Genomic DNA, 57064 nt, shown 5'->3' on the forward strand with positions numbered 1-57064 from the left:
TATGGCGCTTTTGAGTTTTTTGTTTTCTAGAAAGAGTTGCCATGATGAAAAAAATTAATTAAGTGAAAGAGCTTTATTTTTTACCAGACTTACCAGCTTTGCGAATAATACGTTCACCGGAATACTTAATGCCTTTCCCCTTATAAGGCTCTGGAGGTCTTATACCACGAATCTTTGCTGCTTCATTACCAACCAATTCCTTATCAATCCCAGAAACTAATACATTAGTGTTGCTTTCCACTTTGAAAGTTATGCCATCTGGAGGATCTACTTCAACTGGATGACTATAGCCGGCACTAACAACAAGCTTTTTACCTTTCACTTGTGCTCTTGATCCAACACCAACAATCTCTAATTTTTTAGAATATCCATTGCTAACCCCTTCAATCATATTAGCGATCAAAGTTCTTGATAAACCATGGCGCTCGCGACTCTTCCTTTTATCACTATCAGCAGAAACTATTATTAATCCATCAGATTGAGCAACACTTACCCCTTCTGGAAGAATTCGACTTAGCTCCCCTTTAGGACCCTTGACTGTCACAGATAAACCATCAAGAGTTACTGCAACCTTATCGGGAATTGATATGGGTTTTTTGCCAATACGAGACATAATAAAAGCTCCTAAATTAATAGACGTAACAGAGAACTTCTCCACCAACACCCTGCTTGCGAGCATCGCGGTCGCTCATCACACCCTTAGAAGTGGAAATAATAGCAACTCCCAATCCCCCTAAAACTTTTGGGAGTCCACGATTGTTTTTATAAATCCTCAAACCAGGCCTGCTGACTCTCTTCATAGAACGAATAGTAGGATTTTTATGTTTACCGCTGTACTTCAATTCAAGAACAAGCTGAGTCTTAACACCCTCACCTTCCTCACTAATGTGGGAAATAAATCCCTCATTTTGAAGCACTTTTGCAATGCTTCTAGACATGCGAGAAGCAGGAACAAGAGTCTTCTCATGACGCTTTTCACTCGCATTCCTAATACGAGTAAGCATGTCTGAGATTGGATCATGATTAGCCATAAGTTTAATTGCTCCGAAAAGGCATTCCCATCTCCTTGAGAAGAGCTCGGCCCTCCTCATCGGTTCTGGCACTTGTAACAACGGTTATATCCATACCTCTAATAACATCAACTTTATCAAAAGAAATTTCAGGAAAAATAAGCTGTTCTTTAACTCCTAAAGTAAAGTTTCCTCGACCATCAAAACTTTTAGGACTAACTCCTCTAAAGTCCCTGATTCTTGGCAAAGCAAGATTTATCAATCTTTCTAAAAAGGCATACATTTTTTCACCACGCAGGGTTACCGCACAACCAATTGGCATCCCCTGACGAATTTTGAATCCAGCAATTGCCTTTTTCGCCCTTGTTACAAGAGCTTTTTGCCCAGTGATTGTTGACACCTCAGCCAAAGAAGCTTCTAAAGACTTAGAGTTTTGAGCTGCTTCTCCTAGGCCTCTATTAACATTAATTTTGACCACCTTAGGGACTTGATGAATATTAGAAAAGCCTAAATCTTTCAATAATTTAGGTCTAATAGTCTCTCGATAACGATTTTTGAGTGACATGGTTGATTTAGAAGGAGTTCTGAATGTTTTGAGAATTAATAAAGATGGAGGAAATGAGAAATTTCAAGAAAGATTGGTGAAAAATTAATCAATTAATTCACCGGTCTTTTTAAGTCTTCGTTTTTTAGACCCATCCTTATCAAGGAAAATTTCTACACGACTTGCAACTTTTTTATTAGTTGAATAGACCATTACATTTGAAGCATGGAGGGAAGCTTCTTCAGTAACTATCCTTCCTGACTCTCCCTCTTGAGTAGGTTTAACATGCCGTGTACGTAGGTTTACACCTTGAACAATCACACGATTTTCAATTGGCATTGTCTTTAAAACCTCTCCTGTTTTGCCTTTCTCTTTTCCGTTGATAACTTGAACTGTGTCACCCTTACGGATTCGCATCTTGATAGGTAAAGAAGGTTTTTTAGTTTGCTTAGAATTGAACATTTAAATTACCTCCGGAGCTAAAGAAACAATTTTCGTGAAATTACGCTCACGTAATTCACGTGCAACTGGTCCGAAAACCCTTGTTCCCCTGGGATTTTTATCTTCGTTAATCAGAACAGCCGCATTGTCGTCAAAACGAATCGAATTACCTGTATTACGTCGCAATGTTGCTTTTGTTCGAACAACTACTGCCTTAACAACATCTGATTTTTTAACACCCATATTTGGTACAGCATCTTTTACAGCTGCAACTATTACATCGCCAACATGTGCATATCTACGATTAGAGCCCAAAACACGAATGCATTGCAGGCGTTTGGCACCACTGTTATCAGCAACAGTCAAGAATGTTTCTTGTTGAATCATTTGAGAACCTCTTCCTCTTTAGTTGTTGAACTCAATACTGCTGAAACAGCCCACCTCTTAGTCGCACTAAGTGGCCTTGTTTCAGTAATACGAACTCTGTCACCGACCTTGCATTTATTTTTTGCATCATGAGCTTTATATCTAGTAGTTCTACTAACTGTCTTTTGATAAGTAGAGTGTGGAAAACGGTTTTCAACAGCTACTACAACTGTTTTGTCCATCTTGTCACTAACAACGGTTCCTAACCTTTCTTTGAGAGCCATGATTTTAAAGAAAATTGTCGGTTTTAGGTATTAGAGCGACTGCGTTCGCCCTGAATAGTTAAAAGCTGTGCAAGCTGAACACGAGCTTTCTTAAAGAGATGAGTCTGAGTCAACTGCCTCGTAGCTAGTTGAAAGCGAAGATCAAAAAGCTCACGACGAGTAAGATCAATCTTTTCTTTAATCTCAGCGTCAGACAACTTGGCAACATCTGATTTAGCTAATTCAGCCATGATTTAAGACTCCAATGTAGTGACTGATGAATCAGTAGCTGCCGTATCAGTCTGAGTAGCAGTTTCACCCTCATTCAAATTAGTGAATGAAGATTTAGGAGGGGCCTTCCCAACTTGAGTAGGTTTTTCTCCTTCAGCCAATGCCAAGAATTTTGTTTTTATTGGCAGCTTGTACTGAGCAAGACGCATTGCCTCTTTAGCAATTTCCTCAGTGATTTCTTCACCACCCATTTCAAAAAGTACTCGCCCAGGCTTAACAACTGCAACCCAAAATTCAGGGTTACCTTTACCTGATCCCATACGAGTTTCGGCAGGTCTCATTGTTACTGGCTTATCAGGGAAAATACGAATCCAAATTTGACCTCCACGTTTGACATAACGAGTCATCGCACGTCGACTGGCTTCAATTTGCCGAGAGGTAATCCATCCACACTCTTGAGCTTGTAAAGCAAACTGACCAAAGGCAATTTTATTCCCTCTAGTCGCGATGCCTCTCATACGGCCTCGTTGCTGCTTGCGAAATTTTGTTCGTTTTGGACTAAGCATTAGTTACACCTCCTTATTTACTATCATTAGATCTATCCTCAAATTGTTGAGGCCTTCGGGAACCTTTCCTGCGAGGACTGGCCCCAACAGGCAAAGGTTGTTCTTCCTTAGAAAGAACTTCTCCCTTGAAAACCCATACTTTGATGCCGAGAACTCCATAAGTTGTATTTGCAGTTTTATTTGCATAATCAATTTCTGCTCTCAAAGTATGAAGAGGAACTCGTCCCTCTCTTGTCCATTCAGATCGAGCAATCTCAGCTCCATTCAAACGTCCCCCTACTTGAATTTTCAATCCAAGGACCCCTGCTCTCTGAGCGCGTTGCACAGCCATACGAATTGTCCGACGAAAAGCAACCCTTTTCTCCAATTGTTGAGCTATATATTCAGCTAATAAGTGCGCATCTGCATCCACTCTCTCAATTTCGACAACATTGATACGAACCTGTCTGCTGCGATCACCAATTGTCTTCTGAATTCCTGATCTCAATTCTTCAATCCCACTACCTTGACGTCCAACAATTACTCCTGGACGAGCAGTTTTAAGCTCAACTTCTAGCTGATCGGCTTTGCGCGCAATTAAAACATCACTAATTCCTGCTGCTCCATACTTCTTCTGAATAAAAACTCGAATACGATCATCTTCCTGAAGAAGCAAAGGGTAAGTTTTACTCGATGCATACCACCGAGAACGATGCTCCTGAGTGATCCCAAGGCGTAAACCATTTGGATGGATTTTATGTCCCATCAGTCCGAATCCTCCGAGGTGGTTGTTTCATTAGCAGGAGCCACAGCAATACTGATATGGCAAGTTTGTTTTTTGATAGCGAATGCCCTCCCCTGAGCTCTTGGTCGATAACGTTTCATAGAGGGACCCATATCAGCTGATGCAGTTTTAATGATGAGAGAAGAAGGATCTAGGCCAAGATTATTCTCTGCATTAGCAACAGCAGACCTAAGAACTTTTGTAATAGGTCCGGTTGAACGATAAGGCATAAATTCAAGCATGATCAAAGCATCGCGATAAGTTCTTCCTCGGATTTGATCTAAAACACGGCGAACCTTAGATGCAGATCCTCTAATAAAGCGACCATGAGCTTGAGCAAGTGATGAGTCTGACACTTTAACGACCTCCTTTTTTATCTTTCATATGACCTCTATAAGTTCTCGTAGGAGCGAATTCCCCTAACTTGTGGCCAACCATTTGCTCTGTAATAAAAACAGGTACATGAGACTTGCCATTATGAACAGCAATAGTATGACCAATCATTATTGGCAAAATCGTTGAGGCCCTTGACCAAGTCTTAATGACTGATTTGTCATCATTGCTATTTTGTTTTTCAACCTTTTGAAGAAGGCTGTCGGCAATAAAAGGGCCTTTTTTAAGTGAACGTCCCATGGAGAATTAAGAGAAATACATGACGATGAAGAACATCAAGAATCACGCCCCCCTCGACTCCGTTTGGAGACTCGACGACGTTTCCTAACAACAAACCTGTTACTAGGTTTATTACGCTTTCGCGTTTTCAATCCTAAAGCAGGTTTCCCCCATGGAGTAACAGGACCAGCTCGACCCACTGGGGCCCGGCCCTCACCTCCACCATGAGGGTGATCGCAAGGGTTCATAACACTACCCCGAACTTGAGGCCTTCTACCAAGCCATCTTTTTCTACCTGCCTTACCTAAACTAGTATTTCGAATCTCTGAATTCCCAACCTCTCCTAGAGTTGCATAACATTCTCGCCGAACGAGCCTTACCTCTGTAGAAGGAAGTTTCAAAGCTACATATTCACCTTCTTTAGCCATAACCTGAGCGCTAGCTCCAGCAGAGCGAACCATTTGACCACCCCTACCTGGGTATAGCTCAACACAATGAACACTGGAGCCTAAAGGTATAGCTGATAACGGCATCGCATTACCAGTTTCAAAGGGTACATTGGAACCAGATAAAACTTTTTGACCTACGTGAATCCCCGAAGGGGCAAGAATATAACGTTTTTCACCATCTTCATAAAAGAGCAACGCTAATCGAGCATTGCGATGAGGGTCATAATGAATAGCTGCGATTTTTGCCGGCACATTATGTTTATTGCGCCGAAAATCAACAAGTCTATATTGTCTTTTATGTCCACCGCCACGATGTCGACAAGTAATAACTCCTCTGTTATTGCGACCCTTAAGACGATGCTTAGGAACAACCAAAGATCTCTCAGGCTTTCTCTCAGTAACTTCATTGAAGTCAGTTACCACTCGTGTTCGAGTGCCTGGGGTATAAGGACGGAAAGTACGGATTGCCATTGTTTTTAACCTTCAGAATCAGGGAACAACTGAATTGAATTTCCTTCAGCCAACCTTACTATTGCCTTCTTTACCTGGGCTCTTTTGCCAGAAAAGCGGCCAACTCGTCTACTTCGTCGAGGGGGATTCATGGTGCTAATTCCAATAACTTTGACATCAAATAGTTTTTCTATTGCCGCCTTAATATCTGGTTTAGCAGCACGATGATCAACTTCAAAGGTGTACTGATTTAAATCCATAGATCTCGTAGCCTTTTCAGTAATCAAAGGACGGCGAATGATATCTGGAAGGCGGTCTTTAAACATTTCAGTCATTTCCATATACCTCCTGGATTTTTGACAAAGCATCTTCCCCAATAATCAGAGAAGTAGCATTCAACAAATCAAATACATTGAGATGATCTGCACCTATAAGCTTTACTTTATCCAAGTTCCGAACAGACTTTCTAATAATCTCTGATGGTTCAGAAAGGATAATAAGAACTTTGGAATTAGCCGCTAAACCTAAACGACTAAGGAAGTCTTGGATTTCTTTAGTTTTAGGTGCTTTGATTTTTGATCCAAAATCTTTTACAGCAATTACATCCTCAAATCTGGACATTAATGCTGTTCTCAATGCCAAACGTCTCTCCTTCCGATTCATACCAAGCTTGTATTGCCTTGGCTTAGGCCCAAAAATGATCCCACCGCCTGGACGAAGAGGTGTACGTATAGAACCTTGCCTAGCTCTTCCTGTGCCCTTTTGCTTGTATGGTTTACGCCCTCCTCCTCTGACCTCAGCCCTAGTCAAAGTACTTGCTGTTCCTTGGCGAGAATGTGCTTGCTGACGTAATACAGCTCTATGCATTAAGTCAACGGCGACAACTTCTTTAGCGACGTTCAAGTCAAGATTTGCCTTGCCAGTTTCTTTGCCCTGCCAATCAAAGACAATACAGTTTGCCATTTTAATTACCTCCTTCTATTGAAATCAAACCAACCCGATTTGCAGGTCGAATATTGACTAATGAACCAGGTTTACCAGGTAAAGATCCCTTTATAACTAATAGGTTGTGATCAGTATCTATCTTCATAATGATTAATCCCCTAGTAGTAATCTTTTTACCTCCATAGCGTCCTGCCATTCTTTTACCTGGATAAATTCTACCTGGAGTAGTACCTGCTCCTGTAGATCCAGGTTCACGATGATTTTTAGAGCCATGACTCATTGGTCCTCGGCTAAAACCATGCCTCTTTTGATAGCCAGAGAAACCGCGGCCCATGCTGGTCCCACTAACATCTACCTTCTGACCCGTCTTAAAGTTTTCAACTGTTATTTGAGCTCCCAATTCATATTCATCTAAATTATCCACACGATATTCACTCATATATCTAAGAAGTTCTTTACCTGACTTAGAAAGATGACCTTTAAAAGGTTTATTAATCAACTTATCTCGCACAGCACCAAAAGCTATCTGAACAGCAGAATAACCATCAGTTGCTGCGCTTTTAATTTGTGTAATACGACATGGTCCAGCCTGTACCAATGTGACAGGTACAGACCTTCCAGAATCGTCAAAAAACTGGGACATGCCCAACTTCTTACCTAAAATGCCAATAGACATAAAAATGCAGTAGGGCTAGCTTGGTAAATCCTCTAACGAGAAATTTAGAATTAGGTATTTGCTGATTGGTAACCCCTCAATTAACCAAAAAATCCAAACCTAAAAATTAGGAAGTGAAAATAATTCTTCGGATAGGGCTAGCAAAAATCAGCTGGCTGAGACTTAGTCGAACATTAAGAAAAGTTCGATCAGTTTCTCCACAGAAAAAAGCAAAAGCCTGTCTCTGCTTACCAAGAATCAAACGCAATCGCTTGAAGTGCGGCGTTTTCTAGAGGCCCGGCTAGCATTCGGGCATTGATAAACACTGCAATTTAATAGAATACACTAAAGCGCTCCTTAAAAGTTCCTCTTTTTGCTGCCAGACTATATAAAGAAAGTGATTTAATTTGAAAATGCCTCTATTACTATCTGGTAAGAAATTTCGCAATGATCTTGAGGCTGAAGGTTGTCTTGCAATAAATGCACCATTAGAGGGTGGTTCCGAAACCAGACTATTAAGACGCCTTAAAGCTTCTGGATATAGGACTCAAATCATGTCTGTTAGAGGATTTGGCGACCCAGAAGTATTTCTATTAAACCTTCATGGGATTCGACCGCCTCATTTGGGTCATCAAAATATAGGCAGAAATGGAGCCGTAGGAGAAGTGCAACAAGTCATACCTCAAGTTAATGAATTACTTGCAGAAAACAAAAATGTGGTTTTGTGGTTACTCGAAGGGCAAGTCTTATCACGCTCCGAATTGCTCTCTCTATGTAATGTATGTGAAAACGAACCAAGGCTGAAAATAGTTGTCGAAATGGGTGGTTCCCGAGCACTTAAATGGCAATCCATGAGAAGCTTCCTCCAATAAAATGCGTTAAAAGTCTTTTGGATCAAGTGAATTGTTCCAATGAAATTGCCTTACACAGAGGTACTTGGGTAAAGCTAATTTGTGGTGCCAGTAATGAAGATCTACCTTCTATTACTGATTTATGTGCTATTTACGCAGCAGCAGGGGTCCACTGTGTAGATGTATCCGCTGATATAGCCGTTGCCACTGCTGCAAGAGAAGGACTTCAATGGGCTGCCTCTAATCTAGGGAAAAATCCTTGGTTAATGATTTCCGTAAGCGATGGAAAAGATATTCATTTTAGAAAAGCTTATTTTGATCCCAAAAAATGCCCAGAAAAATGTTCTAAGCCCTGTTTAAAAGTTTGCCCTGCTGATGCAATTAGTGAAAATATGGGTGTTCTTAAAAATCGATGTTATGGATGTGGTCGTTGCTTACCAGTATGTCCACTAGAAATAATCAAGGAAGAGAATAATTTCCTGAAAATTGAAGATTTTGGAATAGTTATTCAGCAAATCAAACCAGATGCAATTGAAATTCATACTGCTCCTGGTCGAATACAGGAATTTACAAATTCTGTAAGAGAAATAGTTGATTCTAAAGTTGAGTTAAAAAGAATTGCTATTAGTTGTGGACTGGAAGGTCATGGAATCACTAAAGATGAATTATCAAAAGAACTCTGGTCTCGCTATCAATGTTTACGTCATTACAAGCAAAAACTTATTTGGCAACTGGATGGTCGACCAATGAGTGGAGATTTAGGATTGGGGACTGCAAAAGCAGCAGTATTGCTATTAGAAAAAATGCAATCGATCGTTCCACCTGGTCCTCTTCAGCTTGCTGGCGGAACGAATGAAAAAACTATTCATTACTTAACAAAAAATCACTGCGTAGCAGGAGTTGCATTTGGTGGAATGGCTAGAAAATTAATACAACCTTTCTTAATAGAAGCAAAAAAGCAAAATAAAAAACTAATCGACAATCCAAAAGAATTCCATAGAGCCCTCAAACTGGCGAGATTCCTTATCCAACCATGGTTGGATAAGGAATCTCAGGTAAGTGATTAACACATTAAAGAGCCTCAAAACTGCTTAAAAAGATTGATCTGAACAATGTGAATCACAATCCTTGAAGTCGTGAGATGAACTTCGTTAGTCCACAATGTGCAATTATTTTGTATAAGTAAAGAGTCCTTTCTAAGGACGCAACCTCAATGGGGCGTCGCCAAGCGGTAAGGCACCGGGTTTTGGTCTCGGCATTCCTAGGTTCGAATCCTAGCGCCCCAGTTTTAAAATCATTTCGTGAAAACAAAGCCAATTATAGTTTTCGACTTTGATGGAGTCATCATTGACGGTATTGTTGAATACTGGAGCAGCTCTAGACAAGCTTGTTTAGATTTAATAAAAAAAGAGCCTAATACTAAAGACTTACCTATAGAAGTACCTGATGCTTTTAAACAACTACGGCCTTGGGTAAAAGATGGTTGGGAAATGGTTCTTTTAGCAGCAGAGTTGATAAGAACAGGGATTGATCTCAATAATCCAATAAAATTTGCAGCTGCATATGAGGAGAATTGTCAAAAAGCTCTCCAAAGCTGGGGATGGGAACAAGAGCAATTGCAACTCGCACTAGATAATGTCCGACATCGAGCTATTAGTACTAACAGAGCAGAGTGGTTAAAGAGTCACAAACCATTTTCAGGAGTAGTGGAAAGACTTAATCGATTCAAGTACGAGAACACAGATTGGGCAGTATTAACTACTAAAAGTGCTGAATTTACATCCGAGTTACTAACCAGTTTAAATCTTTATCCCACATTTTTATATGGTCACGAATCAGGCAAAAAAGCTGACATATTACTGAAAATTTCTAAAAATCGTTTAATTAAAGGATTTATAGAAGATCGCAAAGCTACTCTGCAGACAGTATTAAATACACCTGGATTAAGCACAATCCCCTGTTATCTTGCGAGCTGGGGTTATCTCAAGCCTAACGATCACAAAAATATTCCCTTAGGAATTCGTTTATTAAAACCAGAAGATTTAATGTCCCCATTAGCAGAATGGCCTTGACTCCTTGGCGTACGTGTGTACTAATAGCAAAAGAAGTGCCTGCTCTTGATTTTTAATCCATTCGAACTTGCAGCAACTTTCCCTTTAACTCACACAAATAATCAAAATGTCAGTCGAAATCAAGCCAGGTCAATCATTAGCTTCATCCAATAATCCAAATAAGACACAATCTGGAGAACGAGAGAAAGCACTCAGCCTTGTACTAGGACAAATAGAAAGGAATTTTGGTAAGGGCTCAATCATGCGACTGGGAGATGCCTCCAAAATGCGCGTGGAAACAATCTCAACGGGAGCACTAACCCTTGACCTTGCACTAGGCGGAGGTTACCCAAAGGGAAGAGTCGTAGAAGTATATGGGCCAGAAAGCTCAGGCAAAACAACACTCACATTGCACGCAATCGCAGAAGTACAGAAACGTGGCGGAGTGGCAGCCTTCGTAGACGCAGAGCATGCACTAGATCCTGTTTATGCTGCCTCTCTAGGTGTTGACATTGAGAATCTCCTTGTATCACAACCAGATACAGGAGAGATGGCTTTGGAAATTGTAGATCAACTAATTCGATCCTCAGCTGTCGATCTTGTTGTTGTTGACTCTGTTGCCGCACTGACTCCTCGATCAGAAATCGAAGGGGAAATGGGAGATCATGCAGTAGGCAGCCAAGCGAGATTAATGAGTCAAGCAATGCGAAAGATTACTGGTAATATTGGAAAATCAGGATGCACAGTAATCTTTCTAAATCAATTACGTCTTAAGATAGGTGTGACATACGGCAATCCCGAGACAACTACAGGTGGAAATGCTCTTAAGTTTTATGCCTCAGTTCGCCTCGACATACGTAGAATTCAAACCCTTAAACGGGGGACAGAGGAGTATGGAATACGTGCAAAAGTAAAAGTTGCAAAGAACAAGATTGCGCCTCCATTTCGAATTGCAGAATTTGATATTCTTTTTGGAAAGGGAATCAGCACATTAGGATGTCTGCTTGATATGGCAGAAGAAACAAATATTGTCACTCGCAAAGGCGCTTGGTATAGCTATGAAGGAGATAACATTGGTCAAGGCCGAGACAATACAATTATTTGGCTTGAAGAAAATGCAGAAGCAAAAGATAAAATAGAAAGATTAGTCCGCCAAAAGCTAACTGAAGGGTCTGAGGTTAGCGCTAATTCAATGCGACCTTTAGCAACAGCAGCCCGTGCAACAAGCACAACCCCTGTAATGAGAAAAGCGTCTAATGCTGCTTAATCAAAATTCATCAACGCAAGTCGGCAGGAATCCACCACCCTGCAGCAGGTCCTAGAATACGAACAACTACCCATACCAAAACCAAGATACCTATTCCAACCCACCCTCCTTTAATAGTGAGGTCAATAAACTGTTCCCTTTGCCTCTGGGTAATTGGTAGCCATTCAATAATTCGAGAAGATTCCTCTTCTTTACTCTTCTTTATTGTCTTAACTTTACGTGGTCCAAGATTCTCTTGGGCTCGACGACGAGCTTCTCCCATATTGATCTCTTAAAGCTAAGAACTAGTCTAGGAAATCACAGGTAAAAAACTCAATCTGGTAAAAGATGATTTACAGGGATCCATGGTTCTAGGGCATAGAAAACTTTATTTCCCCAAGACCTGGAACGCAAACGTCCATCCAAAATCGCAATTCTTCCGTTGTTTTGCCGAATAGGGAGAACCAAGACGGGCAAGAGCCTTAATAAGTCGGGTAAAAGTAAATCTCTAAACCAATCCAGACCTTGTTTCTTATATGATTCAACTCTGGCAGCAGTTAGAGGGGATTCCAAACTACTAATTGGCAATAAGGCAATGATCAACTGTTCTGGTGGGGGAAGCTTATCAGCAAAGGCAAGCCACCATTCTGAATTACAACAAATCACACCATTAGATGAAGGATTAGCAGATTGAAGACTGACTCTTTTACCAAATTCGGCAGCCAGCTGAGAAGTTAATTGCCTCAGCAATTGATTATCATCTAATAAAAGAACTGTTAATCCTTGCCTACCCAAAACCAGACGCCTACATTGATCCAATAGATGCTCCCCAAAACATTCAGCATTAGGCAAAGGTTGTCTAAAAGGAACAAATAATTTTACTGGTTCTTGATGAATGGGGCCTCCTAATTTGACATTGACATCAAGGATCTCTTTAAAAGATTCAAATTCTGCATGGAGTGCTCCATTAAGCATAATAAATGAATTATCAATAAAAAGTTGGCGAAGAGTTTGCAATGGTTCCAGGGGTTGCAAGTGCCAAGTCCAATCAAGAAGTTTATGGTCAAGTTCAGCCCAACTAGCCCATCCTTGAGATGTGGCATCCAAAACAGCACTCCATAATTCAGGAGGCTGTGGAAATATTCCTAATAAATCTCTTAATTCAAGAATGTCTTTAATATCAACTCTTATAAGTGCATTAGGTCGAATAGCCTCTGAAAAGAATTTCAGACTTAAGCGATCATGTAAATTAATTAGTGAAGATGAAGCGGAAGGATATGCCCTACTTAAAGAGGTCCAATCAGAAGAATTAACTTTAATAGACATCGCTTCTCTTAAACGAGAACTAAAGCGTTCTGCTTCAAGAATTATCAATTGTTTTGAACGAAAAAAACCATGGCGATATGCACTAATCCAATCCAGATAATCAAGAACCCAAACTTTGTCATCGATAGGGGGCTCTTTCCCTTCCCAAACAGGAAGATTCAAGCCCACTGTTCTTAATCTTGGGATTTCAACTTCAAATAATCTGCGTCTTTGAGTTGGTGTCACTACTAAAACAGCACCACAGCTTTTTAAAGCAAGCGGAATCAGAACACCAAGCCAATAATCATACTGATTAGCTATTTCAAACTGAAATATTGATTTATCTCTTCGGCGCAAGCTACGTGCCATAAGCCTGCTCAGAGTTAAATTGTGTGGCCATAGTAAAGAATCTGTCTTTAAAAGATTCTTCAAATAATTATGAGCATATACCTCAATCATGTGCTGATATTAACTGATCAAGAAAAATTCAGTCCTATATTGAGAAGGATATGCAAACGATGAAGGAGGACTAAGAAAATTAATGAAATTACATCGTGTTGGCATTGTTGGGCTTGGTCTAATTGGTGGATCAATAGGCTTAGATCTTCAGCAAATGGGCTATGAGGTTTGTGGCTTAGTACACCGAAAGACAACTGAAAAAAGGGCAAAAGAAAGAGGACTTGCTCAAGTGATAAGTACAGAAGTAAATGTTATTGAAAATTGCTCAATTATCATTCTTGCATTGCCATTATCACAACTGGTGAATCCAGAGCAGAGTTTAGTTGATGCCCTGCCACGTAATGCTGTTGTTACCGATGTAGGGTCTGTAAAAAAACCAATAATAGATATATGGGAAAAATTACATCCTAATTTCGTTGCTAGTCATCCCATGACTGGAACAATTGAAACTGGAGTAGAAGCTGGCAAAAACAAATTGTTTAATGGACGTACATGGATAACTACACCAACGAACAGAACCCAATTGGAAGCATTAGAAACAATAAAGCAAGTAGCAACTGATCTAGGTAGTCAGTGGGTTACCACAGATCCTGAAACTCATGATCAAGCAGTGGCTTTAATCTCTCATTTGCCAGTATTTGTTAGTGCTGCATTACTTCAAACTGCTGGAAAAGAAGAAATTAATAAATCAATCACACTAGCAAAAAGAATTGCCTCAAGTGGCTTCAAAGATACAACGCGCGTGGGAGGTGGTAATCCCGATCTAGGAATGGGAATGGCAATGCACAATAAATCAGCTCTATTGAATGCAATGAAGTCTTACCGCTCATCATTTGACAAGCTAGAAGCGATTATTCGAAAAGATGAATGGGGCAAATTAAAAGAAGAATTGCTCGAAACTCAAGAAAGTAGACCTGATTTTCTTTAAACGAAAAATTATTTTATTAAAGTAAATAACCGGCCATGGTCAAAAGCTAACTGTCGGCATGCCATCACAGCAGATTGACTTACTCCTGCTGTCCCTTCCCCTGGGTAAATGGAATCACCACATAACCATAAACCTTCTAGAGGAGTTCGACTGGATAATCCAAAAGGTCCAAAGGTTGTAGGAGTCTGGCCCAATCCACCTACAATGCCCTGTGGACGACCTGTCCATTTAGCAAAGCTTCTTGGAGTAGCTAATTCCTTGTGCAGCCAGCTCTGAGAATCAATGGAAAATTCAATATTGAGAGTTTCTACAATCTTCTTTAAAGCTAAATGTTTAGATTGTCGATATTGAACTTCATTAAAAGAATTCCAGGATAAAACATCAGTAAAAGCACTTGCAATAACAGTTGCTTGACCAAAAGGAGCACGACCATCTCCATCATGACTAACAGAAAGAAATAATGAACCTATCTGGTCTACTACCAACTGTATATGACCTGAGAAATTATCAGGAAGATTACTTCTATTAATTGCACCAAAAAACACAATGGCACCACTAGGTTTAGGTAGTGTCTCTAAAGTATGCCTATAATTCGTAGGTAAATTACTCCAATTGGATATTAAAGTTAAAAGAGATTGAGGAGGAAGAGTAAATATCACATCAGATGTTTGAAATTGTAATGAGACATTTTTACTCTTTATTACATCAATATTCCAACAATTCCTTTGATAATCTTTCTGCAAGCCAACTACCTTATGTCCTAAATAAACATTCCCTCCATCTCTACGCAAGCACGCGAGTAAAGAATCACTAAGCTTCTGCATAGATCCTTGAAGATGCCATAAACCCAATGGAGCCTGTGCCATCTGCAAAACCGTTGCACCATACAACGCAGATGTTTGATTACTTGGCTTTTGGGAATAAAGTTTTAATTGACAATCAAGAAAGTTTCTTAATCGTTGATCCTGATTACATGAACAAACCCAAAGTAAATCTTCAATAGATGACAAACTGAAAAGTCCTGTTAAAACATTTATTGACCGGCTGGCAGAAATAAACTGCTTGAAATCCCATAGATTTCTTACAGGCAAAATAGGCTCTGCGCCAGTAAATGCCCAATTACTACGATGCAATTGACGACATAAAGACCAAAAACGATCACTTCCAGGAAAATGTTTTTTACACTCTTCTTTCCATTTATATGGATCATGCCAAAGAGAGATTGGTTCATTACCATCACGAAGATCCACAATGCATGCTGGATCTAGAATCTCAGCAACAGGTAAAGGACACTTAAGATGCCGGAATATCCGCTCATGAATACCACCTTTTTCAAAACCCGCAACTTGAGTAGCGCCTACATCAAATACATAAGGTCCTCTAGTAAAGGTTCCTGCGCAACCTCCTGGCTGAATATGTGACTCAAGCAAAGTAACCTTGTAGCCTTCATGTGCTAGTAATGCTCCTGCAGTTAAACCAGCAATTCCTCCACCTATGACAATTACTGATTGCTCAATCATATAAATAGCTATGCGAAGACAAACGACATGCAAATGAATCTCCTAGAAAAAATCTTAAGTCAAAAAGGACCTCTTTATGGGGAAAAAGTGAGCGCTGTTAAACCAGTACATGGAGGATGTATTCATAATGCCTGGAAAATAACTTTAGAGAGTGGCAGAGAAGTTTTTGTAAAAACTTCACCTAGCAAATGTTTCAAGATGCTTGAATTCGAAGCTCAAGGTCTTAATGCAATAAACCAAAAGATAAACAAAGATTTTTTAATAGTTCCAAAACCATTCTCTGTTGAAATACTTGATAATACTGCGATCTTATTAATGCCTTGGTTGGATTTACAGCAAGGTGATGAAAGAAAATTAGGACAAGGTCTTGCAATACTGCACAAGCATTCAACAGACAATAATGAAAACCGTTTTGGATGGGATACTGATGGGTTTATTGGATACAGTCCTCAGCTGGGTGGCTGGAGTGAAAGCTGGGGTGAATTCTTTGTAAATATGAGATTAGGGCCTCAAATCAAAATGGCAAATAAATGGGGTTTTAATTGCATCAACAAAGAGATATATCCAAAATTAATTCAATATTTAGAAAGACATAATCCAATGCCATCATTAGTTCATGGAGATTTATGGAAAGGTAATTGTGCTATTCACAAAAATGGAAAAGGGATCATTTTCGATCCTGCTGTGTGGTTCGCAGATAGAGAGGTAGATATTGCAATGACACACCTTTTTGGTGGTTTCTCTAACTCCTTTTATGAAGGATACGAAGAGATATGGAAACTACCTGATGACAACAAAGAGCGAATTGATATATATAATTTGTACCATTTACTAAATCACGCAAACCTATTTGGTGGAAATTATAAAGAAAGCTGCTTTTTAAGCTTGAGAAAAATTAAGAAATTTCTAGATAAAAGATTTTTTTAATCTAGATATTCTTTTCTAATATTTTGCACTTTTTCAAGTACTGCATTACGCTTCTCACTTGTTGTCAAGTTTTGCCAGCTCCATTGGCCAACTACAACTATTCCCAACAGTTCTAACAAGCCTGGCAAGAGTGGGAAAAAGTTTACAGTATCAACTACTACTTTGATAAGGATCTGGGCAATAATTACAACTGCAATAATGCCTGCAGCCTTACCGTATTTACCCATTTGAGACCAATCAACTTTACCAAGCACTTCATTGGCTTGGCCCATAAAGTCATTAGCACGATCTGAAATAGTTGGCCCAGAGGGAGCCGCTTCAGTAGCATTCGAGTCTTGATTTGACTCAGGACTTTCACTCATTACCAATTGATTACAATTGAATATTAAGTTGAGTGTATCTAAATAATCTTTTAAGTGCCAACATTCATTGAGAGATAATGCCGAACCCTGATGGAGAGAGGACCGAACCATCGAAAGAAACTCCTCATCCAAAGCATGTTGAATTTCATAAAGAAACAGAACAAATTCTTAAAGGGACTTTATTTGCTGTAACACCTCAAGAAGGGTGCGCGATATTGATAGGCAAATTAAAAGAATTATCAAGTAAAAGAAATACAGCTGTTTTTCAAATCCAATTAATTTGGCCATGTTGTAACGTATGGACTAAAAAAATTGAGAACCAACTTTGTGCTTCTTTAAATATAGAAGACAATGTAGAAAAGGAATTATCGAGAGTGAACAGGTTTGCATTAGACCCGTATGAACAAATTGCCGCCCAAAAATGGGCTCGTACTAAAAACTTAAAAGTTTTAGGGATTGCTCACTCTCACCCTTTTGGGTCAGCCAAGCCTTCAAAAATTGATCTTTCTATGAATTTCTTACCTAATTTAATGATTATCTTAAGTGGAGACAAGACAATGCGAGGATGGTGGCTTAACAAACCAAAAAGCAAACCTATAGAAATACCTATAAAGTTGAAGGAAGTTGAACCAATGTTTTTTTAATAGTTTAATCAAACAATGAATTTGCAAAATAAAGAGAGCTTCAAATTAAATTCAGATGAACTAGAAAGATTTGCAAGGCATCTTGTATTACCAGAAATAGGTGAAAGTGGTCAACAAAAACTTAAAAATAGTTCTGTAATTTGTATAGGTTCTGGAGGGCTTGGATCATCACTTCTGCTTTACCTTGCAGGAGCTGGTATTGGCAATATTGGAATTGTTGACTCTGACATAGTGGAGAAATCAAATCTCCAAAGACAAATTATCCATAGCACAAGTTCCATTGGTCAGCTAAAAATAATCTCTGCTAAATCGAGAATTTTAGGAATCAATCCTAATTGTAATGTTCAGATCTTCGATACACTTCTCACTGATAAAAATGCATTGGAAATCATTAATCAATTTGATGTTATATGCGATTGCACCGACAATTTTGAAAGCAGATATTTAGTAAATGATGTTAGCACTATTCTAGGCAAGCCTAATGTATATGGAGCAATTGCTCGTTTCGAGGGGCAATCAACAGTTTTCAACCTCAACAAAAATAGTCCTAATTTCAGAGATCTAATACCTATTCCACCACCTAAAGATTTGCTTCCATCATGCTCAGAAGCAGGCGTACTCGGAATACTTCCTGGGATAATAGGGATTATTCAAGCTACAGAATCTATTAAAATAATTACTGGAATAGGGGAGATATTAGATGGCAGAGTTCTGGTTTTTGATGCTCTAAGAATGAAATTTAAAGAGCTTTCATTAAAGAAAAACAAAAGCAATCCTACTATAAAGAAATTAAGTAATTATAAGAATATATATACTCAAAAAAACAATGTTCAATCTTCCATAAAAAATATTTCTGTACAGCAACTAAAGAATCTAATTGATAACAATAATTCTGATATATTACTTTTAGATGTAAGAACGTTAGTGGAAAATAAAATTCAATCGATTTCTAGTTCAATATTAATTCCACTCGAGAATCTCACGAATAAAGAAGATATAGAAAAGATCAATAATATAGCCCTAAAGAAAACAGTATACGTTCATTGTAAGTCTGGCTCTAGGTCAGTTAAAGCAATCGAAATCTTAGGCAAGCATGGTATTCAAGCAATAAATGTTCTTGGAGGTATTGACGCTTGGAATAAAGCTGGTTTTCAAATGAAAAGCTCAATCTAATAATCGACACCTCTTTTTAATTCAATACCCTTCTCTGCATAATGCTTATGACAAACCATCTCTGAATGTACGCTTGCGAGATCAAAATAAGGTGGATTGTTCTTACATCGACCTGTAATAATAACCTCCGTTTCAGAAGGTTTTCTAATCAAAGTTTCAACAATCGGTTCCACTGGGAGCAGCTCTAAATCAACAGTAGGGTTTAACTCATCAAGGATTACTGTTTTGTATAGCCCACTCGCAATTGCCGCTCTAGCAATCTCCCAAGCACGTTCTGCCTCAACATAATCAATGGGTTGCTGCTGCCCTCGCCAAACAATTGCATCTCTTCCTGAACGCAAGTGATCTACTAAGTGCGGGTAACTCTCACGAAGAGCAGCAATTGCTGCATCCTCTGTATAACCATCACCACCTTTAAGCCATTGTAAAATCAACACGCGATGACTTTTATCTTGGCTAATCCCTTTACCAATAGCTTGCAATGCCTTCCCCAAAGCACTGGTAGATTTACCTTTCCCTTCACCTGTATATATTTCAATGCCACCAGGCACTAGATTTGCATCTTCATCAGATTGATCTGGATTAAATCTGCGATGAGCTCTCATTTCAGAATGCAATTCTGCAACCTTAATAAGTTCAGGAGGGGCAGCACGACCTGTAACGATAATCTCCATACCTTCAGGTCGAGCTGCTATTGCTTGAACTACTTCATCTATAGGTAAAAGGCCAAGTTCTAAAACAGGATTAAGTTCATCAAGGACGACTACGGAATAAAGAGCACTTGCTATAGCCCCTTTTGCAATATCCCATCCACGCTTTGCTTCATTCCGATCAAATTTATTAGATTCTTCAGCAGTAAAAAAATCCGCTCTCCCTGTCCTTACTTGATCAATTAAATGTGGGAAGCCTTTTTGCAAAGCTTCTATAGCTGAATCTTCATCATATGACCTGCCAGGACCTTTAAGAAATCTAAGTAATAAGACTCTAGTTCTACGTTGTTCACAAATTCCCAAACCAATAGTTCTGAGAACAACACCTAATGCTGCCTGACTTTTACCTTTTCCATCGCCATCATAAACATGTAATTGACCATGAATTCGTTCATTACTATCAGAAGCAGTAACGATTCCAATAGATCTTTTACCACCTACCTTAGAAGATTTATCCTTTTTCACTGAAGTCTTTAAATCTTGATTTGACTCCATTAAGCAATAAATCCTAATAAGGGTTTAAATAGTCCAACCAATGAAGAAAACTTCAACAATGGTTTAAAACATGATGCTAAAGCTACAAGATCAACTTGCAAAGTCAAACCTTGATCATCTTGATCTTTTAAGAAACTCAATTAAAAGCCTTGAAAAAATCTGTGTTGCCTATTCGGGAGGTGTGGACAGTTCCCTAGTAGCCGCTATAGCAAAAGAACAATTAGGTTCAAATGCTATTGCAATAACAGGCGTATCACCCGCACTTGCTCAGCATCTTCTTGAAGAAGCTCGCTTACAAGCTAAGTGGATTGGAATAGATCATAAAGAATGTAAAACCAATGAACTAAAAGACCCTCATTATAGAAACAATCCAATAGATCGATGCTTTGCATGCAAAAAAGAACTTCATGCACATCTTCTACAAATTGCTTCAAAGTTCTCCAAAGCCCAGGTAATAGATGGAGTCAATGCAGATGATTTAAAAGACTATCGACCAGGTATCCGAGCAGCAAATTTAGCAGGAGTGCGATCTCCTTTGGCAGAGCTAAATATAAACAAAGATTCTATTCGTCAAATTTCAAAAGCCCTGGGTTTTCCATGGTGGGACAAACCCGCTCAACCTTGCCTAGCTTCTCGGTTCACATATGGCGATCCTATAAGTTCAGAACGACTCAAACAAGTAGCCAAAGCTGAAAAATGGTTAATTGATCATGGATATCCTAATGTAAGAGTAAGAATCCAAGGCTTAACAGGTAGGATTGAAGTGCCTTCTTACCAGATTGATGATTTATTGATTAGCTCTAAAAGGAAAGAAATTGTTGATTTTTTCTTATCTATTGGGTTCTCTTCAATTAGCGTAGATCTAGAGGGCTTAGTCAGTGGTAAATTAAATAGAAATACTATTTAACTATAAAGCTGATTTTTCAATAAAAGTAATAAGTTTGTCAGTTAAAACTTTCTATTAAGATGATCAGTTTTGATTGATGTCTCTCTATCAAAGCTCTTCAGAGAATGAGTTGTGGAATCAAACTCTCTAGATAAGAATTCACATGCTTTTTCAGGTAACATCTTATGTCCACAAGTAAATACATCTATTGCTGCATATTGACTTTCGGGCCATGTATGAATCGAAATATGGGATTCCGCTAACAGGGCTAAACCTGTTATTCCTTGAGGTTGAAATCTATGAGTAATCATATTCAGCAGCTTTGCGCCTGCAACCTTTGATGCTGAACTAAGAGTTGTCCTAATATATGGCTCATCATTCAGTTTGCAAGGGTCACATTGGTAAAGCTCAAGAATACAATGCCTACCTATGATTTCACCGGAAGCTTCAAAATTAGATTCCCTCATATTAACTTGATTAGAATGATTCCCGTTAGCACTTGATTCAAGGCACGAAGAAGTTTCTTTCATCTCAAACTTTCACACGATACTTACCTTAACCGACTTCAAGAACTTGATCCTGATGTAATCCTAATTCAAGAATCTGAGATTGCTTTTTCCAATTCCCTTCAAATGCATCCAAATGTGTTGCACTAATTAAACATTGATGATCCTCTCCAACTCCTTCAAGAAGTAAAAACTGTCGCATTGGATCCAATTCAGCAAAAACATCATCCAACACCAGTATAGGAAGATCTTGATATATGGATCCCACTAATTCCAACTCGGCTAATTTCAAAGCCAAAACAAGAGTTCGTTGCTGCCCAGCAGATCCAAACTTCCTTGCTGGAGCACTATTAAGCAAAAAAACGACTTCATCTCGATGAGGACCTACTTTACAAACTCCCAATCTCTCCTCATCATCACGCTGCTTAGCAAGCTGTTTTTCAATAGATAATCTCCAATCCAATTCTTTCTCATCTCCTTCCAAAATACTGCCAGGTAAATATTGCAGTTCCAGCAGCTCTTGCCCCTTACTAAGTCTTTTCTGCCATTTAGCCGCAAGAGGTTGTAAATGATTCAATGCCCTTTTACGGCGGCGATGAATCCTAGTGCTTACAAGTGCCATTTGAGCATCAAAAGCATCTAAAAGAGCATAGTTATCTCTCTGGGAAGACTCTTTCCATTTACGCCAAAGCTGGTTTCTCTGCCGCAACAATCTATTAAATCGTGATATTAGATCGCCATAAATGGGCTCTAATTGCTGAACAACTCTATCCAACCAATTCCGCCGAAGTGATGGTTCACTTCTAACCAAGTTTAAATCAAGTGCGCTAAAGCTTACACATCTAAGTGGTCCTAATAAATCCAATTGACGTGACAAATATTTACCATTGCGATAAGCCTTTCTTCCTCCTTTTTTCCTACACTCCAATGCAAGTTGGTCATCATTACTTGTAATAGCACGAAGCATCGCACTATCTTCATTCCAATAAATTAAATCTTGATCACTGCTAGAGCGGTGGGAACGTAAGGTGCCAAGCAACTCAACCGCCTCTAAAAGGTTTGATTTACCCACACCATTAGGACCTATTACCAAAAGACGTTTTTCCGCTAATGTCAGTTTTAAGCGTCTGTAGCTACGGAAATTAATCAGTTCTAGTTGCTGAAGGATGATCGTACTTGTGGCACCTTTAGCTAAGGTAGCTCTATTGAGACTTTCTTAGTTCTCATGTTGCGGCAAAAAGCCGAATTGTGGGCATGTAGCTCAGTTGGATAGAGCATCAGATTCCGGTTCTGACGGTCGGGGGTTCGAGTCCCTCCATGCTCGTTACTCAAAACAATATTTATTTAAGCCGATAAGCCATACTCCTTATTCCGTTGGGATCAATAATGAATCCTTCATTCTCTAACGCTTTTATTGCAGTTGGCGGTGCCGGCACTGAAACACTACATCCAGGTAATTGCTTTCTAATAATCACAAGGGAATGGTGGATTAATACAGCTAAAAAATTTCGTTGATATTGACCTGGTGCTGCAACCAAATCCCAAAGATTGGCATTTAAACCTTGATCAGTAGTAATACGAACAAAGCCACAAAGCTTCGTGGTCTTCTTGTCAAGAATAGAAAGATTGCAAAAGCTATTTGCCAACGCAAAAGCTAATTTCTTTGAAGAGTAAGTCTGTGAATTGCAACGTAAAAGCAATCTATTAACTTCCTGAGCTGATGGAGCTTTGTTTAACTCCAATATGAAGCCAGGAGGGAGGGTTGAGAGTTTTTGATTTTGGAATGGGAGCACATCTCAACCTGTATTACGCATGCCCGCTGCAATTCCATTAATTGTCAACAATGCACCTCTTAATAGCTCACTTCTACTATATGTCCGTCCTACCTCACCTTCAGCCAATAGTGTCTCACTGATAGGAGGTTGACGATTCTGATCACGTAATCTTCGCAATAAAGCAACTTGCAGAAAGCCTAAAGGCACAATTGTACGATTACGTAAATCTACAGATAATTGTAAAGCTGGGTCTGCACTTAAAAGCTTTGATTTACCAGTTATTTGTAAAACTAATTTCTTTGTTAACTTGTACTCATTAGAAATAATTTCAAAAATAGCGTTGAATGCTTCACGATTCTCGATGCTACCCAGACTCGACATATAATGATTAGCTACTTCTAAGTCTACTTTCGAAAGAGTCATTTCAACTTTAGAAATCAACATTCGAAAGAACGGCCAACGTTGATGAAGCATTCTTAATAAGTCAATTTGATTTGGTTGTGCACTCAGCTCCTCTTCCAAAGCAGTACCAACGCCAAACCAACTAGGCAAAAGAAAACGACTTTGTGTCCAGCCAAAAACCCAAGGAATAGCCCTCAGGCTAGAAAGATCTTTTGTCCCTGCTTTTCTTCGTGCTGGACGACTAGATATTTGCAACTTACTAATCTCCTCAATTGGCGTAACTTCTTGAAAAAAAGCAACTAAGTCAGGATTATCATGGACTAAAGCGCGGTAATGTTGTCGTGATCTTTCAGCAAGCCTAACCATCAAATCATTCCAACTTGGGGTAGCCTCCAATTGGTTAGTAATTAAGCTATTCTGAAGAACAGCAGTCGTTACTGTCTCAAGATTATAAAGTGCAAGCTCTGGAAGACTATATTTAGAAGCAAGAACTTCACCCTGCTCAGTAATTTTTATTCGGCCCTTTAATGTTCCACTTGGCTGGGCAAGTATAGCTTGATATGCAGGCCCACCTCCCCTACCTACAGATCCACCACGGCCATGGAATAAACGCAAAGCAACTCCATGTCTACCAGCTAGATTCTGAAGTGCAATTTGAGCCTGATGGATTTCCCAGTTACTCGATAAAAAACCTGAATCTTTATTGCTATCTGAATAACCAAGCATCAGTTCTTGCAAAGGCAGCAATTTCTCGCCTACACGTGGTAGTAATTTCAGGTAAATTTCAGAATTAAAGAGCTGCTCCATTACTCCAGGAGCACGTTGAAGATCTTCAACTGTCTCAAATAAAGGAACTACTAATAAATCAGAAGATTCCGAAGATATATCAACCAAGCCAGACTCTTTTGCAAGAAGAAGGACTTCAAGCAAATCAGACACAGTATGACTCATCGAAATTACATATGATCGGCAAATCCTAGTTCCAAATTCTTTTTGTAAGCGGTGAAGCATACTAAACACAGCAAAGGTTTCTTCCGTACTTTCCGACCATTTAACTGCTGAAGGAATTAATGGTCTCAACGTTTGCAATTCCTGCATCAACCAATCAATTTTCTCATCTTCTGTCATCTTCAAATAGTTCTTATCCAGATTGAGATATCTAGTTAATTCATCTATAGCATCACTATGTCGAATACTTTCTTGTCTAATATCTAAACTAGCAAGAGAAAATCCAAAGATATTCACCTGAGTTAAAAGAGTATCTAAATGCTCGCAACTAAGATTAGTGGTAACCAAACTATTTCGGAGAAGCTCTAGATCACTTCTAAATTCATCTATAGAGCAATAATGCAAGTTTTCAATAGGGTTTTGAGAATCATTTAATGAATCTGGTTTTTCAAGAGATGTTTGCCAACCTGCTTCAAAAAGATCTTGATTACGCTGATGAGTTAACTTTAATCGCTCTAAGGTATAGCTTAATTTCAATCGATAAGGTTCGAGCCTATATCTTGCTGCCCTTTCTTCATAAATATCAGGAAAACGAATTCTGTCCATTTCCAAAGACTCCAAGAGCTGCGAGCTAACTTGGCTCCATTGCATGGAAATACTTAATTGATCTCTAAGTTCTTGAACAGATTTAATATATCGTTCTAACATCAATTTTCGCTGGTAGCAGGCTGTTCGCCATGTAATTTCGGGAGTTACAGAAGGGTTGCCATCTCTATCCGATCCAACCCATGAACCAAATGTACAAAAAGCCTCTTGGGGAACTTCTACATCGGGATAGCTATATGACAATGCTGAGCATAAACGTCGCCTTAATTGAGGCATTGCATCAAATAAAACTTGTTGGAAATAATGAAGCGCATAATCAACTTCATCTAAGACAGTAGGTTTAAATTGGTGTAATTCATCTGTACGCCACCACAGTGTTATCTCCTCCTCTAATTGCAATCTCAAACTATCCTTTTCAGAGAGTGAAATCAAAGAATCTGATTGCAAGCGCTGTAATAAGCTCGCAACACGGGTTTGCTTATGCCGAACAGTATGTCTAACTATTTCAGTTGGATGAGCAGTAAAAACAAGCCGTATGTCCATTTGTCCAAGCAATTCCTCTAACTGCCCTGGAGGGACATTTAATCGACGTAAACGATCAAATAGTTGACTAAAAGTTGCAGGAGCTGACTGACTTGCAAGTGGGGGAGCAAATGGATCTATAGAGTTTTCGATATCTTCTACTTGACCTTGCCCAATACTTTCTAAATAGCTATCTTCCTCTATTCGTTGTTCCAGAATATTCACCAGCTGGAAATATAAAGAAAATGCCCTAGCTGCTGAAATCGCTTCAGCTAAATCCATTTCTCCAATTAAAAGAATAATTTCATTAACTTGATCTCGTTGCTCTCCCCCATCCATTACACTTGCATTGCTTAACTTTTTCAAACGAAGTAGACGATCTGCTTGCTCTATCGGACATTCACTACGAACAACAGTTGCCCATAGATCTTCCACTAATTCCAAACGATCCTGTAAAAGTCTCGCAGAGACATAATTAGTCAGGTTTTTATTAGAGTCATGAGCAACAGGTAAGTCTGTAGATTCTTTCTTCATCGAAAATTTTTCAGGTTCAGTCATGAGTATCCATATTTGTTAAGGGAATTATCTTCTTCAGCCTTCATTTGATGAATTGAATCCTTAATAAGAAGAGGCAACGGAGTCCCTCCTTCAAAAGATTTCAACCATTTCATAGATTGATTGCCATTTTCCAACAATCCTTGAATTGGTAGAAGGACAGAAAGAAGATCCATATCCTCTGCTAAAGGCTTTATCTCATCTACAATTTGCGCTATCCATTCACGACAAGAAATCTCTTGCCCATCTAACCAATGATGCAATGTTGCATCAAGACTGTTTTCAGCTGCTGCTGCTTCATTCATATCACATAAATCAGCAAGTTCTATAAGAGTTAGCTTGCTGATTTTAGCTGGATCTAATTTCTTTGGATTATTTATAAGACTAATAACTCTTAATTCAAGCAAAGCTGTAATTGCCAAGAGCTCATCACAATCGGTTATCAAATCACATATACGAAGCTCAAGTCGATTCAATTCATAAGGCCGTCTAGGCCCATTAGCTCTTGCTGCAGTCCACAAATGGCGTTCATTGCACATATTCCCATCTTTCAATTGCTCTTCTATCCAAGAAACATAATGATCATGATTTATAAATAAAGGGACTTTTTTAGGTGTTTTTGGGAACTGAATCCACCGTTGCGAGTGAACACCAGTCGCCATGCCATCTAAGAAAGGTGAGCTTGCACTTAACGCTAAAAACAATGCAGCTTCACATCTAACTAAACGAAGCGCAGAGAAAATGAGCGACAAATCATCTATACCTAAATTAATATGAATGCTGGCTGTAACTACTTTCGAGCCATAAGTTAATTCAATAAATTCATGATATGGATTTGTTAAATCAGATCTTTGGAATTGATTACTATCTCCCATACTTAAAGTGCTTCCAGGCAAAATAGTTAAATTTCTCAGATCCAACCAATTTCTTAATCTTCTTCGAGGCTCCAAGATTAATTCCCTTATCTTCTTATATTGTTTTTCAGGCTTTGTAATATATTCGAGATTACGTTGATCTGGTTCTTTTACAAAATCAGAAAATTCACGAACTACTGAACTAGAAACACCTTCATGCTTTCCAGTATCAGAGCCAGTAAAAAGCTCCACCTCAAATCCTTTAAGCAACAATTCTTTCATAAATCAAACAAGAGATTGAAGACATCCCAATGCAGTAAGCATGCCTTTAGCCTTATTCAAAGTTTCTTGAAATTCATTTTCAGCAATTGAATCAGCAACAACACCAGCTCCGGCCTGGACTTCAACATCGCAGACTCCTTTTGAATGATTAGAAACAAGCATTGTACGTATTGTAATTGCTGTATTTAAAGCCCCATTGATATCCATAGAACCATATACACCTGAATAAGGACCTCTCACATGATGTTCTAACTCATTAATTAACTGCATTGCTCTTATCTTAGGCGCACCAGAAACAGTTCCAGCGGGAAATGCTGCCATCAACAAATCCCAAACATCCATTTCTTGATGCAAGCATCCTTCAACTTCACTGACAATGTGCATTACATGCGAATATTTTTCAATCAGCATTAGGTCTTTTACAGAGACAGTGCCTGGAGTACATACTCTTCCTAGATCATTACGTCCTAAATCAACCAACATTACATGTTCAGCTATTTCCTTAGGATCAGCTAAGAGTTCTTCTTCAAGCTTAGAATCTTCTTCACATGTCTTGCCTCTGGGACGAGTCCCTGCAATTGGACGTAAACTTGCAGATATACCATTACCTACAGGCTTAGCCTGAACCATTACTTCGGGGCTTGAGCCTATAAGTTGCCAGTCACCAAAATCATAAAATGCCATAAAAGGTGAGGGATTAACTATCCTCAAACTTCTATATAAATCCAACGGCGAATGAGACACCTTAGTATTAAACTTTTGGCTCAATACAAGTTGAAATATATCTCCTTTTGCTATGTAATCTTTTGCTGTTTCAACAGCATTCTGAAAATCTAATTTACTCCAATTACTGTTAATTGATTCTGGAACTGTCCCTTTAGGATCCCATTTTAAAGGCTTCACAGGGGACAAAGGTTCTGCCATGAAACCCTGAAATTCTTGAATACCCTTCAAAGCCTGTTCATATGCCTGATCTGTATTCTGTCCAGAAGTTAAATCACCATATGAAATTGCCGTAATTAGTCGTTTAACTTGATCGAAAATCAGAATCTTATCCATAAACATCCATATACCATCTGGTAAATGATCTTCATCACGAGAAAAAACAGGTACTTTTGGCTCAATCCACTGAATCAATTCATAACCCCACATTCCATACAGCTGACCTAAGGAAGGAATTCCAGGAATAAGTTCTGATTTATATGGTTCTAAAAATTCTCTAAGGAATTTAAAAGGGTTCCCATTAAATTCTTCAGAATGACCGGTTCTCCAAGTTCGGGTAAGCTGATCTCCTCTTATAGAGGCAACCCATAAAGGATCTGAAGCGATAACACTCCACCTACCTAAAGTATCTCCACCTTCTACAGATTCAAGCAATACCCCTTGAGAATTATTTTGACCGACCTTGAGCCATGTAGAGAGAGGCGTCTCAAGGTCTGCAGGCCAGCTATTAACTAAAGGAATAAAATTCAGGCCTCTAGAAGCAGCTTCTAAAAACGAGTCACGATCAGATATTGACATTCCTTTATCATTGCAGCCTAAACAACAAAAAGAAACCTAAAGCTAAATATATAATTTTTCAATCAAGAATCGTAAGTATTTTTAGAAGTAAACTTTACGCTTGCAGGATTTGGGTTTTCCCCAATTCTACGAGCATTATGATTCGTAATTGGGCGCCCTTCATTTACTTTCTCAGGGAAAACACCATCCTTTGGATGAAGATACTCTGTATCGCCTCCTGGGAAAATCCTATAAATTTTGAAATCCTCCATCCTAGGCTTAAAACTCCTTAATTGAGTTCCTAAAGCAAGACATTGCTCTTTACGAGCAAAATACATAATATTCTCACCCTCATTCATCATGGCTGCTCCTCCAGTTGGAAGTTCAAAAGCCTGAGATTTCTTACTGGTCCAGGTTATTGCATATTTTTCTTCTGTTTCAGCAGAATTAAGAAGGCCTCCGGTGCTGCCGATATTCTGAGGGAGGCTACCTTTAAGAACTTCAGTCATTGCTGTTCTGGAAACTGTTCGTTCAATTACAAGTTGAAAGTAGCACTAACTTTTGTACCTTTTATCACTTTCCTGCAATAACCTTCACACGAGTCAACATTAGAAGAACCAAGAGTCAAGCATCTGCAGTAGGAAAAAAGATTGTTATTCCCCTATCTCGTCGCCTAGTCAGCCTTCCACCAAGGCTAGCCAATAGCCTTTGTGTAGCTGCTTGAGTCAGTTGCAAACTGCCCGTATTTGGATTCCAACTCAAAACTGTTCCAAGGTCAGAGCTTGGTTCCATTGCAATCTCGTCATACTCCTTTGGATTAGAAAAATTACTTGTAATTTTTAGCTTTAAGCGTTGGCCTGCTGGTCGCAACTCCAACAAAAGCATCCCTCCAGACCTCAACCCACGAGTATTTCTATCTATTAATCCACCTAGCATTAACTCAAGTCGTTCTGGATCACTCAAAACTGCAGGCAAATCAGGTGTTACATCAAGGCTAAGCTTTACCCCTCGTCGTTCAAGCTGATTCTGCCAAACTGGGAAAAGTAATTCAAGAATATTGCCTAAATCAGTTTTAGCTAGATTTGATTTTTGACAATTATTCCTTTCCAGCTCCACAGCATTAAAAATCAAACCAAATCTATCTATTTGTTCTGTACACTCTGCATCAATTTCTTTAAGCCTAGAAATAGCAATTTCAGGCATGTCAGTCTTTCTTAAAAGTGATCTAATAAGTGTGCGGATTGTAGATAAAGGAGTCCTGATTTCATGAGTAAGTGCTTCTAAAAGAGATATTTCACCACTGGTTTTAGTATCTAGTTCTTCAAAGGTATCCTGATCCTGATAAGTTTGAATATTAAGGCTTGGTGCGAGTCCTGCGAGTCTTGATGCAATAAGAGGCCAAAAAATCTTATGAATATCTTCATTACTTTTTAAGGGACCTAAATCAGCTATAGAATTGCGAATTGCTTTTGCATCAGCTGACTTCTCGAAATTCAGCCTTTGATCTAAAATATTCAATACATCAGTTATAGTTTCTGGATCACTTCTCATTATTAAATTACGTTCTCCTGGATTGCCTTGCAAAGCTAAGGCAATCTGAACCTCTCGAGAAAGAATTATCAATAAAGGGTCAAATCCATCCTCTTGTCTTAAAGATAATCTGCTAAATCCACTTGATCTACTCTTATTAATATGATTAATTGACTTAATTGACCTTACAGAAGCTGGGGGCAATAAGCCTGCATTAGAAGGATTCAAAACTGAGAACTCATCAGGTGTCCAAGCCCATCCATCAAGTTGATCGAGTAACTTTGACTCATATAATGCCGGCAAAGGTGAAGCAAGCCATAAACCCTTACTAAGATTCATAGGCAATAAAATTTCATCTTGCAGAATATCCAAGGCTGCCCACCACAACCTTCTCACAATATGTTCTTCAACTCTTCCCGAAGGAACACCCTCAGCCATTCTGCGCTGGATAGAACTAATTGAAGATTGTTGAATAACCACTAACTCCTAAATGATTTTGTTCTTCGAGAAACAGAAATACATAAACCTATAGCCATGAAACTAACTATTAAGGATGTCCTTCCATAACTCATAAATGGTAAAGGTATACCTGTAATTGGACCTAAACCAATAGTCATAAATATATTTACTACAACCTGAAATATAATCATTGTCGCTATTCCTATTACAACTAGCGATTCAAACTCTGTATATGCCTCTCTAGAAATCATTAGAAGTCGAAGAATTAATAGAAAAAATCCAAATGAAACTAAAACAGTTCCCAAAAAGCCTGTTTCTTCTCCTAATGCACTAAAGATGAAATCTGTATGCTGTTCTGGAATAAAGCGTAACTTTGTTAATTGACCATTCAATAATCCTGTCCCAAAGATACCTCCCGAACCAATACCTATAGTGCTTTGAATAAGGTGGTAACCGCCTCCAAGAGGGTCCTTGGAAGGGTCAAGAAATAATATTAGTCTATCTCTCTGATACTCCTTTAGAGCATTATTCCAAAGCCAAGGTGTTATAGATGCTAGGCAACTTAAAAGAGTGATTGTTAAAAAAGAACTGATGTTTTTTCTAGGAAGTGATCTATAAGCCAAAAACCCCATATATGGAATCCATATAAAAAGCCCCCAGTGAAATAAACCGACCAAAACAGCTGTAATAACTCCTGAAAGGAAAAGCAATGCCCATTCTAATGGCATACCCGACCAATAAAGCATGACTAATAAAATCGCTCCAAAAACAAGAGAAGTGCCTAAATCAGGCTGAATAAATACTAAGAACCAAGGAATAATAATTACGGCAATTGGTCTAAATAATTCCAGGGGTGTATTGAATTTCTGTTTCTCAAGAATTGAGGCAAGAGTAATGATTACAACAATTTTCGCAATCTCTGAAGGCTGAATATTGACTCCCCCTATACTCAGCCAACGTTGAGCCCCTAATGCAGAAACTCCTAATAGTTGAACTGCTACAAGACTAGAAATTGTTGCCATATATAAGTATGGCAACAATTGACGTAATCTTTCGATATGCAATTGAGCAATCAAAAGTGCAACAAACAAACCACATGAAGCAGTAATCAAATGTTGATGCCAAGTTACATAAAAAGACTGACGCTGTGTACTTGCAATTAATGCACTAGATAAAAGAGTTAAAGACAAAGGGATAAGCCAAAGTATCAGCTCTGAATTTCGCCAACCATTCTTGAAACGACCTAACTTTTTTGAAAGATCAATTTTTCTAGGATAAGAACTAGAAATAAAAGGCATTAATTTTTTATTTTTTCAATATTTTCCACAACAGCTGTGGCAAGGTTGTGAAACGATTTGGCAGTTATAGACTTGGGAAACTGAAAAACAATTGGCAAGCCTTCTTTATGACCATCTAAAGTATTCATCTCTAAAGGCAACTGAGCTAATAATGGCACAGAGTTTTCTTTGGACAAAGTCATACCTCCACCAGTTCCAAATAATGCATATTTTCTTTCAGATTGATCTGGTGGTATAAAAGAAGACATGTTTTCTATGACTCCAATAATTGGCACATTCATTTGCTTAAACATAGCTAGGCCTCTTCGTGAATCTTGCAATGAAACCTTCTGAGGAGTAGTCACAATAAGAACACCTTTCATAGGAACTGCTTGTGCAAGCGATAATTGTGCATCGCCAGTACCAGGTGGCAAGTCAACAACAAGAAAGTCTTTTTGTCCCCAACTCGCTTGATAAAGAAATTGACGAATAATCCCATTAAGCATTGGACCACGCCAAATTACTGGCTGATTTTCATCGATAAGTAATCCCATGGAAACCATTGCTACACCACAACTTTCTATCGGGATAATTTTCTGGTCAGCTCCACTCCCAATTACTTCTGGGGTCTGATCTGATACACCAAGCATAATGGGGATATTTGGACCATAGATATCCGCATCAAGCAACCCGACATCGTAACCCTTTTGAGAAAGTGCACAGGCAAGATTAACGGCAACAGTACTTTTTCCAACTCCTCCTTTCCCACTACTAACAGCAATAACATTCTTAACTCCTTGAATCGCCTGGAGAGGGGCAACTTGACCATGGCCTGCACCTCCAATCTCACCTTGATTGGAATTATTTGGCATATTGCTTAATTCAATTTGAACTTGTGAAATTTGTTGTGAGCTGTTTAGTAGTTCTTTAATTTCACTAGCTATACGATCTCTTTGGCTATTGGCAAAATTAGGAAGATTTAATCTAATAATTGCTTTTTGATCTTTTACATCGATTTTCTCGATCCAACCAAGCTCTAATATTGATTTATTACTTCCTGAATCTTTTATATCAAGCAATACCTTCCTTACATCAGCTTCGGTAAACATAATTTCAATACATCTATATACATACTTAATCCTAATAAGATGATGCCAATGACCTAGCCTATAAAAAGAAAATAAAATAAAAGAGTGTCATCTTCAAACCATACCAAGCCTCCTTTTGACTCTAGGGAAAAAGCCAAGACATTATTATTAGGCCTTCAAGACGAGATTTGCCAGGGTTTAGAAGAAGTAGATGCTAAAGGGAAATTCGAAGAAGAGTCTTGGGAAAGACCTGAAGGAGGTGGAGGTCGGTCAAGAGTAATGAAAGAAGGAAGAATTTTTGAACAAGGAGGCGTCAACTTTTCAGAAGTAAAAGGTGAACAATTACCACCCTCAATCATTAACCAACGACCAGAAGCAAAAGGCCACAAGTGGTTTGCAACAGGCACCTCCATGGTTCTTCATCCCAGAAATCCATATATACCAACTGTTCATTTGAATTATCGATACTTTGAAGCCGGTCCAGTCTGGTGGTTTGGTGGGGGAGCAGATCTCACGCCTTACTATCCATATTTAGAAGACACTCGCCATTTCCATAAAACACATAAAAAAGCTTGCGACTCTGTAAATCCATTACTCCATAAAGTCTTTAAACCTTGGTGTGATGAATATTTTTTCTTAAAGCATCGCAATGAGAGTAGAGGAGTTGGAGGGATATTTTTCGATTACCAAGATGGTTCAAACAGTCTCTATAAAGGACAAGATCCTAATGGCGTTGCAGCCATTAAAGCAAAAGAGATTGGTCATCAAGCATTGTCATGGGAAGATCTTTTCTCTTTAGCAAAGGCCTGTGGCAAAGCCTTTTTGCCTTCATATATTCCAATTATTGAAAAGCGACATGAGCAGGCTTTTAGTGAGCATGAAAGGAACTTCCAACTTTATCGAAGAGGAAGATACGTTGAATTTAATTTGGTATGGGATAGAGGAACCATTTTCGGCCTACAGACGAATGGGAGAACTGAATCAATACTAATGTCTTTGCCACCACTAGTTAGATGGGAATATGGATTCAATGCTGCACCTGGATCTAGAGAAGCATTATTAACAGAAATATTTACAAAGCCCCAAGATTGGTTTGAAGATGAGAGTCTTGAAGAAAAATGTCGCCCTTATTTAGCTGTTGATTAAATAAATCTTTTTTATTTAATCCAATTAAAATTGCATTAACAATTCTATCGGCAATTTGATCAATTGTTTTTTCGCTAGAATTTACTTGCCGAAGATTCTTCTCAAGATCTCCCTCTAATTTACCAATTTCCAAAACTCTTATCTGACGTCGCGGTGCTCCCAAACCTCCACGAAAGAAAAGAGGGTAACGGCCAAAACTTCTTGCTATTGACTCATCGATATTGTTAATTCTATTAGTTAAAGGTGGAATCAACCCTGAACCAAGACCATGGTTCCCATAAGCATCAAAGTGAATTTCCAAAACATACGCTCCTTGACTGGAATAACGAGAACCTACTGTCCAATTTGTTTTCTCATTATTATCATCAATAATCTTTCTGATACCAGGTTCATAAGATTTAATTTTCAAACCTTTAGCTTTGCCTAATCTAACCACAGCATCTCTTACTTTTAAATTCCAAAACAGTTCATCACTCATCTTAGAATTCATTGGAGGGTAACCTTTTAAAGCTACCGCCTCACCAGAAGTGCCAGCTCCCTTCATGAATTGAGAGTCTGCATGACCAGCCATGATCAAAATAGAAACTGAGGGTGATACAACATGATTACCAACCCACCAAGTATTTCTATCAACTCTTGATCCTAATAAAGCATCAGAAGTTTTCCCATGGATCATTGATATGAAATCAAAAGCAACAAAAAGGTAGAAACAAAAAAATAAAAATTTCCTCAGTCGAAATTTTTCCAAAAGGGTAATTATCAAAATCATTAAAACTTAAATTGGAGAAGCTGTTAATGATTTATCACTTATTAACTTTAACTTTTTAGAAAGTTCTAAATCTATAGCAATTAATTCATCTCTATGAGCTCTTACTCTTAAAAGGGTTCCAGTATCACTTACTGCACTAACTAATCTTATTTCAAAAGACTCAATTCTAGTAGATCTGGTTTTATAAAATAAACCTGCACAAGGCCCTAAAGCTGCAAGAGTTAATGGCCACCAACTAGTAACTGGATAAAGCTGACAAATAACTAAACCCAGACAACCCGCGCCAAAGCTACACAAAATCGAAAGAAAAATGGCTAGCAATGGACTTGAAGAAACACTTCCATGAAACCTAACAATTTGCCTCTGAAGATCACCCCCCTCACCTTTCCAGCCACGTTCCTCCAACCAACTGCTCATTCCATTTAGGACATCAAGTGGCGGCAAGGGGGAAGCTATATCAACTACAGTTGTCCTATCTTTACTGGCTGCACGAAGAAAAAATGCCAAGCCAATGGCAAGTAATATAGTTAAAACTAATGTTGAATAATATGAGTATGACATTTCTAAATAATCAAAAGGTTTGATTCATATTGATTTAAAAATAATTAAAATAATGAGCTAGAATTACTTGATCTTAAAAACATAACAACTTAAAAAAATTGGTAGAATTAATCTGTTAAAAATTAAATTTAAAGAGTGACCGAAGAAGCATAGCAAAATCTTCTTCTTTATATACTCTATTGTCACTTGTCGCTTTCAACTTATGACAAGCTTCGCAAAAAAACCAGCCAGTTTTAAGGTATTCGAGCAGGACCTTGATGATGCAATAGCCACAAAATTTTCCAAAAAAGCAATTTTAGCTATTGATTCTGAAGCTATGGGTCTAGTTCATGGTCGTGATCGAATATGTCTAGTACAAATTTGCGATGATGATGATAACGTTGCCTGCATCAAAATTCATCAAGGTCAAGAAAATGCTCCGAGACTAAAAATGTTAATGGAGAATAATGATATTGAGAAAGTTTTCCATTTCGCAAGATTTGATGTTGCGGCCCTTGCAAGCAATCTCAAGATTGCAGTTAAGCCAATTTTTTGTACAAAGATCGCCAGTAAACTGGGAAGAACATATTCACCAAGGCATGGGCTCAAAGAAGTGATTTTAGAGCTAGTAGGAGTTGAGCTTGATAAACATGCCCAAAGTAGTGATTGGGGAAGAATAGAAGACCTTTCAGAAAAACAATTGGAGTATGCTGCCAATGATGTTCGTTTCCTTATTCCTGCCAGAAATAAACTTAAAAAAATGTTGGTAAGAGAGCAAAGATGGGAGCTAGCAAAAAAATGTTTTGAATGTATACCTACTATCTGCGAACTGGATAGACGACGCTTTAATAATATTTTTGAACATTAATTTATGAATACTGAATCTAGTCCTCAACCATAAAATTCTCCTCTTCAGCAAGTGCTTCCAATAAATTATCTAATTGCTTATTTATAGAATTTTCCCCTTTCTCAGAAGTTTGCCTCGCCTCTTCAAGAAGTTTTTCTGCTATTTCTTTTCTTGCAACCAAATCTTTGACGCCTTTACTTGCTGCTGCAACATCAATTTTCTTTTTTGCAGCAGAAATACTAATGCTCAGAAAAGATGCTAATTGAGCACAAATTTTTAAATAATCATGTTCCTTAATACTAGACATACCTGGAATTAACAAACTTTAGTTTTCTACTTTATTCCTAATAGACTCCCATACTTCATGAATTATGTAGAAATACGTTCAAAATCATTTTTGCCAAAGCTTGACTTCCTCCAGAATGCCCCATGCGCTTTTTACCTATGCATGCTAAGGAATTCCTTAAGGGAACATCTTTAAGTAACAATTCAACTGTTTGAGCCATTTTTTTAGCGGTATTACATGGAATGACACTTCCACCAAGTAAGCGACTCTGTCTATGTGCAAACTGATATTTAAATTGCGGCCCTTTACCAGGAAGTGAAACACATGGAACACCTAGTCCTACAAGTTGTTCCGTCGCAGTTCCAGCATTGGCAATCCCAACTTCCACTAAGCTTGCCCATTGTTCAAATTTCCCAAATCCGATGAAAATTTTCAATGAATCTTTCTCAAAGCAAGCATTAGCAGAGACCTCATTCTTGAAGGAAGGCAAGTGGCTATAACCTAAGTGAAGCAAACAACTCTCAATATTCTTCAAGGAAGGCTCTGTACCAATTGCGACAAGAATGGCTAATGGTCTTTCGCTTTCGATTTTTTCAGCAGCAATAATTAATCTCTTAAAATTCACAATTGCTTCTGGCATTCGACTGCCACATAGCAGTAATAATCGCCTAAATTCTTTAAGATACAAAGGAGAGCTCACTGACTCCAAACCATCCATCATTGGGTTGCCAGGTGCATGAGCTCTAATGTTCTTTTTTTGTAAGCCTCTAGCAGATAACTTGTCTCGTACAGCAACTAATTTACAACGTGGGGTTTTCATCAAAGCCCACTCCCAAGGCTCCCATTCAGTTCCTTTAAGGCGATGGTAATAGTAACTTAATGATGGACTTCTAGTAGGGGCAATCCATGTGTAATCACTTTTAGGTGTTCCAATAAATGCATAATCTCCACCACTACTCCAAGCATAGAAAAGTGGTAATAAGTCTCCTACAGCAATAACAAAGCAACCATTTTTGACAGCTTTTCTCACATACAACCAATTCTTCCAATTAATGACCAAAAAGCCTGCTAAGAGATCAGCAAGAAATCCTTTCAAGCTTTGATTACTAAAACCTCCACTTGGCAATCTTAAAGTATGACCAACCTTTCTTAGCCAGCGTTCTTCAATTGCAGAGGAAAAGACCCGTCCTTCACCAACTAATGAAATCACTTCAAAATTTAATTTTGGACTCTCACGATTTAAAGCCTCTAATACTCTCAAAGCAATAAGGTCCTCACCATGACCATTCGATAGCACTAAGACATTTTTTTTCTTCTGCCTGATACGATCCAAAGTAGGAATAGTCATAACTTTTCCTCGGCGGCATGGCCAAGCGGTAAGGCAGAGGATTGCAAATCCTTTATCCCCAGTTCGAATCTGGGTGCCGCCTTCTTACCAAACCCTGTGATAATTTGCAGGAACTTAATTATTAGGGCTCTCTTCCTCATTAAGTACTGTCAGTAAATGAAACTATAAATAAAACAAGACAAAAAAAGAGCGCCCTCAACGAGCAGCGCTCCGGTGGACAATTGTGTGAGGAGTGTCCATTAACACTATATACCAACAAAAGAGTCTTTTCTACATTTAACCTGTTTTTGTCAAGAATAGCCTGATGGAAAGAGTGTATAAAGAATTGAACATAAATTCACAATAAAGATTACAAATATAAATTTTGTCAATAAAACATACTTCGGGATTTTTAATAGATGGCTTTCTTATAGTAAAAAATGAATTAGAAATAAGGTAGTAAAAAAATAAGAAAATAGTGAAAGAATCCTTTTTATATAAGCCCCTAACCAATAGTTAGAAAAAAAATAATAGCCTGAGGCAGATGCTTTCATCCAATAGCTTATTTTCCTATTAAGTCAGGCAAGACTTCTGAATTGTTAAGATATCAACCGCTATATTAAATAAGCTTATATAATCCAACAAAATAAATTGATCAATGGCACCAAAAGTACAACCTCAAGATTTCACCTTCTCTCTTTTTGGCGTCGTTCAAATTGCTGCTATTATTATTGCCTGCCTAGGAGCTCTAATAGGATACGAAAAGGTCTTCTTCCCATTCTCAGGCTAGTTTTTAAGTATTAATTAAATTCCAAGCGACATCTGCTAAATCTTAATTAGTACATTATCAATATTCATTGTCAGAAACACATATACCCATACAGGATATACCATTATTCTTTGTTCTTTTACAATGATGGCAAAGGATTTTCTCATCTTTTAAATTACCATTTTTATTTTGATTAATTAATTCAGCTTTATCAATACTATTAGCCGCAAGATTCATTTGTTTAACTTAAGGAATCCATTTGTTTCAATCAGTTATTAAAACCGAAGAAGTGCTATTAGAAGAAGGGAGGTCAACAATTTTCAATGGAGGTGAAGTATCTTTAACAACTTCAGGAGGAGGCGAATTCTTAGCATCTTCTTCTTTTGCGCAGGCCTCCAAAGCTTCCCTTAATAATGAATCAAAAGTAGCGCCAGGCAATCGATGCCGAGCTACCTCTAAAAAAGTTCTGGGCAATGACTCAGTAGCAGCATCTTTTAAGGCTGGATTATTCCGCCTATGATCTTGCTCACCTTCTATAGCTCGTATAAATCTAAGAGTGACATCATGCTTAGTAGAGGCTTTGATTAAAGTGTCGTTGTCTTTATTAGTTATATCTCCTTCTAAATCTGTGATTCTTCTCTCCAAACTAGTCAAGACCTCCTCTGCTTCTTTAGCTATATGTGCCAATTGACCATCAGAAAGGTTTGGCAAATCTGCAACATATACCTTCCCATGATCTCTCAGGGTCAAGAAAGTTGGTCTAGGTCCTTGTCTAGGATCCATAGAGGCTCCATTTCCAAGAGGGCGCCTAGGTGGCACTGGCCCTGCTGAACTTCGTCTACGCGTTAAACGCGATTGATTTTCTTGTGACATTGATTAAATCAAGATCTAACTTCGCAGCTTCCGAAAAAATATTTCGGTTTGCATTATTAGTTTTTTAGTATCTACGATCTTCAACTTTAGGTCAAGAGGCCATCTTTATTTGGATAAGAAAAAGACTAAAAGCACAATATCGAAATTTCTTCTAAAGAGGTAATCCAACAATTCCTAATTCGGAATTGATAGCTTTTTCTTCAATATGACCAATATTCCAGGCAGGGCATCCATTCTGAAAACAAAAATCAACAACAGCTTGAGCTTGATCTGAAGAAACTACTAAACAAAAACCAATGCCAAGATTAAATGTATTCCATAAATCACTTTCAGGAATATCCCCTTTATTGCTTAACCAAGGATAAATAGATGGCAGTTCCCAAGAATTTCTATTGATATTAGCCTTTAATTTCGTCGGAAGACATCTTGGTAAATTCTCTGGTAAACCACCACCAGTAATATGTGACATACCTTTAATAATTAATTCTTCTTTCAAGAGGGCTTTTACTAAATGAACATATAACTTCGTTGGTCTTAATAAATAATCAATTAGAGGTGTTTGCTCTTTGCCAAAACAATCTTTCTCAGTAATAGAAGATGTCGATAAAATCTTTCTAATTAAACTGAAACCATTGCTATGAAGACCACTGCTAGCAATACCAATAATCTGATCTCCTGATCGGATCTCTTTCCCATTAATAATCTCCTCTTCCTCAACTACTGCAACACAAAATCCCGCTAAATCATATTGACCATCCGCATAAAAACCTGGCATCTCAGCCGTCTCTCCGCCCAACAACGAACATTGGGATTGCTTGCAACCCTCTGAGATCCCCTCTATGACTTCAACTAAAGCCTCTGGCCCCAATTTCCCAGTCGCAATATAATCAAGAAAAAATAACGGCTCTGCACCACTGGTTATTACATCATTCACACACATTGCAACCAAATCGATACCAACTCCATAGTGGGATTGATAATCCTGAGCTAGCTCCAATTTTGTCCCTACTCCATCCGTGCCAGATACTAAAACAGGTTTTTTTAATCCCTTAGGCAAACTCATGAAGCCTCCAAAGCCTCCTATTCCGCCAATAACCTCAGGACGAGCTGTAGACTCAACACTTGCTTTAATTCGATTCACGAAAGCTCTTCCAGCTTCAACATTAACTCCTGCAGACTTGTAATCCATGGTTTTAATAAATTATGCTTTTGCTTAAATCTCTAATCTTTCTTTGTGATCAAAGATTCAGCCAGTTAGTAATTAAATACTATTTTTCAATCAAAGCAGACTATCAAGGCAAGGTTTCAAATGATTAGCATTAGACCATTGTGAACTTAACTATCCTAAAAACGAAATCTGATTTAGAAAAATGGAGGCAGCAACATTGTATTAATTTTGTCCCGACCATGGGAAGCCTGCATGAAGGGCATCAAAAACTAATTGCAGCAGCCAAAGATTCCTCGCATGATCTTACTCCTAGGGTATTAGTCAGTATCTTTATCAACCCACTACAATTTGAGGAAAATGACGATTTCAAAGAATATCCAAGAAATTTAGCCAAAGATTGTCAAAAAGCCTATGAAGCTGGAGCTGATGCCATTTGGGCACCCTCACTAAATACTATTTTCCCTAAAGGAAAAGAAGGACATTTCACATTAAAAGCCCCTAAATCACTTCAAAACCATTTATGTGGTGCTTATAGAAAAAATCATTTCGATGGAGTGGCAACAGTAGTTTTAAGGTTATTAAATCTTGTCCGTCCTCAAAAGATTTTTCTAGGTGAAAAAGATTGGCAGCAATTAATCATTCTTCGCCAATTAATTCGAGAAGTTGGACTCAATGTAGAAATCAAATCAATTGCAACTTTAAGAGACAAAGATGGTCTTCCCTATAGCTCCCGCAATTTATTACTAACACCTGAAGAAAGAGCTAAAGCTATTGCTTTGCCAGAGATAATGAAAAATGCGTCTCAAAAATTTCAATCTGGTCACGAGCTTGATCTCAAAAAATTAAAGTCATATTTAGAAAATAATGACTTAAGAGTTGAATATTTAGAAACAGTAGATATGAAAAAATTAACGCCAGTAAATCATATAACAAGCAAGCTTTGCTTGCTTGCATCCGCAGTACATTGCGGAAAGACTCGTCTCATAGATCACACATTTTTAATGAAACGTAAACCAATCGTTGCTATTGATGGTCCAGCCGGTGCAGGAAAAAGCACAGTAACTAAAAAATTTGCTGAAAAGCTCGGCTTAATTTATTTAGATACAGGTGCTATGTATAGAGCTGTGACATGGTTGATTCAAAAAAAATCTATAGACCCAAATAACGAAAAAGATATGTTAGAGGCTTTAAAAAACTTAAGGCTTAATATTGACTTATCAGAAAATGGTGTTCAGCAAGTACTTCTTAATAACATAAATATCACCAATCAAATTCGTTCGCCAGAAATCACATCACAAGTTTCTTTAATATCATCAAAAGGTATTGTCCGAGAAATACTTACAGCTCAGCAACAATATATGGGAGAGAGAGGGGGAATAGTAGCTGAAGGAAGAGATATAGGAACAGCTGTATTTCCTGATGCTGAATTAAAAGTTTTCCTTACGGCAAGTCCTCAAGAAAGAGCAAGGAGAAGAGCTATTGATTTAAAGAATCAAGGTTTTAGTGTGCCAAGTCTATTAGATCTAGAAGAACAAATTAAAGAAAGAGATTACATAGATAGTAATCGTAAAATAGCTCCTTTATTACAAGCAAAAGACGCAAGGTTATTAATAACAGATGGAATGAATATAGATAAAGTTATCGAATCATTAATTACAATGTTTAGAGAAGAAATACCAGAAGAAATTTGGCCCTTAAAATGAATTCTTCAGATCTATTATTAATCCATTTATAGCATCATCAAGCAGATCTAAAACCTGATTAAAGCCATTTTCACCTCCATAATATGGGTCAGGTACCTCAAGAAGATTAGTATTCTGTGCATATTCAAGTAAAGGTATGATTTTTGCCTTAGATGTATTTTTAGAATCTATTGATAAAGACTTTACATCATTTAAATTAGAATCATCCATTGTAAGAATTAAATCAAAACTCTCAAAATCATCTAATGAAATTTGTCTGGCTCTGCTTTCTATAGTAATTCCACGGTTCAATGCAGCATCTCTCATCCTCGAATCAGCCATTCTGCCGACATGCCAGCCTCCAGTACCTGCAGAATCAACATTAAAATCATCTTGCAAACCTTGTTCAGCTAATTTATATAAACATATTGCTTCTGCTGCAGGCGAGCGACAAATATTTCCGAGGCAAACAAACAAGATACTTCTTTTCATGACGTATTATAAGATGATATTTAATCTAGTTTTTTATTCTATAATAAAAAGCTAAATATAAGAAATGTAAAAAAAGATTCTATATATATAAACTTCTAAACTTAATAGGGATTAAAAAGAACTTTATGAATGTACTCCTCAGTCCATTCCTTACCATAAAAACGACTAAGCATTGCCCTTGCTGGATCCTTTGTAGATCTATAATTTAAATAAGATATTTGTCCATCTAAGATTTTCAATGAAATATCATCTGATACTCTTTCTGCATTCTTTAATAGTTTAATATAAAGAGAAAGATAATCTTTAAAAGCTGGTCTAATCACTTCATCAATAATTAGATCTGTACTCTTATCTAAAGGTAATCTTGTCCAAAGAAAACCAGGTGAAAAAAAAGGTTTAGCTTCCTTAGGTATTTCACCACCAAAAGGAAGCATAGATTGCCATTTGTGATGCAATGGTTTTAATAGTTCCCAAACATCTTGAGTATGGAAAGAATCATTTTTTAATGCTGGTTGCAAGTCTAAAGCCAAAAGATAACCATTCGGCAAAGTAACAAGATCCGCTCCAAAAAAAGGCAAGTTATAATTGCTAAAAGGATGAATTACTAAATTAAATACTGAAAAAGATTTTCCTCCATGCAAGCATGCGGCTCTGGCCTGTTTAATTTTATTAAATTTACACGCCCAAGTTGATATTTTAATCTCTCCTAAATCATTTAGCGACTTTGAAAGTACTTTATTGTATAGGAACTTATCAGGAATTGGATATTCTTCAAATTCAAAAATAGAGATTTGGTTAATCATATCTTCAAAAAATGGATTCCAAGTCCACCCATCTAAAGACAAAGGAGATAAGCTATTTTCTCTAATACTATTCATTAATCACTTTCTGGGAATAAGAAGTTATGCATAAAATCATCAGCCCATTCTTCACCAAAATAACTTTTAAATAATCCATGAGCAGGATCTTTCTCTGCACTATATATATCATATTCTATTTGCAATTTCTTTACTTCTATAGGGCTTATCTTTATATATTCTAAATCATTATTTGAATCAATTTCCCAATATTTTTGCAAAAACTCATCTAGAATATTGGTTATAGGTTGACTCAAATTACTGCCATTTCCACTGTAAAAGAGCACCCATGGAGAAAAATAATACGTTGAATCATATATGTGCATATTCTCTTGATTATTAAATTCCTTATAACGATTACTTAAGTCCTTAAGCCCTTGGAAATATTTAAGAAAATACTTCTCATTTTGAATGAGAGGTTGAAAATCAAGTACAGCTACCAATTTACCCTTGACACCAAACCAAATAATATCTATTCCTAAAATTGGCTTATCATCAACATAATTAGGATAAGCGACCGAATTTAATACTTGTAACTTTTCACCTGCATCCATTCGGGTAATTCTCCATCTTCGAAAACCAGGCACGTCCCAAAGATAACTTTTCAAAACACAATCATTTTTTCTTGATAAGCATTCATCAAACTCAGGCTTGACTTTAATTTGGGTACCTCCATTTAAAATAAGGCTATCATTTGCTTTATTAAGCAATTCATCAAAAATAAATTTATTCATTCTAAAAAATATGCATTGTATTTAATCAATCCTTAGGAGAAGCATACTCTTAAACATTAATTCGCTTCTGTGCTACCACGCCTAGTCCTACTAGTAAGAAATGAAAATAATAGTTTACCTATAGCTGCAATCAAATTACCCTCAAGCTCTTTAAACATATCCATGTTGTACTTAAATGATAGATTGGCTTCCTCTATAATTAAATCAGCTGTTGACTGATCAATAGGCAATTTATCTAGTGTTTTACCATAATTAAGTTTAAACTTCTTTTGGTCATTAATTTCATCAAAATCATAGAATTTCAATCCATCATCGCCCTTTATATCCATAGCTTTTTGAGCTATTCTTCTTAAAATCTGACCTCCTGAAAGATCTCCTATATACCTCGTATAATGATGGGCTACTAATAATTCTGGTGAGGAATTTGCAATATGATGTATACGCTCAACATAAGCCTTAGCTGATGAAGAAGTAATTAAAGTATCTTTCCAATATTCACCAAAGTAAAAACTTAGGTCTTTCTCAAGACTCTCGCGCCTATGTAATTGTGGAAACACAATCAAAGAGACAACAGGATGTTTCTCTGCGGAAAGTCTATTAATCTCAGCTTCCATTGCTGAATAAACAAGGTATAGATCGGCAATTAATTTCCTATAAGTTGATTTATCTACAACTCCTTTTAAAAAACAAGTTACAAATCCAGTATTCTCAGCCATCGTATGAGACTTTTTTGTCCCTTCTCTAAGTTGTGTTGCAAGAGCTACTGGCATCAGAAAACTAGCAAGAGGGCTTACTTAAAAGTCTATTCCTACTCTAATAAGCTTTTGAAGGAAAAGGAAAAGATCAACAAACTGAATCTGAACGGAACAGAGTGAATAAATCACGGCACAGAGAATGCAATTGATCTCTTATAAGAGGCTGTGGCAAATGAGAACCGGTTGGCTTCCAATCACCCAATGTTGAAAGTCGCCATCTTTCACCATCAAAACTTATACCTCTAATGATTACACCCAATAAGCGAGGTAAGTCCATCGAATTATCTTTTCGAACTTTTAGTTGTATCAAAAGACTCCTGCATTGCAAACTTGGAGTCCAACCAGGAAAATAAAACGCCAAATCAAGGCTATCTTCATCAAACCAGAATTCAGTATCAGGGTCTTCTCTCCAAGGACTGAAATTGATTGATGCAGCAGGAAAATATTTTTTAACCAAAGTTCCTGCAGAAGCGAGAGTCTGAGCAAACACAATAGTCCTCACTTCATTAGCAGCATTCAATTAAAAACCTCATCATTAAAACTGAACATGCCACGCAAATGAGTTGAATGCACGGAGTAAGCAAAACTATTAAAGATGCGTTTTGAAATGCGGATTTTTTCAAACATGTGCGAAAAAGTCATATTCTCTAGAAATAGACAAATCCTGAGCAACTTCATTTTAAATGGATAATTTTGAAAGAATCTCCAGACCAACCAAAGGAGAAAAGATTCTATTCAAAAATGGGTTGCCCATCGTTCCTGATAATCCAATAATCCCTTATATCAGAGGAGATGGAACTGGGGTCGATATCTGGCCTGCTACTCAAAAAGTAATTGATAAAGCTTTAGAAAAAGCATATGGGGATAAAAGAAAAATTGAATGGTTCAAGATTTATGCTGGTGATGAAGCATGTGAACTATATGGAACCTACCAATATCTTCCACAGGACACTATACAAGCAATTCGAGAATATGGAGTAGCAATAAAAGGACCATTAACAACACCAATTGGAGGAGGAATCAGATCCTTAAATGTTGCTCTAAGGCAAATATTTGACCTTTATAGTTGTGTTCGTCCCTGCACTTATTATAAAGGGACTCCCAGCCCTCACAAATATCCTGAAAACTTAGATGTAATTGTTTATCGTGAAAATACAGAAGATATTTATATTGGAATTGAATGGGAAGCAAATGATCAAATAGGTAAGAATCTAATAGATCATATAAATAACAAAGTTATTCCTTCTAGCCCAACAATTAAAAATCGAAAAATAGCTGAAGGATCAGGAATTGGAATCAAACCAGTTAGTAAGAATGGTAGTCAAAGACATATACGTAGAGCAATACAACATGCATTAAATCTCAAAGGTAATAAACGTCATGTAACTTTGGTTCATAAAGGTAATATCATGAAATTTACTGAAGGAGCATTTCGTGATTGGGGATATGAATTAGCCACTAATGAATTTAGAGATGAATGTATAACTGAAAGAGAGAGCTGGATTCTATCTAATCTATACAATAATCCTGAATTAAGCATTGAAAATAATGCTAAAAAGATTGATCCTGGATTTGATACCTTAACTAATGAGAAAAAAAATATTATCTGCAATGAAGTCCGCTCAGTAATTGAAAAGATTTCCCAAACTCATGGTAATAATCAATGGAAGAAAATGGTTTTAATAGATGACAGAATCGCTGATAGCATCTTTCAACAAATTCAAACCAGGCCTCAGGAATATTCAATATTAGCAACCCTCAATCTTAATGGTGACTATATTTCAGATGCAGCTGCAGCAATTGTTGGAGGCTTGGGAATGGCTCCAGGAGCAAATATTGGAGATGAAGCTGCAATATTTGAGGCCACCCATGGAACTGCTCCAAAGCATGCTGGTCTTGATAAAATCAATCCAGGTTCAGTTATTTTAAGTGGGGTTATGATGCTCCAATTCTTAGGCTGGGATGAAGCAGCAAAGCTAATTACAAAAGGGCTAAGTCAATCAATTTCAGATAAAAAAGTAACCTATGACCTGGCAAGGCTGATGGATCCACCTGAAGAACCTTTAAGTTGTAGTGAATTTGCCAATGCCATAATCGAAAGATTCTAATGTTATTTAAATAGTATGTATTCATATTGAATCCATCAAATTCCACACTTTAAAAAGAGTTGTTTTATCACCTAGATTGCCAGGAAAAGTAATTATAGGCAATTCTGGTTGATTCTGATTATCAGAGGCTACAACAGATAAACCAGGTATAATCTGACCTCTTAAATTTACAGAAGATAAACCTAAGCCTCGAGTAAGAAGAATATGTGTTGTAATTCCACCTTTACTAATTATATAACCTAGTTTATTAGAAATTTTGCTTATTAAATCACTCATCAATTCCGCTAAGTAAATCCCAAACTGCATTCTATTTTCATTCGAAGAGAAAACAAATTCTCCTCTACTGGAATATAAAACAGGGGTCTTTCGCATTTCAATGATATCTAATAGTTTTTTTAAGAAATTTTTTTTAAGTTCAGACAAGTAGACTTCATTATCATCTTTTTGTGCAATAGATGCGATTTTCTCCACAGGTAGCTCAACTCCTAAACAAGAGCTGTTTTGGAATAAATATTCCAGTTGATCATCAGCTAATTGAACATGGGAGCCAACTAAAATCAAGCCTGGCTTTAAACATCCTAATTGATCTCTAATCCTTAAAGAAGAAAAATCTTTAAATGAATTATTTGCTGAGTAAATTTCTGATAATGAATTAATTAAACTAGCTGAAGATCTAAAGAGGAATCTTTTCTCATTCATTAAATACTTTATTGCAGATGAAAATGCATCCAAATCTATCGCAATTTCAGCATCAACAATCACTGAATGATTAGATGATAAAGCTGAAAGATAATTCCTTAAAGCAAACATTCCTTCCAAACTATAACTTGCTTCCTTTAATTGTTTAATTGAAATATTTTTTACCTTATTTGAATTAATTTCACCGTTACTTTTATACTCCAAAAAATAAGGCAAAAAACTTGTTGAATATCCAAAAATTTTATCTTTAGCAAAAATAGATCTATGAACTGGTTTTCCATCCAAAAGATGAGTTCCATCAACAGTAGTTCTCCCACCTTCAAAAAATGCGGGAACATGAAACGTTGCATCAAAAGGTCCTAGCTCTTGATTAATAACTTTTGGTTCTAAAGTCCAATGACCCCTTAAAGTTGAGTCGCCTCTGCTTACAAAAATGATATCTTCATATCTATAATTATTTTCTTGTATAACTTCCTTTAATATTTGACAAATCTCTCTAAGCTTATGCTCTGCTATCTTTGGTGATAAAGATCTTGTATTAGTTAATATAAACAGCAATGGTGAGATATTATTCATTGCATTAGTTAATATCTCTTTATTCCATCTCAATAACAATTGGCATCCATATACAGTTTGAGAGCCAGTAGGATCATCATCGAATACAACAATCTTCATTAAATAATCTTCATAAATATTGAATTATAAAATAAATTATTAAGTCCAATTATCAGGAATTGTTATATAAGATTGATTCAAATCATTGACTGAACTACATCCTAACAGTTTCATAGTACGTAATACATCTGTTTTAAGAATCTCAATTGCTCTTGCTACTCCTGGACCACCTGCAGCTCCTAATCCGTAAGCATATGCTCTACCAATTAAAACACCGTTTGCTCCTAAACATAAAGCTTTAACAACATCACTTCCCCGTCTAATTCCACCATCTAATAAAACATCTATTTTCCCATTTACAGCTTTTACAACTTCTGGAAGAACACGAATAGTGGGAGCGACACTGTCTAATTGACGAGCACCATGGTTTGAAACAACGACGGCATCAACGCCCAAATCAATTGCCTTTTTTGCATCATCTCCAATATGAACGCCTTTGACAACAATTTTCCCTTGCCAAGCTTCCTTAATCCATTTCAAATCCTCCCAAGTTACAACTGAAGCCTCTAAAGCTGGGCCGATTTCTGTATAACCCATAGGTCCAGAGTCAAGCTCAACATTAGGAAAACTCATTAATCCTCCATCAGACAACCATTGAGTCATCCAACAAGGCTTGACCAAGATCTGAGCAAGATAAGGAAACATCTTGACTGGATTTCTTGATAGCAATTCCTTAGTTCCATTACGTAAATCACGTTCGCGTAATCCAGAGACAGGGGTATCAATAGTTACGACTATTGCTGAAAAACCTGCCGATTTGGCTCGCTCAATTGTTTTTAATGCTACATCTCTTCCTCCAAGTAAATACAACTGATACCAAGCTGGACAAGAAGTTGCTTGCTTCACTTCTTCTAAACGACATCCCGACAAAGTCGAAAGGGTATAGCCTGTACCTGCAACACCAGCCTCGCGAGAAGCAACAATTTCACCTTTTGGATAAAACAAGCGGCTACTCCCAACCGGGGCTAGTAAAAAAGGAAGTTGAAATTTCTGGTCCAGTACAGAAATGCCTAAATCAGTAGTGGGAGTAGCAACAGCGCATCTTGGTCGAAACAATATTTCATTAAAGGCTGTGCAATTCTCATCCAAAGTTTGCTCTCTATCTGCACCACTATCGATATAGTCAAAGACCATTCTTGGTAAACGTTTTTTTGCTAATAACCTCAGATCACTAATATTTACTACTGCAGGTGATGAAACATTTGCTGCCATAATAAAAAGATCAACCCTAGTAAGTTAATTTCATCTTAAAAGATAAAGGGTCATATTAAAAAATTATAAATATGGAAGTAATATAAATTCAATTAGACTTTTTAAATCTCAATCATAATTCCTTTTTTTAGAAGTTTTTCCAATACCAGAATTAAAAGTATTAGTTGGATCAAGTTCCTTATAAAAATCCTTTAGGTTAGTTTCTGCATCATAGAGATGCCCAACATTATGTTCTGCTGGATATTTTGCATTACATTTATCTAATATGTCTAATATTTTTGACTTTAATTTTTCAGAATCAACACCTTCTTTAACAACAAAATCCAAATGAAAGACCATACATAAAAAATGACCCATTTGAAAAATCTCTGCCATTTCAGTTAATATTTCCTTAGGCAAAACCTCGTACCAAGAAGTATAATTCCTAGGCAATGCAACATCTAGTGGTATCAATCTATTTGATTCTAGTGAATGAAGCTTCTGATATCTTGTTGGAGCATACCCTGCAACATAACGATGAAGAAGAGCATCTTCACCTTCTCTTTTTGTACATTTAATATATTCATATTCTTTAGAGTTATTTGTCTCTTCATTTAATAAATTTTCAATTAAACTAATAGATTTTTCAGAAGATAGAATCAACATATAATGTTCAAATTTGTCACGATATTCTCTTATTCTATGAGGTAAATGATCTGGGATTAAACCAGCTATCAATTGAAGAAACTTATCCATTAAGTTATCAGGTAGGAATTTAAAATTATTAGCAAATCTATCAATAGATCTCTTTAAAAGAAAAATATTTGGCAATGATTTTGTGCCAAAATATTTTATAAAAAGAAAATTATCCTTACAATATTTATCGGAACCGTCAAAATAGCTTCTATGAATATATTCACCCATTTCTGGCAATGATGAATGTTCTAACAAGACTCTCTCACGAAGTTTAGTGAAATTTTTCGGATTATTAGTTCCTACAAAAAAAACTTGTTCTTTTTTAGCTATAGGGAAAGTATCTAATCTAACAGCAAAAACAGCTATTTTACCTGCACACCCACTGGATTCATAAAGCCGTCTTGTATCAGCATTAAATCTTGCTGGAGTATTTGCATTAATATCTCGTACTCGCATCTGATAATCACAATCAGATGCAAGGTTTACTGAGTGAGGAATATTTTCTTTGTCAAACGCTACAGATTCAAGATTGGTTAAAATATCCTCAGGTGAATTTCCTAATTCAATTCCCAAGTGATTAATTAATTCTAATTCTCTATTTTTGTTTAACTTTGCAAAGAGGGAAAGTTCAGTATATGCAGGTCCTCGATTAACTAAATTTCCTCCTGAATTATTACATACACCTCCAACAACTGATGCTCCTATGCAAGAAGAGCCAATAACTGAATGAGGTCCTCTTCCTAAAGGCAGAAGTCTGTCTTCCAGTTGATATAAAGTAGTTCCTGGTAAAGCAATTATCTGAGCACCATTATTTATTATAATTAATTTATCAATAAGCATTGTATTAATGATAATCACATCCCTATCGTAATCATTGCCATATGGAGTAGAGCCACCCGTTAAGCCTGTATTAGCAGCTTGAATAATAATTACCTTGTCAAATTTAATAGATATTTCTATACTTTTCCAAAATTCTAATAAAGTATTAGGCAATACAACCATAGACGCATCTCCACCACCAACCCTTATACCTTTACTATAAAAACGAGTCTTTTCTTTATCAATTAATAAATTACTTCTTCCAACAACACCTTTTAATTTTTCTTTTATTTCTAAAAGACGATCGTCTATCATTTTAACATGTTTACCTTATTCTTTTTCACAATACCTCAAAATAAAAGTTGAGCACTGTACCATAACTATTTTATAATTTACGTTAAAACCATAAACAACTTCTAATAAGACTTGTTTAATTCAAATCTACATTGAAGATCCTTTGTTTGACCTGAGCCAAGATGAATAGACCTATTGCCATTAATCAAAGCATTCCTTGGGCTAGTCCATGGTTCTAAGCAAACCATTTTCCTTGGTGGGTCTGTCCATATCACATTTAAACCAAAAGGTTCTTGAGTTGTCATTTCTAAAGAAATTTTATCTACAAGGTCAATGAGCTGAACCAAGTGATTTGGGCCTGCAATTAAATCAATTCCATTAGGTATTCTTTTTAAAGCATCTATACTTTTACTCTTAGCCATGGTTTTTTGGTTTATACATTCTTCTGGGAATTCTTTAATTTCAACTTGATTAAGATCTTTAATAGAGAAATAAGGATGTAATCCAAAACTAAAGGGCATAACATAACTACTATTGTTTTTAACTCTTACTAAAATATCTAAGGAATTAGTTTGCAGTCTTAAATGAATCTCCAAATTAAATTTAAATGGGTAAGACAAAAATGAGGTATTAGTTTCGCTAAGAGAAAGCTTGATTCCACTAGATTCGTCGTGCATATTCAATTCCCAAGAAGAATCTCTAGCAAAACCATGCTGCTTTAAAATATATTTATTCTTATAAAAGAAAATTTGATTTCCAGGCAATTGTCCACATATTGGGAAGAGGATTGGAATGCCTCCTCTAACACTTTTGGATTGATCCTGAAACCTTAATTGATCAAAATATAAAAGTTCACGACCATTACATATCCAGCTAGTAATTAAGCCTCCTCGCTCAGGCACTATACGCAAACTATCCCCAGTATCTAGACTCAGATATTCCCAATGATGATAAGGAGAATCTTTTTGAGAAAGCGTAAAAGGCATTCAAAATTACTTACTGATTTTGCAACCAACTGAGAACTTCCGCATTGACCTGCTCAGGGACCTCATCATGAGGGCAATGGCCTGCATTTAAAAGAACCTCCTTAACTTCTAATGATGCCCTCTGAGCAAAAGAAAGGAACTTTTCCTGCTTGGCCTTTGCATTCCTCAACCAAGGGTCATTGTCTCCCCATAAAAGCAATAATGGAGCTTGCAAGTCCTGAAACAATTCATCTATAGGTTTGCCCTTTAACCCTCGAGCTTGAAAAACTTTACGAAACACTTGAAATGCACCAGGATCCAAAGAAGGTCTGCGTATGGATTCAATCAAATAATCATCGACATTAGTTGGGTCAATATAAACCTGTTTTAGAGTGCTTCGTATCACATCAGGTCTGCGTAAATTTTCAAAAATCAATCTTTGTATTAATGGGTAAATCAACCACTGGACTAGAAGATCTCTAGAAATGCCTTCGAAAATCATCTTTCTAACTCTCGAACTTAATTCCTTAGGTTCGGAAGAAATATTCTCATCACTAAAATATCCTGCAGCATTAAGCAGAACCACTCCAGCAGAGAGAGATTGGAGGGCTGCTCCTGCGGCAAGAGCAGCATATCCACCTAATGAATTACCAATAATAACTGTGGGCCTATCAATTCGTTCTTTTACATAAGCAACAATCTGATCCTTCCAAAGCTCTCCTCCATACTCCAATTCTGCAGGTTTTTCACTACGACCAAATCCAAGCAAATCAATAGCATGAACTTCATAGGTTTTAGAAAGGACAGGGATGTTGTAACGCCAATGATCGGTTGAAGCACCGAAACCATGCACAAGTAAGACAACTGGTCTCTTTTCATTAATTGCCAGTTCAGGAGAATCTTTTGCAGTACTACTTACTGAATAAACTTCATAGCCTAAATGGCTCCATGATGGATTGGGATTAGCAGGTAAAACAGACATTAAAACAGGAAGGTGATTGAAGAAGAATCAAGTTGGTGGAATTGGTGGAGTTGGTATAACCCATAGAATAAACATGGGTTTTAATTATTTAGTTTATTTGTCTTTCGTCAAAAAATTGATTAATTATCCCAATCAATTTCCTAAATCAGTCCAACTGGATCAGCAGCCACCTCATCAGGAATTGAATTTCCACCACCTGGTTTTTTATCTTTAAGAACAATCCTTAATAGAACAGGAGCAAGAAAAGTTGTCCCAATAACCATTAAAAGAATTGCTGCCTCTAAAGAAGGAGTAAGCAAACCAGCACTAGTACCTAGACCTAAGAAAATAAGTCCAACTTCCCCTCTGGGCATCATTCCTAAACCAACAACTAACCTATTAGTAGGTTTATCTATAACGAAAGACCAACCGGAAGCAATCTTTCCTGCAATTGCAACAATTAACAGAAAGCCCGCAACTATTAACGCGGAACGACTAGCAGGGTCTAAAGGATTAATTACTGAAAGATCCATTCCAGCACCAACTAATACAAAGAAAATAGTCGCAAAGAGCGAAACGAGAGGGAGCACAGACTGTTGAATTGCATGATTATTTTTTGAACTACTCAAAATCAAACCAGCTGCAAAAGCACCTAAAGCAGCCTCAAGACCAATAGCTGTTGCAACAAAACAACTAAGAACAAGAATTACAAAAGAAGCAACTACAACAGCTCCAGGAGCCTTCAACCTATCTAATAACCAATCAAATGCTGGTGCCGCAGTTCTACTCAAAGCAATTGCTGCAATAACAAAAACCGTTGCAGCCACAACCAATTTGACAATAGGTGCTATTTCCAATGAGCCACCAGTTGCCAAAGCAACTACAACAGCAAGAATTACAATTCCTAGAATGTCATCAAGAACCGCTGCTCCAATAACTATTTGTCCTTCTCTAGTTTTGAGATACCCAAGTTCACCAAAAACACTTGCAGTTATTCCTATGCTGGTTGCAGTCATAGAAGCACCAGCAAAAATCGCAGGAATTAAATCAACATTAAAAATAAACATTAATCCAAATGTTCCAAATGCAAAAGGCAAAATGACACCTGCCATAGCGACTGTGAATGCTTGAGCGCCAACTGCAACCAATTCTTCTAATTCACTTTCTAATCCCGTTAAGAACAACAGAGCATATAAGCCGAGTGTTGCAACTGCCTGTAAAGAAGGAAAAGTTTCAAAATATAAGTCTGGAACGGCTTCTGGAGGAATGGATGCCAATGAGCTTATTACATTAATAAAGCCCTCATTTAATGAAGCATGAGCATTTGGCGGCAAGAGCAAATGCAATCCAGAGGCTCCTATTAAAACCCCTGCTAAAAGTTCTCCTACTATGGTTGGCAAACTTAACCTGACCAAAACCTCTGCTAAGACTCTTGCTGCAACAAAGATCAATAAGAAGCGAATGACACCAATTAATGTTTCAGCAACCTCAATATCATGAGTACTCAGAACAGATATCACTGGTGAAAACAACATAGTTTGATTGTTCAATACTTTTTAAGATATCTAAGTTACTAGAGAGCCTTTCTTCATTTGGTTTTCTATGAGAAAACTTTGGAAAATCAGGTGTTGATCTGAAGTTACTAAAGATCCAAATCAAAAAGCTTAGCTAGCGTCCATCAATATTAAAGCCCCAACATGAGCAGCTCACAGCCTCAAGATCTGCGTCTGCCCACACCAGGATGCTACGCAGATCCAATAAAAGCAGGTATTGATGCAGATGCAGTCTTTGATGGAATGACTGAACATCTGTTTTTCACGCTTGGCAAACTTGCTACTACTGCAAGCCTGAGAGACTTGTATATGGCATTAAGCTATGCAGTGAGAGATAGATTAATGACTAGATATCTTGCTTCTCAAGAAGCAATAAGAGCCAATCCCCAAAAAACAGTTGCTTATCTTTCTGCTGAATTCTTAATAGGACCCCAACTTAACAACAATCTATTGAATCTTGGAATAACAAAAGAAGCAGAAGAAGCAGTAAAAAGGTTTGGGATTGAATCTTTAGCTCACATTCTAGAAGTAGAAGAAGAACCAGGGCTTGGAAATGGCGGACTTGGAAGACTAGCTGCTTGCTACATGGAATCACTAGCGAGCTTGCAAGTTCCAGCAATTGGATATGGAATACGTTACGAATTTGGCATTTTCAATCAAATTATTCGTGATGGTTGGCAAGTAGAAGTAACTGATAAATGGCTTAAAGGTGGATGGCCATGGGAGTTACCTCAACCAGATGAATCTTGCTTTGTAGGCTTTGGTGGTCGAACTGATAGTTATATAGATGACAAAGGAAATTATCGATCAAGATGGATTCCCTCAGAACATGCGATTGGAGTCCCTCATGACATACCAATACTTGGTTATAGAGTAAACAATTGCGACCGACTTCGCCTATGGAGAGCAGATGCAACTGAAAGTTTTGATTTTTATGCCTTCAATATTGGTGATTATTACGGAGCCGTAGAAGAAAAAGTTGCCTCTGAAACTATTTCAAAAGTGCTTTATCCAAATGATGGTACTGATGAAGGAAGGCGCTTGAGACTAAAGCAACAACATTTCTTTGTAAGTTGTTCCCTTCAAGATATGTTGAGAAGCCTTGAAAAGAGAGGAATTGATGTTGCTCATTTCTCAGACCATTGGACAGTTCAACTGAACGATACACATCCTGCTATAGCAGTTGCAGAATTAATGAGATTGCTAATTGATCATTACCATTTTGAATGGGAAAAAGCTTGGAAAATTACTACAAGTTCAGTTGCTTATACAAACCACACCTTGCTTCCTGAAGCCTTAGAAAAATGGGACTTAAGCTTATTTAGTAGTCTTTTACCAAGACATTTAGAACTGATATATGAAATCAATAGAAGGTTCCTTCAGCAAGTAAGACTGCGTTACCCAGGAAACGATGTAATCCTAAGGAAGCTATCAATAATTGATGAAGAAGGTTGCAAAGCGATACGCATGGCTCATTTAGCAACAATTGGAGCACATCATGTCAATGGTGTAGCAGCGTTGCATTCAGATCTGATCAAACGTCAACTAATGCCAGAATTTGCTGAATTATGGCCCGAGAAATTTACAAATATCACAAATGGAGTAACACCTCGCAGATGGGTTGGCCTTGCTAATCCTGAACTATCTATTCTTCTTGATAAAGAAGTAGGGAAAGATTGGATCACAAATATGGAACTGTTAA

Annotated in this window: 64 protein-coding genes and 3 tRNA genes (2 of these 67 only partly in view); 18 read left to right on the forward strand and 49 right to left on the reverse strand. The window is 37.4% G+C overall.

Annotated elements, in window-relative coordinates:
• From rplR to rplC, 16 genes are all read right to left on the reverse strand, one after another.
• Positions 1-43, reverse strand: partial view of a 50S ribosomal protein L18 gene (gene rplR / locus EV07_RS08165; protein ID WP_036919332.1) — the 5' portion only. The gene continues 326 nt to the left of window position 1, outside the view; 43 of the gene's 369 nt are visible here — the first part of the coding sequence; the start codon lies at positions 41-43; the stop codon falls past the left edge of the window.
• A 30-nt stretch (positions 44-73) separates the two neighbouring features.
• Complete coding sequence (gene rplF / locus EV07_RS08170) at positions 74-613, reverse strand: 50S ribosomal protein L6 (RefSeq protein ID WP_036919335.1); 540 nt, start codon at positions 611-613, stop codon at positions 74-76.
• Between the two features lie 16 nt (positions 614-629).
• Entirely contained in the window at positions 630-1031 is a 402-nt protein-coding gene (gene rpsH / locus EV07_RS08175; RefSeq protein WP_036919338.1) for a 30S ribosomal protein S8, read from the reverse strand.
• Positions 1032-1035: 4 nt separating this feature from the next.
• Positions 1036-1575 (reverse strand): 50S ribosomal protein L5, encoded by a 540-nt coding sequence (gene rplE, locus EV07_RS08180; protein WP_036919341.1) that lies wholly within the window; start codon positions 1573-1575, stop codon positions 1036-1038.
• 84 nt (positions 1576-1659) lie between these two features.
• On the reverse strand, positions 1660-1971 hold the full coding sequence (gene rplX, locus EV07_RS08185; protein WP_152557651.1) for a 50S ribosomal protein L24: 312 nt from the start codon (positions 1969-1971) through the stop codon (positions 1660-1662).
• A 45-nt stretch (positions 1972-2016) separates the two neighbouring features.
• Positions 2017-2382, reverse strand: a complete 366-nt coding sequence (rplN, locus tag EV07_RS08190) for a 50S ribosomal protein L14 (RefSeq protein ID WP_036919344.1) — start codon at positions 2380-2382, stop codon at positions 2017-2019.
• The gene (gene rpsQ / locus EV07_RS08195) at positions 2379-2645 is read right to left on the reverse strand and encodes a 30S ribosomal protein S17 (RefSeq protein ID WP_036919346.1); all 267 of its coding nucleotides are present in this window, start codon (positions 2643-2645) and stop codon (positions 2379-2381) included. Before rpsQ ends, rplN begins: the two co-directional genes overlap by 4 nt.
• A 23-nt stretch (positions 2646-2668) precedes the next feature.
• Positions 2669-2875, reverse strand: coding sequence for a 50S ribosomal protein L29 (gene rpmC / locus EV07_RS08200; RefSeq protein WP_036919348.1), 207 nt, complete (start codon positions 2873-2875; stop codon positions 2669-2671).
• Between the two features lie 3 nt (positions 2876-2878).
• Positions 2879-3421 (reverse strand): 50S ribosomal protein L16, encoded by a 543-nt coding sequence (gene rplP / locus EV07_RS08205; protein ID WP_036919351.1) that lies wholly within the window; start codon positions 3419-3421, stop codon positions 2879-2881.
• A gap of 13 nt (positions 3422-3434) precedes the next feature.
• On the reverse strand, positions 3435-4166 hold the full coding sequence (rpsC, locus tag EV07_RS08210; RefSeq protein WP_036919354.1) for a 30S ribosomal protein S3: 732 nt from the start codon (positions 4164-4166) through the stop codon (positions 3435-3437).
• Positions 4166-4540, reverse strand: a complete 375-nt coding sequence (gene rplV, locus EV07_RS08215; RefSeq protein ID WP_052043942.1) for a 50S ribosomal protein L22 — start codon at positions 4538-4540, stop codon at positions 4166-4168. Before rplV ends, rpsC begins: the two co-directional genes overlap by 1 nt.
• A gap of 1 nt (position 4541) precedes the next feature.
• Positions 4542-4817, reverse strand: a complete 276-nt coding sequence (rpsS, locus tag EV07_RS08220; protein ID WP_036919360.1) for a 30S ribosomal protein S19 — start codon at positions 4815-4817, stop codon at positions 4542-4544.
• A 35-nt stretch (positions 4818-4852) separates the two neighbouring features.
• A complete protein-coding gene (gene rplB / locus EV07_RS08225) occupies positions 4853-5716 on the reverse strand; it encodes a 50S ribosomal protein L2 (protein WP_036919363.1) in 864 nt (287 codons plus the stop codon).
• Positions 5717-5721: 5 nt separating this feature from the next.
• Positions 5722-6030 carry a 50S ribosomal protein L23 gene (locus EV07_RS08230; RefSeq protein ID WP_036919781.1) on the reverse strand — a complete coding sequence of 103 codons (309 nt, stop codon included), beginning with the start codon at positions 6028-6030 and terminating at the stop codon, positions 5722-5724.
• Complete coding sequence (rplD, locus tag EV07_RS08235; RefSeq protein WP_036919366.1) at positions 6023-6658, reverse strand: 50S ribosomal protein L4; 636 nt, start codon at positions 6656-6658, stop codon at positions 6023-6025. The genes EV07_RS08230 and rplD overlap by 8 nt, the downstream gene beginning before the upstream one ends.
• 1 nt (position 6659) lies before the next feature.
• The gene (gene rplC, locus EV07_RS08240) at positions 6660-7316 is read right to left on the reverse strand and encodes a 50S ribosomal protein L3 (RefSeq protein WP_036919368.1); all 657 of its coding nucleotides are present in this window, start codon (positions 7314-7316) and stop codon (positions 6660-6662) included.
• A 392-nt stretch (positions 7317-7708) separates the two neighbouring features.
• Between rplC and EV07_RS08245 the strand changes: the two genes are divergently transcribed.
• From EV07_RS08245 to recA, 5 genes are all read left to right on the forward strand, one after another.
• A complete protein-coding gene (locus EV07_RS08245) occupies positions 7709-8167 on the forward strand; it encodes an NAD(P)H-quinone oxidoreductase subunit N (RefSeq protein ID WP_036919370.1) in 459 nt (152 codons plus the stop codon).
• Complete coding sequence (locus EV07_RS08250; RefSeq protein ID WP_052043941.1) at positions 8137-9213, forward strand: Light dependent period protein LdpA domain-containing protein; 1077 nt, start codon at positions 8137-8139, stop codon at positions 9211-9213. Before EV07_RS08245 ends, EV07_RS08250 begins: the two co-directional genes overlap by 31 nt.
• Before the next feature lie 147 nt (positions 9214-9360).
• A tRNA-Gln gene (locus tag EV07_RS08255) sits at positions 9361-9432 on the forward strand.
• Positions 9433-9447: 15 nt separating this feature from the next.
• Positions 9448-10218 (forward strand): HAD family hydrolase, encoded by a 771-nt coding sequence (locus tag EV07_RS08260; protein WP_036919373.1) that lies wholly within the window; start codon positions 9448-9450, stop codon positions 10216-10218.
• Positions 10219-10324: 106 nt separating this feature from the next.
• The gene (gene recA / locus EV07_RS08265) at positions 10325-11464 is read left to right on the forward strand and encodes a recombinase RecA (RefSeq protein WP_036919375.1); all 1140 of its coding nucleotides are present in this window, start codon (positions 10325-10327) and stop codon (positions 11462-11464) included.
• Between the two features lie 10 nt (positions 11465-11474).
• On the opposite strand, the gene EV07_RS08270 is transcribed toward recA, so the two are convergent.
• Both EV07_RS08270 and EV07_RS08275 read right to left on the reverse strand, forming a co-directional pair.
• Positions 11475-11726: a DUF2839 domain-containing protein gene (locus EV07_RS08270; RefSeq protein WP_036919376.1), complete on the reverse strand. Its 252-nt coding sequence runs from the start codon at positions 11724-11726 to the stop codon at positions 11475-11477.
• 50 nt (positions 11727-11776) lie between these two features.
• Positions 11777-13117 carry a helicase gene (locus EV07_RS08275; protein ID WP_241434037.1) on the reverse strand — a complete coding sequence of 447 codons (1341 nt, stop codon included), beginning with the start codon at positions 13115-13117 and terminating at the stop codon, positions 11777-11779.
• A gap of 172 nt (positions 13118-13289) precedes the next feature.
• On the opposite strand from EV07_RS08275, the gene EV07_RS08280 reads away from it, so the two are divergent.
• Complete coding sequence (locus tag EV07_RS08280; RefSeq protein ID WP_036919381.1) at positions 13290-14135, forward strand: prephenate/arogenate dehydrogenase; 846 nt, start codon at positions 13290-13292, stop codon at positions 14133-14135.
• Between the two features lie 8 nt (positions 14136-14143).
• Here the strand turns inward: EV07_RS08280 and crtD are convergent, their stop codons facing one another.
• Positions 14144-15655, reverse strand: a complete 1512-nt coding sequence (gene crtD / locus EV07_RS08285) for a C-3',4' desaturase CrtD (protein ID WP_036919785.1) — start codon at positions 15653-15655, stop codon at positions 14144-14146.
• A gap of 33 nt (positions 15656-15688) precedes the next feature.
• On the opposite strand from crtD, the gene EV07_RS08290 reads away from it, so the two are divergent.
• Positions 15689-16582, forward strand: a complete 894-nt coding sequence (locus EV07_RS08290; RefSeq protein ID WP_241434038.1) for a fructosamine kinase family protein — start codon at positions 15689-15691, stop codon at positions 16580-16582.
• Here EV07_RS08290 and EV07_RS08295 read toward each other — a convergent pair.
• The gene (locus EV07_RS08295; RefSeq protein ID WP_036919384.1) at positions 16579-16944 is read right to left on the reverse strand and encodes a CAAD domain-containing protein; all 366 of its coding nucleotides are present in this window, start codon (positions 16942-16944) and stop codon (positions 16579-16581) included. The two genes, EV07_RS08290 and EV07_RS08295, sit on opposite strands and share 4 nt — an antisense overlap.
• A gap of 77 nt (positions 16945-17021) precedes the next feature.
• Here EV07_RS08295 and EV07_RS08300 point away from each other — a divergent pair, with 77 nt between their 5' ends.
• Both EV07_RS08300 and moeB read left to right on the forward strand, forming a co-directional pair.
• Positions 17022-17588: a M67 family metallopeptidase gene (locus EV07_RS08300; protein ID WP_052043940.1), complete on the forward strand. Its 567-nt coding sequence runs from the start codon at positions 17022-17024 to the stop codon at positions 17586-17588.
• 15 nt (positions 17589-17603) lie between these two features.
• Positions 17604-18761, forward strand: a complete 1158-nt coding sequence (gene moeB, locus EV07_RS08305; protein ID WP_036919387.1) for a molybdopterin-synthase adenylyltransferase MoeB — start codon at positions 17604-17606, stop codon at positions 18759-18761.
• Here the strand turns inward: moeB and EV07_RS08310 are convergent.
• Entirely contained in the window at positions 18758-19966 is a 1209-nt protein-coding gene (locus EV07_RS08310) for a cob(I)yrinic acid a,c-diamide adenosyltransferase (protein ID WP_081936973.1), read from the reverse strand. The two genes, moeB and EV07_RS08310, sit on opposite strands and share 4 nt — an antisense overlap.
• A 73-nt stretch (positions 19967-20039) precedes the next feature.
• On the opposite strand from EV07_RS08310, the gene larE reads away from it, so the two are divergent.
• Entirely contained in the window at positions 20040-20873 is an 834-nt protein-coding gene (larE, locus tag EV07_RS08315; RefSeq protein ID WP_152557649.1) for an ATP-dependent sacrificial sulfur transferase LarE, read from the forward strand.
• A gap of 41 nt (positions 20874-20914) precedes the next feature.
• On the opposite strand, the gene speD is transcribed toward larE, so the two are convergent.
• The gene (gene speD / locus EV07_RS08320; RefSeq protein ID WP_342626395.1) at positions 20915-21319 is read right to left on the reverse strand and encodes an adenosylmethionine decarboxylase; all 405 of its coding nucleotides are present in this window, start codon (positions 21317-21319) and stop codon (positions 20915-20917) included.
• A gap of 88 nt (positions 21320-21407) precedes the next feature.
• Positions 21408-22526 carry a DNA replication/repair protein RecF gene (gene recF / locus EV07_RS08325; protein ID WP_072013346.1) on the reverse strand — a complete coding sequence of 373 codons (1119 nt, stop codon included), beginning with the start codon at positions 22524-22526 and terminating at the stop codon, positions 21408-21410.
• Positions 22527-22608: 82 nt separating this feature from the next.
• Between recF and EV07_RS08330 the strand changes: the two genes are divergently transcribed.
• Positions 22609-22682 (forward strand) — tRNA-Arg (locus tag EV07_RS08330).
• Positions 22683-22698: 16 nt separating this feature from the next.
• Here EV07_RS08330 and EV07_RS08335 read toward each other — a convergent pair.
• From EV07_RS08335 to EV07_RS08370, 8 genes are all read right to left on the reverse strand, one after another.
• Positions 22699-23151, reverse strand: coding sequence for a hypothetical protein (locus EV07_RS08335; protein ID WP_036919397.1), 453 nt, complete (start codon positions 23149-23151; stop codon positions 22699-22701).
• A gap of 3 nt (positions 23152-23154) precedes the next feature.
• Positions 23155-26169, reverse strand: a complete 3015-nt coding sequence (ppc, locus tag EV07_RS08340) for a phosphoenolpyruvate carboxylase (protein ID WP_081936974.1) — start codon at positions 26167-26169, stop codon at positions 23155-23157.
• Entirely contained in the window at positions 26166-27302 is a 1137-nt protein-coding gene (gene gshA / locus EV07_RS08345; RefSeq protein WP_036919398.1) for a glutamate--cysteine ligase, read from the reverse strand. The genes ppc and gshA overlap by 4 nt, the downstream gene beginning before the upstream one ends.
• 3 nt (positions 27303-27305) lie before the next feature.
• Positions 27306-28823 (reverse strand): anthranilate synthase component I family protein, encoded by a 1518-nt coding sequence (locus tag EV07_RS08350; RefSeq protein WP_036919400.1) that lies wholly within the window; start codon positions 28821-28823, stop codon positions 27306-27308.
• A gap of 62 nt (positions 28824-28885) precedes the next feature.
• The gene (psaD, locus tag EV07_RS08355; RefSeq protein WP_036919402.1) at positions 28886-29311 is read right to left on the reverse strand and encodes a photosystem I reaction center subunit II PsaD; all 426 of its coding nucleotides are present in this window, start codon (positions 29309-29311) and stop codon (positions 28886-28888) included.
• A 115-nt stretch (positions 29312-29426) separates the two neighbouring features.
• A complete protein-coding gene (locus tag EV07_RS08360; RefSeq protein WP_052043957.1) occupies positions 29427-30770 on the reverse strand; it encodes a HAMP domain-containing histidine kinase in 1344 nt (447 codons plus the stop codon).
• Between the two features lie 41 nt (positions 30771-30811).
• On the reverse strand, positions 30812-32089 hold the full coding sequence (gene rodA, locus EV07_RS08365; RefSeq protein ID WP_081936975.1) for a rod shape-determining protein RodA: 1278 nt from the start codon (positions 32087-32089) through the stop codon (positions 30812-30814).
• A complete protein-coding gene (locus EV07_RS08370) occupies positions 32089-33177 on the reverse strand; it encodes an Mrp/NBP35 family ATP-binding protein (RefSeq protein ID WP_036919407.1) in 1089 nt (362 codons plus the stop codon). The genes rodA and EV07_RS08370 overlap by 1 nt, the downstream gene beginning before the upstream one ends.
• 84 nt (positions 33178-33261) lie before the next feature.
• Between EV07_RS08370 and hemF the strand changes: the two genes are divergently transcribed.
• Entirely contained in the window at positions 33262-34302 is a 1041-nt protein-coding gene (gene hemF, locus EV07_RS08375; RefSeq protein WP_036919410.1) for an oxygen-dependent coproporphyrinogen oxidase, read from the forward strand.
• Here the strand turns inward: hemF and EV07_RS08380 are convergent.
• Entirely contained in the window at positions 34229-34978 is a 750-nt protein-coding gene (locus tag EV07_RS08380) for an N-acetylmuramoyl-L-alanine amidase (RefSeq protein WP_152557601.1), read from the reverse strand. The two genes, hemF and EV07_RS08380, sit on opposite strands and share 74 nt — an antisense overlap.
• Positions 34979-35077: 99 nt before the next feature.
• Positions 35078-35632 carry a cofactor assembly of complex C subunit B gene (locus tag EV07_RS08385; protein ID WP_036919412.1) on the reverse strand — a complete coding sequence of 185 codons (555 nt, stop codon included), beginning with the start codon at positions 35630-35632 and terminating at the stop codon, positions 35078-35080.
• Positions 35633-35834: 202 nt separating this feature from the next.
• Here EV07_RS08385 and EV07_RS08390 point away from each other — a divergent pair, with 202 nt between their 5' ends.
• Complete coding sequence (locus EV07_RS08390; RefSeq protein WP_036919415.1) at positions 35835-36479, forward strand: ribonuclease D; 645 nt, start codon at positions 35835-35837, stop codon at positions 36477-36479.
• A 16-nt stretch (positions 36480-36495) separates the two neighbouring features.
• Here EV07_RS08390 and EV07_RS08395 read toward each other — a convergent pair whose 3' ends face one another.
• Positions 36496-36765 (reverse strand): hypothetical protein, encoded by a 270-nt coding sequence (locus tag EV07_RS08395; protein ID WP_036919419.1) that lies wholly within the window; start codon positions 36763-36765, stop codon positions 36496-36498.
• A gap of 55 nt (positions 36766-36820) precedes the next feature.
• A complete protein-coding gene (locus EV07_RS08400) occupies positions 36821-38092 on the reverse strand; it encodes a lipid-A-disaccharide synthase-related protein (RefSeq protein ID WP_052043956.1) in 1272 nt (423 codons plus the stop codon).
• 11 nt (positions 38093-38103) lie between these two features.
• Between EV07_RS08400 and EV07_RS08405 the strand changes: the two genes are divergently transcribed.
• A tRNA-Cys gene (locus EV07_RS08405) sits at positions 38104-38174 on the forward strand.
• Between the two features lie 555 nt (positions 38175-38729).
• Positions 38730-38861, forward strand: a complete 132-nt coding sequence (locus EV07_RS10160; protein ID WP_275040935.1) for a hypothetical protein — start codon at positions 38730-38732, stop codon at positions 38859-38861.
• A 57-nt stretch (positions 38862-38918) separates the two neighbouring features.
• Here EV07_RS10160 and EV07_RS10005 read toward each other — a convergent pair whose 3' ends face one another.
• The 3 genes from EV07_RS10005 to purM form a co-directional block, all read right to left on the reverse strand.
• Positions 38919-39077 carry a hypothetical protein gene (locus tag EV07_RS10005; protein ID WP_193742733.1) on the reverse strand — a complete coding sequence of 53 codons (159 nt, stop codon included), beginning with the start codon at positions 39075-39077 and terminating at the stop codon, positions 38919-38921.
• Between the two features lie 27 nt (positions 39078-39104).
• Positions 39105-39713: a hypothetical protein gene (locus EV07_RS08410; protein WP_036919420.1), complete on the reverse strand. Its 609-nt coding sequence runs from the start codon at positions 39711-39713 to the stop codon at positions 39105-39107.
• A 151-nt stretch (positions 39714-39864) separates the two neighbouring features.
• Positions 39865-40902: a phosphoribosylformylglycinamidine cyclo-ligase gene (gene purM, locus EV07_RS08415; RefSeq protein WP_036919423.1), complete on the reverse strand. Its 1038-nt coding sequence runs from the start codon at positions 40900-40902 to the stop codon at positions 39865-39867.
• 140 nt (positions 40903-41042) lie between these two features.
• On the opposite strand from purM, the gene EV07_RS08420 reads away from it, so the two are divergent.
• Complete coding sequence (locus EV07_RS08420) at positions 41043-42584, forward strand: bifunctional pantoate--beta-alanine ligase/(d)CMP kinase (protein ID WP_036919425.1); 1542 nt, start codon at positions 41043-41045, stop codon at positions 42582-42584.
• Here the strand turns inward: EV07_RS08420 and EV07_RS08425 are convergent.
• From EV07_RS08425 to EV07_RS08445, 5 genes are all read right to left on the reverse strand, one after another.
• Positions 42576-43055, reverse strand: a complete 480-nt coding sequence (locus tag EV07_RS08425; protein WP_036919427.1) for a low molecular weight protein-tyrosine-phosphatase — start codon at positions 43053-43055, stop codon at positions 42576-42578. The genes EV07_RS08420 and EV07_RS08425 overlap by 9 nt on opposite strands.
• 101 nt (positions 43056-43156) lie before the next feature.
• The gene (locus EV07_RS08430; protein ID WP_036919430.1) at positions 43157-43933 is read right to left on the reverse strand and encodes a phycoerythrobilin:ferredoxin oxidoreductase; all 777 of its coding nucleotides are present in this window, start codon (positions 43931-43933) and stop codon (positions 43157-43159) included.
• Complete coding sequence (locus EV07_RS08435) at positions 43933-44634, reverse strand: 15,16-dihydrobiliverdin:ferredoxin oxidoreductase (protein ID WP_036919800.1); 702 nt, start codon at positions 44632-44634, stop codon at positions 43933-43935. The genes EV07_RS08430 and EV07_RS08435 overlap by 1 nt, the downstream gene beginning before the upstream one ends.
• A gap of 68 nt (positions 44635-44702) precedes the next feature.
• Positions 44703-45416, reverse strand: a complete 714-nt coding sequence (locus tag EV07_RS08440) for a biliverdin-producing heme oxygenase (RefSeq protein WP_036919432.1) — start codon at positions 45414-45416, stop codon at positions 44703-44705.
• 73 nt (positions 45417-45489) lie between these two features.
• Positions 45490-45921: a hypothetical protein gene (locus tag EV07_RS08445; RefSeq protein ID WP_036919435.1), complete on the reverse strand. Its 432-nt coding sequence runs from the start codon at positions 45919-45921 to the stop codon at positions 45490-45492.
• A gap of 163 nt (positions 45922-46084) precedes the next feature.
• Between EV07_RS08445 and EV07_RS08450 the strand changes: the two genes are divergently transcribed.
• The gene (locus EV07_RS08450; RefSeq protein WP_036919438.1) at positions 46085-47509 is read left to right on the forward strand and encodes an NADP-dependent isocitrate dehydrogenase; all 1425 of its coding nucleotides are present in this window, start codon (positions 46085-46087) and stop codon (positions 47507-47509) included.
• 21 nt (positions 47510-47530) lie between these two features.
• Here the strand turns inward: EV07_RS08450 and EV07_RS08455 are convergent, their stop codons facing one another.
• The 6 genes from EV07_RS08455 to EV07_RS08480 all read right to left on the reverse strand — a co-directional run bounded on the left by EV07_RS08455 (position 47531) and on the right by EV07_RS08480 (position 55344).
• Entirely contained in the window at positions 47531-48883 is a 1353-nt protein-coding gene (locus EV07_RS08455) for a four-carbon acid sugar kinase family protein (protein WP_036919440.1), read from the reverse strand.
• A gap of 39 nt (positions 48884-48922) precedes the next feature.
• Positions 48923-50095, reverse strand: coding sequence for an alpha-hydroxy acid oxidase (locus tag EV07_RS08460; protein WP_036919442.1), 1173 nt, complete (start codon positions 50093-50095; stop codon positions 48923-48925).
• A 108-nt stretch (positions 50096-50203) separates the two neighbouring features.
• A complete protein-coding gene (gene dld / locus EV07_RS08465; RefSeq protein WP_036919443.1) occupies positions 50204-51904 on the reverse strand; it encodes a D-lactate dehydrogenase in 1701 nt (566 codons plus the stop codon).
• 101 nt (positions 51905-52005) lie between these two features.
• Positions 52006-52869: an aldose epimerase family protein gene (locus tag EV07_RS08470; RefSeq protein ID WP_036919446.1), complete on the reverse strand. Its 864-nt coding sequence runs from the start codon at positions 52867-52869 to the stop codon at positions 52006-52008.
• 10 nt (positions 52870-52879) lie between these two features.
• On the reverse strand, positions 52880-53830 hold the full coding sequence (locus tag EV07_RS08475; protein WP_036919448.1) for an alpha/beta fold hydrolase: 951 nt from the start codon (positions 53828-53830) through the stop codon (positions 52880-52882).
• A 140-nt stretch (positions 53831-53970) separates the two neighbouring features.
• Complete coding sequence (locus tag EV07_RS08480; protein ID WP_036919450.1) at positions 53971-55344, reverse strand: cation:proton antiporter; 1374 nt, start codon at positions 55342-55344, stop codon at positions 53971-53973.
• Positions 55345-55506: 162 nt separating this feature from the next.
• On the opposite strand from EV07_RS08480, the gene EV07_RS08485 reads away from it, so the two are divergent.
• Positions 55507-57064 carry the 5' portion of a glycogen/starch/alpha-glucan phosphorylase gene (locus EV07_RS08485; RefSeq protein WP_036919453.1) on the forward strand. Its footprint extends 965 nt past the window's final position, so the window shows 1558 of its 2523 coding nt (coding positions 1-1558); the start codon lies at positions 55507-55509; its stop codon lies off the right edge, out of view.

It is taken from the genome of Prochlorococcus sp. MIT 0603, assembly GCF_000760215.1.
Lineage (GTDB): Bacteria > Cyanobacteriota > Cyanobacteriia > PCC-6307 > Cyanobiaceae > Prochlorococcus_E.

Bases quoted from the DNA above. Each gene is read 5' to 3' on its own strand.
- ppc (WP_081936974.1), bottom strand. From the start codon at position 26,169: ATGACTGAACCTGAAAAATTTTCGATGAAGAAAGAATCTACAGACTTA.
- EV07_RS08460 (WP_036919442.1), bottom strand. From the start codon at position 50,095: ATGGCAGCAAATGTTTCATCACCTGCAGTAGTAAATATTAGTGATCTG.
- larE (WP_152557649.1), top strand. From the start codon at position 20,040: ATGCTAAAGCTACAAGATCAACTTGCAAAGTCAAACCTTGATCATCTT.
- rplX (WP_152557651.1), bottom strand. From the start codon at position 1,971: ATGCGAATCCGTAAGGGTGACACAGTTCAAGTTATCAACGGAAAAGAG.
- EV07_RS08245 (WP_036919370.1), top strand. From the start codon at position 7,709: ATGCCTCTATTACTATCTGGTAAGAAATTTCGCAATGATCTTGAGGCT.
- EV07_RS08230 (WP_036919781.1), bottom strand. From the start codon at position 6,030: ATGACTGAAATGTTTAAAGACCGCCTTCCAGATATCATTCGCCGTCCT.
- purM (WP_036919423.1), bottom strand. From the start codon at position 40,902: ATGGATTACAAGTCTGCAGGAGTTAATGTTGAAGCTGGAAGAGCTTTC.
- rplF (WP_036919335.1), bottom strand. From the start codon at position 613: ATGTCTCGTATTGGCAAAAAACCCATATCAATTCCCGATAAGGTTGCA.
- EV07_RS08410 (WP_036919420.1), bottom strand. From the start codon at position 39,713: ATGTCACAAGAAAATCAATCGCGTTTAACGCGTAGACGAAGTTCAGCA.
- EV07_RS08270 (WP_036919376.1), bottom strand. From the start codon at position 11,726: ATGGGAGAAGCTCGTCGTCGAGCCCAAGAGAATCTTGGACCACGTAAA.
- rplB (WP_036919363.1), bottom strand. From the start codon at position 5,716: ATGGCAATCCGTACTTTCCGTCCTTATACCCCAGGCACTCGAACACGA.
- EV07_RS08370 (WP_036919407.1), bottom strand. From the start codon at position 33,177: ATGTTTACCGAAGCTGATGTAAGGAAGGTATTGCTTGATATAAAAGAT.
- EV07_RS08425 (WP_036919427.1), bottom strand. From the start codon at position 43,055: ATGAAAAGAAGTATCTTGTTTGTTTGCCTCGGAAATATTTGTCGCTCG.
- rpsC (WP_036919354.1), bottom strand. From the start codon at position 4,166: ATGGGACATAAAATCCATCCAAATGGTTTACGCCTTGGGATCACTCAG.
- rplD (WP_036919366.1), bottom strand. From the start codon at position 6,658: ATGGCAAACTGTATTGTCTTTGATTGGCAGGGCAAAGAAACTGGCAAG.
- EV07_RS08300 (WP_052043940.1), top strand. From the start codon at position 17,022: ATGCCGAACCCTGATGGAGAGAGGACCGAACCATCGAAAGAAACTCCT.
- psaD (WP_036919402.1), bottom strand. From the start codon at position 29,311: ATGACTGAAGTTCTTAAAGGTAGCCTCCCTCAGAATATCGGCAGCACC.
- speD (WP_342626395.1), bottom strand. From the start codon at position 21,319: ATGAGGGAATCTAATTTTGAAGCTTCCGGTGAAATCATAGGTAGGCAT.
- recA (WP_036919375.1), top strand. From the start codon at position 10,325: ATGTCAGTCGAAATCAAGCCAGGTCAATCATTAGCTTCATCCAATAAT.
- EV07_RS08475 (WP_036919448.1), bottom strand. From the start codon at position 53,830: ATGTCTGTTTTACCTGCTAATCCCAATCCATCATGGAGCCATTTAGGC.
- EV07_RS08395 (WP_036919419.1), bottom strand. From the start codon at position 36,765: ATGTCTAGTATTAAGGAACATGATTATTTAAAAATTTGTGCTCAATTA.
- dld (WP_036919443.1), bottom strand. From the start codon at position 51,904: ATGATAGACGATCGTCTTTTAGAAATAAAAGAAAAATTAAAAGGTGTT.
- EV07_RS08380 (WP_152557601.1), bottom strand. From the start codon at position 34,978: ATGATCCATGGGAAAACTTCTGATGCTTTATTAGGATCAAGAGTTGAT.
- EV07_RS08440 (WP_036919432.1), bottom strand. From the start codon at position 45,416: ATGCCAGTAGCTCTTGCAACACAACTTAGAGAAGGGACAAAAAAGTCT.
- rplP (WP_036919351.1), bottom strand. From the start codon at position 3,421: ATGCTTAGTCCAAAACGAACAAAATTTCGCAAGCAGCAACGAGGCCGT.
- EV07_RS08350 (WP_036919400.1), bottom strand. From the start codon at position 28,823: ATGTCAATATCTGATCGTGACTCGTTTTTAGAAGCTGCTTCTAGAGGC.
- rplE (WP_036919341.1), bottom strand. From the start codon at position 1,575: ATGTCACTCAAAAATCGTTATCGAGAGACTATTAGACCTAAATTATTG.
- EV07_RS08390 (WP_036919415.1), top strand. From the start codon at position 35,835: ATGACAAGCTTCGCAAAAAAACCAGCCAGTTTTAAGGTATTCGAGCAG.
- EV07_RS08360 (WP_052043957.1), bottom strand. From the start codon at position 30,770: ATGGCTGAGGGTGTTCCTTCGGGAAGAGTTGAAGAACATATTGTGAGA.
- EV07_RS08290 (WP_241434038.1), top strand. From the start codon at position 15,689: ATGAATCTCCTAGAAAAAATCTTAAGTCAAAAAGGACCTCTTTATGGG.
- EV07_RS08310 (WP_081936973.1), bottom strand. From the start codon at position 19,966: ATGGAGTCAAATCAAGATTTAAAGACTTCAGTGAAAAAGGATAAATCT.
- EV07_RS08280 (WP_036919381.1), top strand. From the start codon at position 13,290: ATGAAATTACATCGTGTTGGCATTGTTGGGCTTGGTCTAATTGGTGGA.
- rpsH (WP_036919338.1), bottom strand. From the start codon at position 1,031: ATGGCTAATCATGATCCAATCTCAGACATGCTTACTCGTATTAGGAAT.
- moeB (WP_036919387.1), top strand. From the start codon at position 17,604: ATGAATTTGCAAAATAAAGAGAGCTTCAAATTAAATTCAGATGAACTA.
- rpmC (WP_036919348.1), bottom strand. From the start codon at position 2,875: ATGGCTGAATTAGCTAAATCAGATGTTGCCAAGTTGTCTGACGCTGAG.
- EV07_RS08480 (WP_036919450.1), bottom strand. From the start codon at position 55,344: ATGTTGTTTTCACCAGTGATATCTGTTCTGAGTACTCATGATATTGAG.
- rplC (WP_036919368.1), bottom strand. From the start codon at position 7,316: ATGTCTATTGGCATTTTAGGTAAGAAGTTGGGCATGTCCCAGTTTTTT.
- rpsQ (WP_036919346.1), bottom strand. From the start codon at position 2,645: ATGGCTCTCAAAGAAAGGTTAGGAACCGTTGTTAGTGACAAGATGGAC.
- gshA (WP_036919398.1), bottom strand. From the start codon at position 27,302: ATGAAAGAATTGTTGCTTAAAGGATTTGAGGTGGAGCTTTTTACTGGC.
- EV07_RS08400 (WP_052043956.1), bottom strand. From the start codon at position 38,092: ATGACTATTCCTACTTTGGATCGTATCAGGCAGAAGAAAAAAAATGTC.
- crtD (WP_036919785.1), bottom strand. From the start codon at position 15,655: ATGATTGAGCAATCAGTAATTGTCATAGGTGGAGGAATTGCTGGTTTA.
- EV07_RS08450 (WP_036919438.1), top strand. From the start codon at position 46,085: ATGGATAATTTTGAAAGAATCTCCAGACCAACCAAAGGAGAAAAGATT.
- EV07_RS10005 (WP_193742733.1), bottom strand. From the start codon at position 39,077: ATGAATCTTGCGGCTAATAGTATTGATAAAGCTGAATTAATTAATCAA.
- rplN (WP_036919344.1), bottom strand. From the start codon at position 2,382: ATGATTCAACAAGAAACATTCTTGACTGTTGCTGATAACAGTGGTGCC.
- rodA (WP_081936975.1), bottom strand. From the start codon at position 32,089: ATGCCTTTTATTTCTAGTTCTTATCCTAGAAAAATTGATCTTTCAAAA.
- rpsS (WP_036919360.1), bottom strand. From the start codon at position 4,817: ATGGGACGTTCACTTAAAAAAGGCCCTTTTATTGCCGACAGCCTTCTT.
- EV07_RS08385 (WP_036919412.1), bottom strand. From the start codon at position 35,632: ATGTCATACTCATATTATTCAACATTAGTTTTAACTATATTACTTGCC.
- EV07_RS08295 (WP_036919384.1), bottom strand. From the start codon at position 16,944: ATGAGTGAAAGTCCTGAGTCAAATCAAGACTCGAATGCTACTGAAGCG.
- EV07_RS08275 (WP_241434037.1), bottom strand. From the start codon at position 13,117: ATGGCACGTAGCTTGCGCCGAAGAGATAAATCAATATTTCAGTTTGAA.
- EV07_RS10160 (WP_275040935.1), top strand. From the start codon at position 38,730: ATGGCACCAAAAGTACAACCTCAAGATTTCACCTTCTCTCTTTTTGGC.
- EV07_RS08430 (WP_036919430.1), bottom strand. From the start codon at position 43,933: ATGAATAGTATTAGAGAAAATAGCTTATCTCCTTTGTCTTTAGATGGG.
- EV07_RS08470 (WP_036919446.1), bottom strand. From the start codon at position 52,869: ATGCCTTTTACGCTTTCTCAAAAAGATTCTCCTTATCATCATTGGGAA.
- EV07_RS08250 (WP_052043941.1), top strand. From the start codon at position 8,137: ATGGCAATCCATGAGAAGCTTCCTCCAATAAAATGCGTTAAAAGTCTT.
- EV07_RS08455 (WP_036919440.1), bottom strand. From the start codon at position 48,883: ATGAAGATTGTTGTATTCGATGATGATCCTACTGGCTCTCAAACTGTA.